Origin of the sequence: Kosakonia sp., assembly GCF_032104925.1 — a bacterium.
GTDB lineage: Bacteria > Pseudomonadota > Gammaproteobacteria > Enterobacterales > Enterobacteriaceae > Kosakonia.
Genome location: NZ_DAMCGF010000011.1, coordinates 1 through 56,052, shown reverse-complemented (window position 1 = coordinate 56,052; position 56,052 = coordinate 1). Strand labels below are relative to the sequence as shown.

General features: G+C 54.0%; 57 protein-coding genes (1 of these 57 only partly in view). 23 read left to right on the top strand and 34 right to left on the bottom strand.

Annotated features, from left to right (window positions below; all coding sequences use genetic code 11):
• The 5 genes from RT644_RS19040 to RT644_RS19020 form a co-directional block, all read right to left on the bottom strand.
• Positions 1–662 carry the 5' end (the start) of an efflux transporter outer membrane subunit gene (locus tag RT644_RS19040; protein WP_045510176.1) on the bottom strand. It extends 703 nt beyond the left edge of the window, so only the first 662 of its 1,365 coding nucleotides appear in the window; it begins with the start codon at positions 660–662; the stop codon falls past the left edge of the window.
• Between the two features lie 2 nt (positions 663–664).
• Entirely contained in the window at positions 665–3,772 is a 3,108-nt protein-coding gene (locus RT644_RS19035; RefSeq protein WP_313627634.1) for an efflux RND transporter permease subunit, read from the bottom strand.
• Entirely contained in the window at positions 3,772–4,893 is a 1,122-nt protein-coding gene (locus RT644_RS19030; protein ID WP_313627632.1) for an efflux RND transporter periplasmic adaptor subunit, read from the bottom strand. The genes RT644_RS19035 and RT644_RS19030 overlap by 1 nt, the downstream gene beginning before the upstream one ends.
• A 115-nt stretch (positions 4,894–5,008) precedes the next feature.
• Positions 5,009–5,587, bottom strand: a complete 579-nt coding sequence (locus tag RT644_RS19025; RefSeq protein WP_020456402.1) for a TetR/AcrR family transcriptional regulator — start codon at positions 5,585–5,587, stop codon at positions 5,009–5,011.
• Between the two features lie 266 nt (positions 5,588–5,853).
• Complete coding sequence (locus RT644_RS19020) at positions 5,854–6,639, bottom strand: NAD(P)H-dependent oxidoreductase (protein WP_313627629.1); 786 nt, start codon at positions 6,637–6,639, stop codon at positions 5,854–5,856.
• A gap of 87 nt (positions 6,640–6,726) precedes the next feature.
• On the opposite strand from RT644_RS19020, the gene RT644_RS19015 reads away from it, so the two are divergent.
• From RT644_RS19015 to RT644_RS19005, 3 genes are all read left to right on the top strand, one after another.
• Positions 6,727–7,647, top strand: coding sequence for a LysR family transcriptional regulator (locus RT644_RS19015; protein WP_313627627.1), 921 nt, complete (start codon positions 6,727–6,729; stop codon positions 7,645–7,647).
• Between the two features lie 117 nt (positions 7,648–7,764).
• Positions 7,765–8,715, top strand: a complete 951-nt coding sequence (locus tag RT644_RS19010) for an AraC family transcriptional regulator (protein ID WP_313627625.1) — start codon at positions 7,765–7,767, stop codon at positions 8,713–8,715.
• Between the two features lie 143 nt (positions 8,716–8,858).
• On the top strand, positions 8,859–10,952 hold the full coding sequence (locus tag RT644_RS19005; RefSeq protein WP_313627623.1) for a TonB-dependent siderophore receptor: 2,094 nt from the start codon (positions 8,859–8,861) through the stop codon (positions 10,950–10,952).
• Between the two features lie 42 nt (positions 10,953–10,994).
• On the opposite strand, the gene murP is transcribed toward RT644_RS19005, so the two are convergent.
• Both murP and murQ read right to left on the bottom strand, forming a co-directional pair.
• Positions 10,995–12,434, bottom strand: coding sequence for a PTS N-acetylmuramic acid transporter subunit IIBC (gene murP, locus RT644_RS19000; protein ID WP_313627621.1), 1,440 nt, complete (start codon positions 12,432–12,434; stop codon positions 10,995–10,997).
• The gene (gene murQ, locus RT644_RS18995; RefSeq protein ID WP_313627735.1) at positions 12,434–13,345 is read right to left on the bottom strand and encodes an N-acetylmuramic acid 6-phosphate etherase; all 912 of its coding nucleotides are present in this window, start codon (positions 13,343–13,345) and stop codon (positions 12,434–12,436) included. Before murQ ends, murP begins: the two co-directional genes overlap by 1 nt.
• Positions 13,346–13,671: 326 nt before the next feature.
• Here murQ and RT644_RS18990 point away from each other — a divergent pair, with 326 nt between their 5' ends.
• Entirely contained in the window at positions 13,672–14,361 is a 690-nt protein-coding gene (locus tag RT644_RS18990) for a hypothetical protein (protein ID WP_313627619.1), read from the top strand.
• Here RT644_RS18990 and RT644_RS18985 read toward each other — a convergent pair.
• Together RT644_RS18985 and RT644_RS18980 are read right to left on the bottom strand one after the other, a co-directional pair.
• Positions 14,315–14,746, bottom strand: coding sequence for a hypothetical protein (locus tag RT644_RS18985; RefSeq protein WP_313627733.1), 432 nt, complete (start codon positions 14,744–14,746; stop codon positions 14,315–14,317). The genes RT644_RS18990 and RT644_RS18985 overlap by 47 nt on opposite strands.
• A 10-nt stretch (positions 14,747–14,756) precedes the next feature.
• Positions 14,757–15,641, bottom strand: coding sequence for a winged helix-turn-helix domain-containing protein (locus tag RT644_RS18980; protein ID WP_313627617.1), 885 nt, complete (start codon positions 15,639–15,641; stop codon positions 14,757–14,759).
• Positions 15,642–16,043: 402 nt separating this feature from the next.
• Between RT644_RS18980 and RT644_RS18975 the strand changes: the two genes are divergently transcribed.
• Together RT644_RS18975 and RT644_RS18970 are read left to right on the top strand one after the other, a co-directional pair.
• Positions 16,044–16,727, top strand: coding sequence for a FliA/WhiG family RNA polymerase sigma factor (locus tag RT644_RS18975; protein ID WP_020456412.1), 684 nt, complete (start codon positions 16,044–16,046; stop codon positions 16,725–16,727).
• A 223-nt stretch (positions 16,728–16,950) separates the two neighbouring features.
• Complete coding sequence (locus RT644_RS18970; RefSeq protein WP_020456413.1) at positions 16,951–17,409, top strand: C40 family peptidase; 459 nt, start codon at positions 16,951–16,953, stop codon at positions 17,407–17,409.
• Positions 17,410–17,411: 2 nt separating this feature from the next.
• Here the strand turns inward: RT644_RS18970 and RT644_RS18965 are convergent, their stop codons facing one another.
• Positions 17,412–18,827, bottom strand: coding sequence for a PLP-dependent aminotransferase family protein (locus RT644_RS18965; RefSeq protein ID WP_020456414.1), 1,416 nt, complete (start codon positions 18,825–18,827; stop codon positions 17,412–17,414).
• A gap of 175 nt (positions 18,828–19,002) precedes the next feature.
• On the opposite strand from RT644_RS18965, the gene RT644_RS18960 reads away from it, so the two are divergent.
• From RT644_RS18960 to RT644_RS18930, 7 genes are all read left to right on the top strand, one after another.
• Positions 19,003–19,164, top strand: a complete 162-nt coding sequence (locus tag RT644_RS18960; RefSeq protein ID WP_020456415.1) for a DUF1127 domain-containing protein — start codon at positions 19,003–19,005, stop codon at positions 19,162–19,164.
• 103 nt (positions 19,165–19,267) lie between these two features.
• Positions 19,268–19,861, top strand: coding sequence for an ATP-dependent Clp protease proteolytic subunit (locus RT644_RS18955; RefSeq protein WP_370447804.1), 594 nt, complete (start codon positions 19,268–19,270; stop codon positions 19,859–19,861).
• Between the two features lie 126 nt (positions 19,862–19,987).
• Positions 19,988–21,037, top strand: coding sequence for a DUF1176 domain-containing protein (locus tag RT644_RS18950; protein WP_313627614.1), 1,050 nt, complete (start codon positions 19,988–19,990; stop codon positions 21,035–21,037).
• A 77-nt stretch (positions 21,038–21,114) separates the two neighbouring features.
• A complete protein-coding gene (locus tag RT644_RS18945) occupies positions 21,115–21,531 on the top strand; it encodes a FosA family fosfomycin resistance glutathione transferase (protein WP_160271229.1) in 417 nt (138 codons plus the stop codon).
• Between the two features lie 93 nt (positions 21,532–21,624).
• Positions 21,625–22,092 carry a MarR family transcriptional regulator gene (locus RT644_RS18940; protein WP_020456420.1) on the top strand — a complete coding sequence of 156 codons (468 nt, stop codon included), beginning with the start codon at positions 21,625–21,627 and terminating at the stop codon, positions 22,090–22,092.
• A gap of 4 nt (positions 22,093–22,096) precedes the next feature.
• Positions 22,097–23,164, top strand: coding sequence for an HlyD family secretion protein (locus RT644_RS18935; RefSeq protein WP_313627731.1), 1,068 nt, complete (start codon positions 22,097–22,099; stop codon positions 23,162–23,164).
• On the top strand, positions 23,154–24,221 hold the full coding sequence (locus RT644_RS18930; protein ID WP_313627612.1) for a DUF2955 domain-containing protein: 1,068 nt from the start codon (positions 23,154–23,156) through the stop codon (positions 24,219–24,221). Before RT644_RS18935 ends, RT644_RS18930 begins: the two co-directional genes overlap by 11 nt.
• An 87-nt stretch (positions 24,222–24,308) precedes the next feature.
• Here the strand turns inward: RT644_RS18930 and RT644_RS18925 are convergent, their stop codons facing one another.
• The 8 genes from RT644_RS18925 to RT644_RS18890 form a co-directional block, all read right to left on the bottom strand.
• A complete protein-coding gene (locus tag RT644_RS18925; protein WP_045510128.1) occupies positions 24,309–24,545 on the bottom strand; it encodes a DUF3343 domain-containing protein in 237 nt (78 codons plus the stop codon).
• Positions 24,545–25,309: a putative 2-hydroxyacyl-CoA dehydratase activator YjiL gene (gene yjiL, locus RT644_RS18920; RefSeq protein WP_020456424.1), complete on the bottom strand. Its 765-nt coding sequence runs from the start codon at positions 25,307–25,309 to the stop codon at positions 24,545–24,547. Before yjiL ends, RT644_RS18925 begins: the two co-directional genes overlap by 1 nt.
• A gap of 9 nt (positions 25,310–25,318) precedes the next feature.
• Positions 25,319–26,470: a double-cubane-cluster-containing anaerobic reductase gene (locus tag RT644_RS18915; protein ID WP_045510121.1), complete on the bottom strand. Its 1,152-nt coding sequence runs from the start codon at positions 26,468–26,470 to the stop codon at positions 25,319–25,321.
• 118 nt (positions 26,471–26,588) lie between these two features.
• On the bottom strand, positions 26,589–26,828 hold the full coding sequence (locus RT644_RS18910) for a DUF2164 domain-containing protein (protein WP_020456426.1): 240 nt from the start codon (positions 26,826–26,828) through the stop codon (positions 26,589–26,591).
• A 16-nt stretch (positions 26,829–26,844) separates the two neighbouring features.
• Entirely contained in the window at positions 26,845–28,125 is a 1,281-nt protein-coding gene (locus RT644_RS18905) for a DUF445 domain-containing protein (protein WP_313627608.1), read from the bottom strand.
• A gap of 40 nt (positions 28,126–28,165) precedes the next feature.
• A complete protein-coding gene (locus tag RT644_RS18900) occupies positions 28,166–28,807 on the bottom strand; it encodes a LysE family translocator (protein ID WP_313627606.1) in 642 nt (213 codons plus the stop codon).
• Positions 28,808–28,855: 48 nt separating this feature from the next.
• Positions 28,856–29,626: an AraC family transcriptional regulator gene (locus RT644_RS18895; RefSeq protein WP_313627604.1), complete on the bottom strand. Its 771-nt coding sequence runs from the start codon at positions 29,624–29,626 to the stop codon at positions 28,856–28,858.
• A 42-nt stretch (positions 29,627–29,668) separates the two neighbouring features.
• Positions 29,669–30,565, bottom strand: a complete 897-nt coding sequence (locus tag RT644_RS18890; RefSeq protein WP_313627602.1) for a LysR family transcriptional regulator — start codon at positions 30,563–30,565, stop codon at positions 29,669–29,671.
• A gap of 377 nt (positions 30,566–30,942) precedes the next feature.
• Between RT644_RS18890 and RT644_RS18885 the strand changes: the two genes are divergently transcribed.
• From RT644_RS18885 to RT644_RS18875, 3 genes are read left to right on the top strand one after another with little or no spacing between them, the layout of a single operon-like run.
• Positions 30,943–31,626 (top strand): nucleoside recognition domain-containing protein, encoded by a 684-nt coding sequence (locus RT644_RS18885; protein WP_020456431.1) that lies wholly within the window; start codon positions 30,943–30,945, stop codon positions 31,624–31,626.
• Positions 31,619–32,086: a YjiG family protein gene (locus RT644_RS18880; protein ID WP_020456432.1), complete on the top strand. Its 468-nt coding sequence runs from the start codon at positions 31,619–31,621 to the stop codon at positions 32,084–32,086. The genes RT644_RS18885 and RT644_RS18880 overlap by 8 nt, the downstream gene beginning before the upstream one ends.
• A 17-nt stretch (positions 32,087–32,103) precedes the next feature.
• The gene (locus RT644_RS18875) at positions 32,104–33,207 is read left to right on the top strand and encodes a M20 peptidase aminoacylase family protein (RefSeq protein WP_313627598.1); all 1,104 of its coding nucleotides are present in this window, start codon (positions 32,104–32,106) and stop codon (positions 33,205–33,207) included.
• 1 nt (position 33,208) lies between these two features.
• Here RT644_RS18875 and RT644_RS18870 read toward each other — a convergent pair whose 3' ends face one another.
• Positions 33,209–33,724, bottom strand: coding sequence for a VOC family protein (locus RT644_RS18870; protein ID WP_313627596.1), 516 nt, complete (start codon positions 33,722–33,724; stop codon positions 33,209–33,211).
• Positions 33,725–33,944: 220 nt separating this feature from the next.
• Entirely contained in the window at positions 33,945–34,046 is a 102-nt protein-coding gene (locus tag RT644_RS18865) for a SymE family type I addiction module toxin (protein WP_409521888.1), read from the bottom strand.
• A gap of 452 nt (positions 34,047–34,498) precedes the next feature.
• Between RT644_RS18865 and RT644_RS18860 the strand changes: the two genes are divergently transcribed.
• Positions 34,499–35,869 (top strand): NAD-dependent succinate-semialdehyde dehydrogenase, encoded by a 1,371-nt coding sequence (locus RT644_RS18860; protein WP_313627592.1) that lies wholly within the window; start codon positions 34,499–34,501, stop codon positions 35,867–35,869.
• Between the two features lie 45 nt (positions 35,870–35,914).
• Here the strand turns inward: RT644_RS18860 and yjiA are convergent, their stop codons facing one another.
• The 3 genes from yjiA to RT644_RS18845 form a co-directional block, all read right to left on the bottom strand.
• Positions 35,915–36,871, bottom strand: a complete 957-nt coding sequence (yjiA, locus tag RT644_RS18855; protein ID WP_313627590.1) for a GTPase — start codon at positions 36,869–36,871, stop codon at positions 35,915–35,917.
• Positions 36,872–36,881: 10 nt separating this feature from the next.
• Entirely contained in the window at positions 36,882–37,085 is a 204-nt protein-coding gene (locus RT644_RS18850; RefSeq protein ID WP_020456438.1) for a YbdD/YjiX family protein, read from the bottom strand.
• 179 nt (positions 37,086–37,264) lie between these two features.
• Complete coding sequence (locus RT644_RS18845) at positions 37,265–39,418, bottom strand: carbon starvation CstA family protein (protein ID WP_313627588.1); 2,154 nt, start codon at positions 39,416–39,418, stop codon at positions 37,265–37,267.
• Between the two features lie 348 nt (positions 39,419–39,766).
• Between RT644_RS18845 and tsr the strand changes: the two genes are divergently transcribed.
• Both tsr and RT644_RS18835 read left to right on the top strand, forming a co-directional pair.
• On the top strand, positions 39,767–41,437 hold the full coding sequence (gene tsr / locus RT644_RS18840) for a methyl-accepting chemotaxis protein (RefSeq protein ID WP_020456440.1): 1,671 nt from the start codon (positions 39,767–39,769) through the stop codon (positions 41,435–41,437).
• Between the two features lie 85 nt (positions 41,438–41,522).
• Positions 41,523–42,335 carry a GNAT family N-acetyltransferase gene (locus RT644_RS18835; RefSeq protein ID WP_313627585.1) on the top strand — a complete coding sequence of 271 codons (813 nt, stop codon included), beginning with the start codon at positions 41,523–41,525 and terminating at the stop codon, positions 42,333–42,335.
• A gap of 3 nt (positions 42,336–42,338) precedes the next feature.
• Here the strand turns inward: RT644_RS18835 and opgB are convergent, their stop codons facing one another.
• From opgB to RT644_RS18795, 8 genes are all read right to left on the bottom strand, one after another.
• The gene (gene opgB, locus RT644_RS18830; protein WP_160271218.1) at positions 42,339–44,627 is read right to left on the bottom strand and encodes a phosphatidylglycerol--membrane-oligosaccharide glycerophosphotransferase; all 2,289 of its coding nucleotides are present in this window, start codon (positions 44,625–44,627) and stop codon (positions 42,339–42,341) included.
• 223 nt (positions 44,628–44,850) lie between these two features.
• Complete coding sequence (locus RT644_RS18825) at positions 44,851–45,348, bottom strand: DUF2501 domain-containing protein (RefSeq protein WP_313627583.1); 498 nt, start codon at positions 45,346–45,348, stop codon at positions 44,851–44,853.
• A gap of 75 nt (positions 45,349–45,423) precedes the next feature.
• The gene (gene dnaC / locus RT644_RS18820; RefSeq protein WP_020456444.1) at positions 45,424–46,161 is read right to left on the bottom strand and encodes a DNA replication protein DnaC; all 738 of its coding nucleotides are present in this window, start codon (positions 46,159–46,161) and stop codon (positions 45,424–45,426) included.
• 2 nt (positions 46,162–46,163) lie between these two features.
• Positions 46,164–46,703 carry a primosomal protein DnaT gene (gene dnaT, locus RT644_RS18815; RefSeq protein ID WP_097407449.1) on the bottom strand — a complete coding sequence of 180 codons (540 nt, stop codon included), beginning with the start codon at positions 46,701–46,703 and terminating at the stop codon, positions 46,164–46,166.
• Between the two features lie 160 nt (positions 46,704–46,863).
• The gene (locus RT644_RS18810; RefSeq protein ID WP_020456446.1) at positions 46,864–47,292 is read right to left on the bottom strand and encodes an organic hydroperoxide resistance protein; all 429 of its coding nucleotides are present in this window, start codon (positions 47,290–47,292) and stop codon (positions 46,864–46,866) included.
• 82 nt (positions 47,293–47,374) lie between these two features.
• Positions 47,375–47,830, bottom strand: coding sequence for a MarR family winged helix-turn-helix transcriptional regulator (locus tag RT644_RS18805; protein WP_020456447.1), 456 nt, complete (start codon positions 47,828–47,830; stop codon positions 47,375–47,377).
• Between the two features lie 321 nt (positions 47,831–48,151).
• Positions 48,152–48,625 (bottom strand): threonine/serine exporter, encoded by a 474-nt coding sequence (locus tag RT644_RS18800; RefSeq protein ID WP_017457822.1) that lies wholly within the window; start codon positions 48,623–48,625, stop codon positions 48,152–48,154.
• The gene (locus RT644_RS18795) at positions 48,616–49,392 is read right to left on the bottom strand and encodes a threonine/serine exporter ThrE family protein (RefSeq protein WP_200552733.1); all 777 of its coding nucleotides are present in this window, start codon (positions 49,390–49,392) and stop codon (positions 48,616–48,618) included. Before RT644_RS18795 ends, RT644_RS18800 begins: the two co-directional genes overlap by 10 nt.
• Before the next feature lie 533 nt (positions 49,393–49,925).
• Here RT644_RS18795 and RT644_RS18790 point away from each other — a divergent pair.
• Together RT644_RS18790 and bglJ are read left to right on the top strand one after the other, a co-directional pair.
• Positions 49,926–50,648, top strand: a complete 723-nt coding sequence (locus RT644_RS18790; protein ID WP_313627580.1) for a response regulator transcription factor — start codon at positions 49,926–49,928, stop codon at positions 50,646–50,648.
• Positions 50,649–50,659: 11 nt separating this feature from the next.
• Positions 50,660–51,280 (top strand): DNA-binding transcriptional activator BglJ, encoded by a 621-nt coding sequence (gene bglJ / locus RT644_RS18785; protein ID WP_071925256.1) that lies wholly within the window; start codon positions 50,660–50,662, stop codon positions 51,278–51,280.
• 50 nt (positions 51,281–51,330) lie between these two features.
• Here bglJ and RT644_RS18780 read toward each other — a convergent pair whose 3' ends face one another.
• The gene (locus tag RT644_RS18780; RefSeq protein ID WP_020456452.1) at positions 51,331–51,789 is read right to left on the bottom strand and encodes a YbaK/EbsC family protein; all 459 of its coding nucleotides are present in this window, start codon (positions 51,787–51,789) and stop codon (positions 51,331–51,333) included.
• A 339-nt stretch (positions 51,790–52,128) separates the two neighbouring features.
• Here RT644_RS18780 and RT644_RS18775 point away from each other — a divergent pair, with 339 nt between their 5' ends.
• Positions 52,129–53,469 (top strand): PTS cellobiose transporter subunit IIC, encoded by a 1,341-nt coding sequence (locus RT644_RS18775; RefSeq protein ID WP_020456453.1) that lies wholly within the window; start codon positions 52,129–52,131, stop codon positions 53,467–53,469.
• 43 nt (positions 53,470–53,512) lie between these two features.
• Here RT644_RS18775 and fhuF read toward each other — a convergent pair whose 3' ends face one another.
• Positions 53,513–54,301 (bottom strand): siderophore-iron reductase FhuF, encoded by a 789-nt coding sequence (fhuF, locus tag RT644_RS18770; protein WP_313627578.1) that lies wholly within the window; start codon positions 54,299–54,301, stop codon positions 53,513–53,515.
• Positions 54,302–54,403: 102 nt separating this feature from the next.
• On the bottom strand, positions 54,404–55,468 hold the full coding sequence (locus RT644_RS18765; RefSeq protein WP_313627576.1) for a GGDEF domain-containing protein: 1,065 nt from the start codon (positions 55,466–55,468) through the stop codon (positions 54,404–54,406).
• 217 nt (positions 55,469–55,685) lie between these two features.
• Here RT644_RS18765 and RT644_RS18760 point away from each other — a divergent pair, with 217 nt between their 5' ends.
• Positions 55,686–55,964, top strand: coding sequence for a DUF1435 domain-containing protein (locus RT644_RS18760; protein WP_313627574.1), 279 nt, complete (start codon positions 55,686–55,688; stop codon positions 55,962–55,964).
• The last annotated feature ends 88 nt before the right edge of the window (positions 55,965–56,052 follow it).

The window sequence follows — 56,052 nt, the reverse complement described above, 5'->3', positions numbered from 1 at the left end:
ACGCTGGCGCGCGCCTGCTGGAACACCGCCATGGCATCGGCGGTATCACCGGCGGCTGCCACGCCGATCTGCTGTTTGCGTTTAACAATGTTCAGCGAGTTTTGCGCGCTCTCCATCGTCTGTTTCGCAAGTTCAAGATTGCTGTTATCCGCCGCCAGCGTCACCCAGGCGGTGGTGATTTCCGCCACCATGCTCAGGCGCGTGTTTTGCGCGGTGTACTCGCTGGCAAGCCAGGTTTCACGCTCTGCGCGGGTCAGACTCTGGTTACGGCCAAACAGATCCAGTTCGAAGCTGGAAACCGCGCCATCGGCTTCGGCGCTGCTAGTTACGCCTGTGGCAACGGTGCGGCTGCGGGTGCTGCTGAGTTCGGCATTCAGCGTCGGGAACAGCGCGGCGCGGTCTTCAGCATACAACGCGCGCGCGGCATCGATGTCGGCAATCGCTTTTTGCACATCGCGGTTATGGGTCAGCGCATTGCTGACGACCTGTTTCAGGCGGCTGTCGTTAACGATCTGCTGCCAGTCGGCGGCCACGGCTTTCGCCTGGCCTTGCGCGCCCGGTAACGTCGCGGGAACGGGGGCCTGCGGGCGCTGGTAAGTCGGGTCGAGAGAGACACAACCGGCACTCAGCAGGGCGAAGAAAAGAACACTGATACGCAACATGATTACTCCTGACGTGCGCGTTTACCGGTGAACAATTTTTTCACCAGTACAAAGAACAGAGGGACAAAGAAGACAGCCAGCAGCGTCGCGGTGAGCGTCCCGCCGATGATGCCGGTGCCAATAGCGATGCGGCTGTTCGCGCCTGCCCCGGTGGCGATGGCCAACGGTGTGACCCCGGCGATAAACGCCAGTGACGTCATCATGATCGGACGCAGGCGAGTTCGCGCGGCACGCAGCGCCGCACGTGACAAAGAGTTGCCCTGGTGTACTGCCGCTTCGGCGAATTCAACAATCAGAATGGCGTTTTTCGACGACAGGCCAATAGTGGTCAGCAGTGCGACCTGGAAGTAAACGTCATTACTTAACCCGCGCATCCACGCCGCCAGCGCCGCGCCCAGCAAGCCCAGCGGGATAACGAGGATCACCGAAAGCGGTACGGACCAGCTCTCATACAGCGCCGCAAGGCACAGGAACACCACCATAATTGAGATGGCGTACAGGCTCATGGCCTGGCCGCTGGCGAGTTTTTCCTGCAATGACAAGCCGCTCCACGCCCAGGTTGTCCCGGGGGGTAAGGTATTAGCGAGGTTTTCCATTTTGGTCATCGCCACGCCGGAGCTGAAGCCACTGGCATTCTCGCCCTGAATCTCATACGCGGCGGAACCGTTGTAACGCACCAGCGTTTCCGGGCCATATTCCCAGTGCGTGGTGGCGAAGGCTGAAAACGGGGTCATGTCGTTATTGCTGCCGCGCACAAACCATTTATCCAAATCCGAAGGTGAGGCGCGGGAATCGCTTTCCCCCTGGATATAGACCTTTTTCACGCGTCCGCGATCGATAAAGTCATTCACATACGTGCCACCCCAGGCGCTGGAGAGTGTGTTGCTGACATCGCTCAGTGACAGTCCCAGCGCCACCGCTTTGTTGCTGTCGATATCGACCTGTAACTGCGGCGTTTCCGGCAGCGCGTTGGCGCGCACGGCGGTAAGTTCGCTGCTCTGATTAGCGTTCGCCAGCAACTGATTGCGCAGTTTCAGCAACTGGTCGCGATCGGTGCTGCCGCTGGCGAGCAATTCAAAGGTGAAACCGTTGCTTTGACCGAGGCCGTCCACCGAAGGCGGCGTCATGGCGAAGATTCTGGCGTCGCGGATGCTGCTTAACTCGCGGCTGGCGCGTTGGGCTATCGCTTGTGCGGTATTTTCCGCCCCTTTACGTTGCGACCAGTTTTTCAGTGAAACGAAGGCCATCCCGGCGTTTTGCCCGCTGCCGCTAAAGCTAAAACCGGTCACGGTGAAGATGGCTTCAGTGTTGGCTTTCTCCGTGTTGAGGAACCAGTCGGTCACTTTGCTGGCCACCGCGTCGGTACGCGTGGCAGTCGCCCCGGCGGGCAGGGTGAACTGCACCATGATTTCGCCCTGGTCTTCTGTTGGCAGGAAGCTACCAGGCAGACGCCACATCACAAATGCCATGGCCGCGCAAAGTACAGCGTACGTGCCGACCACGGTAACCGAGCGGCGCAGCACGCGTAATACACCGTGTTGATACTTGTGCTCGGTATTGTTGTAAAAGCGGTTAAACGCGCCGAAGAACCCTTTTTTATGTGGCGTGCTGTGTTGCATTATCGAGCCGCAGAGCGCTGGCGTTAAGGTCAGCGCAACGATGACCGACAGCGTCATTGCCGAGATAATGGTGACGGAGAACTGGCGGTAAATCACCCCGGTGGAACCCCCAAAGAAAGCCATCGGCAGGAAGACGGCGGAGAGCACCAGCGCAATCGCGATCAGCGCCCCGGAGATTTCACCCATCGATTTGATGGTGGCTTCGCGGGCGGGCAGGCCTTCGTCGCGCATGATGCGCTCGACGTTCTCCACCACCACAATGGCGTCATCCACCAGCAGGCCGATTGCCAGAACCATGGCGAATAGCGTCAGGGTGTTGATCGAGTAGCCAAACAGCGCCAGCACGCCAAACGTCCCCAGCAGCACCACCGGCACCGCCAGCGCCGGGATAAGCGTGGCGCGGATATTTTGCAAAAACAGGTACATCACGCAGACCACCAGAATGATGGCTTCAATCAGCGTTTGCACCACGTCTTCAATCGAGATCTTAATAAATTCGGTGCTGTCTTTCGGGTACGCCACATCGTAACCCTGCGGCATGCTGTGGCGGTATTCGGCGATTTTATCTTTCACGCGTGTCGCGGTATCCAGCGCGTTCGCGCCGGGCGCCAGCATCACCGCCAGACCAGCAGCCGGGTGGCCGTTCAGCTTCGCTGAAGCGACATAATCTTCGCTGCCCATTTCAACACGCGCGACATCTTTCACCCGCACGACAGCGCCGCTGCTCTCGCTTTTGATGATAATGTCCTGGAACTGCGCCACGGTTTGCAGGCGCGACTGGGCGCGCACCGTGGCGGTGAGCTGCTGCTGACCGGAAGAGGGTAGCGCACCGATTTTACCGGCAGAAACCTGTACGTTTTGCGCTTCAATCGCGCTCTGTACATCGGATGGCATCAGCGAGTACGAGGCGAGTTTGTCAGGATCCAGCCAGATTCGCATCGCGTATTCCGCGCCGAACACCTGCAAGCTACCGACACCGTTCACGCGCGCCAGCGGATCCTGCATGTTACTCACCAGCCAGTCGGCGATGTCGGAACTGGTGGCGCGGTCGGTTTTATCGTACAGCCCCATGATCAGCAGGAAGTTGCTCTGGGATTTCACCACCGTCACGCCCGATTGGGTGACTTCCGTCGGTAAGCGGGATTCCGCCTGCTGCACTTTGTTTTGCACCTGCACCTGCGCGGTATCCGGGTCGGTGCCCTGCTCAAAGGTGACGGTAATATCCACCTGGCCATCGGAGCTGCTGGTAGAGGTGAAATAGAGCAGGTTATCCAGCCCGGTAAGCTGTTGTTCGATAACCTGGGTGACGCTGTTTTCCAGCGTCTGTGCCGATGCGCCGGTATAGGTGGCGCTAATTTTGATTGCAGGCGGCGCAACATCCGGGTACTGCGCTATCGGCAAGGAGCGGATCGCCAGAATACCGGCCATCATGATAAGGATGGCGATCACCCAGGCGAAAACCGGGCGGCGCACAAAGAAGCTGGAGAACATCAGGCTTTTCCTCCATTGTCTTGCGGGATCTCAACGGCTTTCACAGTCGATCCCGCAGCGACTTTGTCGGTACCTTCAACAATCAGCTTGTCGCCATTTTCCAGACCTTTCAGGACTAACCATTTATCGCCATAGGTATCGCCGGTTTCGATGTTGCGCTGCTCAACCTGATTCTGCGCATTGACCACCAGCGCAGTGGCATTACCTTTCGCATCACGCGTGACGCCTTGCTGCGGCGCGAGGATCGCGTTTGCCATCACCCCTTCTTCCACACGGGCGCGCACAAACATCCCCGGCAGCAGTTGCTGATGTGGGTTTGGGAACACCGCGCGCAACGTGACGGAGCCGGTGGATTCATCGACGGCGACTTCGGTCAGCGCCAGGCGGCCTTTTTCGCTGTAGGTGCTGCCATCTTCCAGCGTCAGCGTGACGGCGAGCGTGTTGCTGTCGCTGGCCAGCGCTTGCTGGCGCAGGCGCAGCAGATCGACGCTTGAGCGGGTGAGATCGACATACATGGTGTCGAGCCCGCGTACGGTCGCCAAAGCCGTGGTTTGTTCCGCCGTGACCAGCGCGCCAGGTGTGACGGATGAGATGCCAATGCGCCCGCTGATCGGCGAAGTGACGGTGGTCCAGTTCAGGTTGATGCGCGCGCTTTCCAGCGCCGCTTTCTTCGCGCTCACGCTGGCTTTGTCCTGCGCGCAGGTGGACTGCGCATCGTCAGCGTCCTGGCGCGAGACGCCATCCTCTTTCACCAGTTGCGCGTAGCGGGTGGCTTTCTGGCAATCGGACGTCACCAGCGCCTGCGCCTGTTTCAGCGCGGCGTCGGCTTCATCAAACGTGGCGCGGTAGCTGGAAGGATCGATCTGGTAAAGCGCCTGCCCGGCCTTTACCGTATCGCCTTCCGTAAACAGGCGTTTTTGAATAATGCCGCCAACTTGCGGCCGCACTTCTGCGGAGAGTGACGCGGCGGTACGCCCGGTTAACAGGCTGGTCACGGCGAGCGGCTGGCTTTTCAGGGTGACGACGCCGACTTCCTGAGTGGGGTGTTGTGCAGGTGGTGTGGCGTTATCGCATCCAACCAGCGCGAATGGGGCCATCAACGTTGTAGTTATTAACTTCATGACTATTTTCCTGGCATAAGCGAAGCCTGCCCGTTATTAAAACGGGATAATAAGCAGGCGAGTTGGCGCTTATTTCCGGCGGTCTGGAAATAAGCGCGGATTTATATTTGTCGGGTTATTTCTTTGGCAGAAATATCATGGTGATAATTTCCTGATACAGCTCTTTTAACTGCGCCGGGTCGCATTTTTGCGGCGTTAAACGGCGCAATGTCGCACCTTCCATCAGGCCAGCCAGCAGCTCAACGCAGCAGCGCACCTGTTCGGCGCTTAACTGCGGATGTCGGCTCTGCATATGGTTGCAGGCATTGTTAAACATGCGGGCGTCGGCTTCGACCATCATCGCCTGAACCTGCGGGTTACGCGTCGCTTCGGCAGACATCTCCAGCATTAACGCGTCGTCATCCGGGCTAAGCGTTTGCCGCCAGGCCAGCACCTCCGGCAGGTGCGTGGTTTCGGCTTTGTTTTCCATTTCGGCGATGCGGTAGTCGATGATTCGGCGAACAATCTCCTCAATAATGGCGTCTTTACTGCTGAAATAGCGGTAGATCTGCCCGACGCTCAGCTGGGCTTCAAGGGCGATTTGCGACATGCTGGCGGCGTGAAAGCCGCTCACGCGAAAACGCCGACGGGCGGCGGCGATAATCTCATCTTTACGCTGCTGATGGCGTTGTTCCTGCGTGGTTTTCGGCGGCATCGGGAACCCTCGATTGATTGATTTTTGAGAGTGATCGTTCTCAACTATCAAATAGATTAAACGAAGTTATATTTTTCGCGTAAACATTTCCTGCGCAAATTATTGGAATTTACAAAACTTGATATTATGAAGAAATAATGAAAAACAATGGAGATATGTGCCAGAAAATAATAGCGAAGAACGTTGCTATTAATTTGAAGAGATTGTGATGGATTGCAAATAGAGAAAACCGGCGCCATTTATCGACGCCGGTTATTTTTATGCGTTTAATCTTTTCTTTGCTGATGAATGGCCAGCCCACTTTCGCCCGGCGCAATCTCCGGGCGCAAGGTTAACGCCGGAATGGTGTAATCCCCGCCGTTTTGCTGACGGAACGGCAGCGGTGGCGTCTGCCATAACGTATCCAGCCGCTGTGCCAGTTCTTCACGGTGGGCGGCGAATCGCGCGTCATCAACGCGGCTGGTGCGATAAATCACCAGCGGCGGCAACACCGCGAAGCCCGGATAAAACAGCATGCCGTGCTGGATCGGAAACAGAATGTCGTCGATTGGACCGTTGATGCCGCGCGGGCTGTAGTGCGATTCCCAACCGCCAGCGGTAACCAGCAGCATGGCGCGCTTACCGGCCAGGCTGCCTTCACCGTAGCGATCACCCCAGTGCGTGTCGCTGTGCTCGCCGACGCCGTAGGCAAAACCGCAGGCGTAAACGCGGTCGAACCAGCCTTTCATGATGGCGGGCATCGAAAACCACCACAGTGGAAACTGGAAAATCACTGCGTCGGCCCACAGCAGTTTAGCCTGTTCGGCGGCGATATCCGCAGATTGTCGGCCCTGTTCGAAGGCGTGTTTTGAATCTGCCGACGGATTGAAAACGTCGCCAACGGGCGCATCGAGGCTGTCGTATGCGTCGAGCGGCGCTTTCCACTGCATGGCGTACAGGTCGGAAACCTCGACGTGGTGACCTGCTTTTTCAAGATGCTGCACGGCGAATTCTTTCAGCGCGCCATTCAAGGAATGCGGCTGCGGATGGGCATAAACAATCAAGACATTCATAACAACTCCCGGCAATAAGATTGAAGCTGCAGGGTAGGTGAAGCGCAGATATAGTAGAAATTAATTGCTGATATCACAGGTATAGCCATGATTAATCTCAACCGCCTGGATCTGAACTTGCTGCTGACGCTTGATGTCCTGCTCCGTGAACACAATGTCACGCGCGCGGCGCAGCGGCTGAATCTTTCCCAGCCTTCGGTGAGTGTGCAACTGGCGCGGTTGCGTGAGATCTTTGACGATCCGCTGCTGCTGCCCGGCCCGCGCGGTATGCAGCCGACAGTACGGGCGGACGAGTTGCGCGAACCGTTACGCCAGGCGCTGGAAGCGCTGGAGCGCGCGGTGTCGCCAGTCAACGCGTTTGACCCCGCCCGCGCCAGTGTGACCTGGCGCATTGCGGCGACGGATTACACTGAATCGGCGGTGCTGCTGCCGCTGCTTGGCACTTTGCGTCGCGACGCGCCCGCCAGCCGCCTCGCGGTGTTTGAGCTTAACCCCGGCCAGATTAAGCGCCAGGCCGAGCAGGGCGATATCGATCTGTTCTTCCATTTGCGTGAAGGTGCGCCGGCGTCGCTGCACCAGCGGTTATTGTTCACTGAGCGCTATGTGCTGGCCGGCCGTTTAGGCCATCCGGCGCTTAAACGCCGTCCGTCGCTCAAACAGTTCTGCAAGCTGGAGCATGTGATTGTCTCGCCGGAGGGCGGTGGTTTTCAGGCGGCAACGGACGACGCGCTGGCGGCTCGCGGGTTAACGCGCAATGTGGTGCTTTCGGTGCCGCACTTCCTGTTTATGCTGGATGCGCTGGCGCGCACGGATTTGGTCGCCGTGCTACCGGAGCGGCTTGTCGCCACCACTGGCGCGTTGCAGGTGGTTGATCCACCTCTTGATCTGCCGGGCTTCGACATGCTGATGCTCTGGCATGAGCGGCTGCACCGCGATCCCGGACATAAATGGTTGCGCCAGCAGGTTCTCGCTGCGTTGGCAAACGCCGACCGTATTAACCCTCGTTAATGCGTATGTGAGAATAATTCTCAACATTATTGAAGCGCATCAGGGCGAGTGGTAAGGTGTAGGCCGTTTCGCCCGCGCGTGGGTTGAGGGTTCGACAGATAGCGATGGCTGCCGTCTATGCAAAAAAGACACTTTTCAGTTGAAGACTTTATTGGTTTTGGCGAGCGTTATGGGATTAATTACCGCTTCCCGTCGCTGACAACCGGTCTTTTCAGTCAGGCGCAGCGCATTGTGATTCAGGGCGACGTTGAAGAGATGACGCTCTCTTCTGGTATCAACCTTACCCGTTCTGACATTCGCGTTCTGCAACCTTATGAAACGACCTCGCTGCACAGTTGCCCGCTCTACATGCTGGTGGTGCTGGAAGGCAGCGTGATGCTGCGCCTGAACGGGGAAGAGTTTGTCGTGCGCGCCGGCATGGCGTTCACCTCGCGCCTGAGCGAGCACCAGGTGATGAACGCCAGCCATCTGGCGGATTGCCATCTGCGCACATTATCACTTGGCGTCGATCCGGCAAGCTGCTGGCAATCACCGCTCCTCAGCGCACTTTTACAACAGTGGGAAGCGCATGGTGCCCCGACCTTTTTATGGCAGGTGCCGGGCTTTTTATTGTCTGGTTTACAGCAAACGCAGCAAGCCTCACTGCCTGCGCTCTCCCGCCAACTGATGCTGGAAGGCGTGATGCTGCAACTGCTGGGCAACGCGCTGTCGCAACGCATGCAGGGGCAGGAGAGACGCCGCCCGGTTCAGTGTGGTGCACAGCAGCGGCTGGAAAACGTACGCCGTTTGCTGGAACAGCACCCCGAAAAAGAGTACACCCTGGCAGCACTGGCGCAGCTGGCGGCGATGAGCGCCAGCAGCCTGCGCGTGAAGTTCCGCCAGGCGTACGGCCACTCTGTGTTTGATTATCTGCGTGACTGCCGTCTTGAACTGGCGCGTCGCTATCTGGCGGAAGGCTACAGCGTACAGCAGGCCGCGTGGATGTCCGGTTATCAGCACGCCACCAACTTTTCTACCGCGTTTCGCCGCCGCTATGGTATGGCACCCAGCGAAATCCGCGCCTCCTGATTTTCTCCTGTGTAGACCAGCGTTGCCGATGCGTGCGCGATTTTATCATCGCGCATACGTGAATCATCACTGCGCATAGCTATTGGCGAATTCAAAAGGGTAATAATTCTTATTTACAATAATAATGGCTTCTGGAGATTTTCATGTTCGCAAAAACGCGACTGGCGCTGATGATTGGCTGCATAACCGGCGGGATGAGCGTAACGGTGCTGGCACAAGAGACACCCCCCGGCAACGATACCGTGGTAGTGACTTCACAAATGCAAAGTGGCGCGACCAAGCTGGAGACGCCGGATATCGAAACACCGCAGGCGGTATCGATTGTCACCCGCCAGCAGTATGAAGAGCAGGGGGCAATCAGCGTGCGTCAGGCGGTGAGCTATACGCCGGGTGTCTACAGCAACCAGATTGGCGCATCCAACCGTTTTGACTATATCGTGCTGCGTGGTTTTTCTGACGGCAGCCTGGATAACGTCTATCTCGACGGGCTGAAAATGATGGGTGACACCAACTCCCACAGCTCGCTGGTCATCGATCCGTGGTTCCTGGATAGCGTGGAAGTGGTGCGCGGCCCGGCATCCGTGCTGTACGGGCGTTCATCGCCAGGCGGTATTGTGGCGCTGAATTCGCGCAAACCATCGTTTGATCCCGGCGGCGAAGTGAAGCTGTTTGCCGGAAATAACAACCAGCGCGGCGCGGCGTTTGATGTCACCGGCCCGGTGGATGATAACGACCGGGTGGCGGTGCGTTTAACCGGTATGACGCGCTATGCCGATTCGCAGTTTGACCACCTGAAAGAGCAGCGTTACGCCATTGCGCCGAGCCTGACCTGGCGTATTACCGATCACACGCGCCTGGAGCTGATGGCTTACCTGCATCGCGATCCCGAAGGTGGCAGCCACTCCGGTTTGCCGTATGAAGGCACTGTGGTGCCGCACGCGGGCAAGAAAATTTCCAACACCTTCTTTGAAGGCGAAGACGATTACGACAACTATGATCGCCGCGAAAATATGGTCGGTTATAACGTTGAACACGCCTTTGACAGCGGCTGGTCGGTGCGCCAGAAACTGCGCTACCTGCACACCACTGTCGATCTTAACCAGGTGTACGCTGCCGGATGGCTGAATGATACCGAACTGAACCGGGGGTACTCCGGCTCGGATGAGTCGCTTTCGGCGGTGACGCTGGATAACCAGATCGATGGCAGCATCGATACCGGCATTATCAACCATCGCTTGTTGTTTGGCGTGGATTATCAGCGGCGCAGCAATAACGTCACCGCCTCTTATGGCAGCTTCCCGGCGATCGACGCTTTCCACCCGGTTTATGGTGCCGATCCGCTGTCAATCAGCGTCTATAGCCGTGAAAAACACAAACTGGAGCAGACCGGGATCTACGCCCAGGATCAGATGTCACTGGACAGATGGCGTCTGACGCTGGGCGGTCGTCACGATCAGGTGAAGATCACGAACGTCAATAAGATCAACGACACCAGCGATACGCTGGATCAGAACCATTTCAGCAGCCGCGCGGCGCTGATGTACCTGTTTGATAGCGGTTTTGCGCCGTATGTCAGCTACTCGACCGCGTTCACGCCGACCAGCTTCACCGACGAGTACGGCAAGATCCTGCAACCGATGAAAGGCAAGCAGTGGGAAGCGGGGCTGAAGTTCCAGCCGGAAGGCTCGCAAACCATGTACAGCGCGTCGGTGTATCGCATCAACCAGGAGAACATCGCCACCAAAGTGGAGCCGACCGATCCCTACCGTTCCATTGGCGAGATCGAATCCGAAGGTGTGGAACTGGAAGCGGTGGGGCAACTGACGGACAACCTGCGTTTGCAGGCGGCCTACACCTACAACGACATCCGCTACAAGAAGAGCAGTGCGCAAGAGCAGGGCAACCGCGCGGTGTACGCGCCGCGTAATCAGGCCAGTGCGTGGCTTAGCTATGACGTGAAAGACGGTGTACTGAACGGGCTGACCGTCGGTTCCGGCGTGCGTTATGTTAATGGCATCACCTCCGATCGCCAGAACACGCACACGCTGCCGTCTTACTCGCTGGTCGATCTGGCGGTGGGTTATGACCTGAGCCATGTGGGTCTGAAAGGGCTGAGTGCGCAGGTTAACGTTAACAACCTGACCGACAAACGCTATGTCGCAGCGTGTAACTCCCTCTCTTACTGCTACTTCGGTGCGGAACGCAGCATCGTCGGCAGCCTCTCCTACCGCTTCTGATGTCCTGATTTCACCCGGCTTTACGCCGGGTGAAAACGGATGTTAGCTCAAATCCACGTTTTTGTGACCAAAGAACCAGGTCGCGAGAAAACCGCACACGTAAGCGACGACCACACCTGCTGCATAGACCGCCATTCCCGTGTAGATCCCCTGTCCGGAGGTCATCAACGGCAGCGCCACCAGGCCTGAAGGGCCAAACACGGTGTTGAGCCCAACCGGCAAACCGAACCAGGCAAAAGTGCCAATAAAGAAACCGCCGCAGGCCCCGCCGATACAGGCTGTGACAAACGGTTTTACACGCGGCAGCGTGACGGCGTAAATCAACGGTTCGCCCACCCCGAGCAGGCCGGGAATGATCGCACCACGGATCTGATTACGCAGAATCGACTCGCGCGCCGAGCGGAAATAAAGCGCCAGCGCCGCGCCCACCTGGCCGCCGCCCGCCATCGCCAGGATCGGGAACAGCGAGTTAAAGCCCTGCGCATCCATCAGCGCGAAATAGACCGGAATAAAACCCTGATGCACGCCAAACACGACGGCAATCAGGAACAGCCCGGCCAGCACCGCGCAGCCGAACGGGTTGCCGTTAAGGTGCAGGAATAGCCACGACATGCCTTTAAACAGCTCAACGCCGATCGGCATGATCACCGTGAAGGTTAACGCGCCGGTAATCAGGAGCGTGAGCAACGAGGTGAGGATCATGTCGAGGTTATCCGGCATGAATTTACGGATCTGCCGCTCGATCCATGCCCCCATGATCGCTGCGATCAGCACGCCAATAATGTTGCCGCGCGGATCAATACCCATACCGAAAAAGTTATCGATGCCGGAAAAATAGCCCACTGTCGCTTTCGGATCGTAACCGAGCACAAAGAGCGCGGCGATAATTGCGCCATTCACGCCGCTGCCGCCAAAGGCTTTCTGTGCGTTGTAGCCAATCAAAATCGGCAGGAAGGTGAACAGTCCTTTGCCGAAAACTTTCATATAACCAACGATATGGACGAGCGTGGCATTTTTTTCGGCGGCATTGATAATCAGGCTTTGCTCAATCAGGGTAGCGAAGCCGAGCAGCATACCGGCGGCGATAAAGCCAGGGATTAACGGGGTGAAAATGGTAGAAAACTTCGCCAGAAACTGATGCACGCCGCTGGTCTGTTTCGCTTTCATCTGTTGTTTGGTATCGCTGGCGATACTTTTCAGCGACGCCGCTTCCACAGGCGCGCTGGCACCGCCTGTCATCGCGCTCATCATTTCTGCCGCCGTTTGCGCTTTGCCGGGGCCAACGATGATTTGCAACTGATCCTCGCTATTGACCACGCCAAGAACGCCAGGCAGCGCTTTAAGTCCGGCGTTATCAACCAGAGCATCGTTGTTTAACGTCAGACGCAGCCGTGTCATGCAGTTGCCGCAGGTTTTAATATTCTCTTTGCCACCCACCAATTGCAGGACTGTGGCAATAAACTGCTCGCTGATTTTGGCCATTAGTTGACTCCCGTGTGAGCCAGCGCCTGGCGAATAAACCCACCGTTGTCGGCTAACAGACGCGCTGCCTGATCAGCGCTCAGCCCGCCTAACACCATGACGATGGCGGTTTTACAGTGCCCGTCGCAGGCTTTCAGCGCCTGAGTTGCGGTTTCGCTGTCGCAATCAGTCGCTTCCATTACGATATTGATTTGCCGCTGCACCAGCTTCTGGTTGGTGGCTTCCACATCGACCATTAAGTTGCCGTACACTTTGCCGCTGCGGATCATCGCGCCGGTCGTTAGCATATTCAGCACCAGTTTCTGCGCCGTTCCGGCTTTCATTCGCGACGAGCCGGTAACAACTTCCGCACCCACCACCGGAACGATGGCGATATCGGCGATTTGCGCCATCTCACTGCCTGCATTACAGGTCAGCGCCACGGTGGTCGCACCGAGTTTTTGTGCATACTGCATCGCCGCAATGACATATGGCGTACGACCGCTGGCGGCGATGCCGACCAGGATGTCGTTAGCGTTAAAATTAAGCGCTTTAAGGTCCTCGACGCCAAGCGTCAGGCTGTCTTCGGCGTTTTCTACTGCCTGCAAAATGGCGCGATGGCCGCCTGCTATCAGACCAACCACCTGCTCGCGCGGGGTGCCATAGGTCGGCGGGCATTCGCTGGCATCAAGGATCCCAAGGCGCCCGGAGGTGCCGGCACCGCAGTAAATCAAGCGTCCACCTTTCTGGAAAGCCGCCACAATCGCGTCCACCGCCTGGGCGATCGCCGGGATCGTTTTTTCCACCGCCAACGCCACTTTTTGATCTTCACGGTTGATAACCCTCAACATCGCTTCGGTATCAAGCATGTCAATGTCAGCGCTGGCGGTATTGCGGCCTTCGGTAGTCAGTCTGGAGAGATCAATGTTCATCAACGTTTCGCTCAACTCGGTTTTGCTGTTATTTGCCTGCTGCACTGTGGCTCAGGCACCTGTTAAGGAATAATATATTACTCATAAAATGTTTAATAAGAATAATTTATTCTTATTTGCTTATTACGCCAGAAATGTGACGCCGTTCATACGGCAATAGTGCAGACAGATTTTACTTACTGGTATGTTTTTTAAGACTTAATTATTTAATGTCATTGATTGATGGGACTTTTCAACCTGTCTGCGTTAAAAGACCCTCCGGCTTTATCAATCTGTGGTCAGTCACAAATACCATTATGACGCCTGTTATCTGCAAGGATGATGCTATGCATAAAGTGAATTACGCCGCTAATTTCCCTCTCTGGCAGAGCCCGCAACTGTCGTTGCGTTGCAATTTACAGTGGCGCAGTTTTGCAAAGGTAGCGGTGCTCTTTAATGCGCAGGATAAGGCATTGCTCGGTGCGCAATGTGCAGCGTTAAGCCAGGCAGGTATAAGCGCGGAACAACTCTGGCCCGTTGCCAGAGCGTCGGGCAGCGATGGCAGACTGGCTGAATTACAGACACAGTGCATGGTATTGAGCGAAGCGCAACGGCAAGGGTGGAATAATGTCCTGCTGTTCGATGCCGGCTTTCAACTGGTGCAGGATGAAAGGGTGTTCGCGCAGGCGAATCGTATCTTTGCGAGCCTTAATCGACTGGACTGGCATGCGTTGCTGTTGGGGGGGCATTATCAGCATTCCTCGCCGCTGCTGACGTTACCTGGTATCGCTCGTGTACATCACGCCGTGAGCGCTGCAGCCTATGCGGTTAACGCCAGCTATTACCCTGTGTTATTAAATGCTTACCATCGTGCGATAGAGCATGCCGCCAGCCTTAATGATATTTGGCCATTACTAATGGGAAAACATTGCTGGCTGGCGGTGAATCCTGGTCTGGTAAGCTGGCGTGATAACAACCCTAAGCCTTTCCCTACTTGTCGTCCAGCGGGTAGAGAAAGATCATTCCGTTTTGCATAGTGACCAGCGGCACGCCATCTGGCCAAAGTTGCTGCATACGCACTTGCGAATGCATCAGTAAATCAATGTTGCTGGCAAGCAACGGGGTGTCCGGAGAGGGGACGAAATGAACAGGTGTGTAGGTAAAAAAGCGTTTCTCACCCGCCTGTTTTTTCTGCACGAAACTCCCTTTGAGCCTGAACTGAGGGTTATTCGGACTGCTGACATGGCTTACGATCGTCTCTCCAACGGTGGACAACTGGACGTCATAGAGCTCTTTTTGCTGCTGCGGCAAATCGTAAAAACCGAATTGCTGCGTTATGTTGCTGCCCGGTTTTAATGCCGGCTGCGAACGATGCCAAAAATAGCCACAGGCAGCGACAATCAGCGTCGTGAGCAACAGCATTACGCCGTACTTATGCGGTCTTGCAAGGCACCATTTCATCGAGTTTTCTCCGCGTTTCTTCAAGTATCAATTCATTAAGCGAAGCTAAATTGGCCCGCCACTGGTAGATCTGCATCGCCAGAATATTCTGCCCACAGGTGCTGTGTAAGCGCAGGGTAAAGTTCAGCGTTTGGTTATTACTTCGTGAATAGATGCTCAGGTTGATGGATTTCTTTTTTATCTGCTCATTTAAAAGGTGATAGGTGTCTTTGAGCCGGTTGTAGACCGTGGCTTGATCCTGCAGACGTTCGCCAGGTTCAACAAGCGTATACAGACGAATATTGCTATACGCGTTTTTCGCCAGTTCTTCAGCTTTCATCGTCTGACCGCGATCGATTGTCAAATAACCGATAAAGGCGATAAAAAGTACTGCCACCAGCAATAGCGATACGAAGGCTCCCCGGGGATAGCGTGTTGATTGCTCAGGCGTTTCATAAATCACGTCAGAAGAGAGCGGCTGCGTATTGGCGGCGCTCACTTCTGTGAGAGATTTCTCATTATTTAATGAAATATCTTCTTGTGGGCTTTCAACCTGCTGGCAATATTCTGCATCCAGTACATAGCCCCGTTTAGGCACGGTGCGAATAATGCGTTGCTGTTTGCCGTCATCTTCCAGCGCCGCGCGCAGGGCGTGAATTGCGTTTGGCAGGCTGTTATTACCGATAACCCGCCCCTCCCAGACCTGGTTGGTCAGCTCTTCCCGTGTAAAAACCTTACCCGGGTTCTGTTGCAACAGATCCAGCAGTTTAAGCTGATACGCGCCCAGCCGCTTATGTTCTCCGGTGACTAAATGAATAATTGAGCCGGAAGGCAAATCAATTATCCAATTGTTAATGGCACAACAATGTTTTTTCATAACGAATTTCAAGTAGCTCCATCATGGAACAAGTGATTATTAAGGTTATGTACTGTAATTGAGAATTAATTAACGTGAAGGCGCGTGAGCAAATCTTCTGGCCCCAGTAATCATTCCATATGAGATATTAATAATACTACTGTGCGATAGATGAATTACACGCAAATTCATTAATTGCCGCTTTTCGGGGAATTAAGAATAGGGGATGTGATGTATCTTTTTACACCAGTTAAGGTGGGAAGCCGTGCAGTCCCGCTTATTGTGATTATGTGATGTTAATTTATTGTTGTTTATTTAATTAATCTTTTTACCCATTGAACTAATGAGAAACGTCAGCCTAAAGAATGCAAAAGCAGCATCCGTCTGTTTTTATGTAATAAATCTAGTCTGCGCCATTTAATAATGATGAGTGTAATTTCCTCTGAAACGGTAACGTTTCCCGATGAAGCGCGCTATGTCCGCGATTATTTGCCGCTGGTGCATAAAGTGGTGAAACAATTCGCCTGGCAGACCAGCAGCGTCATGGATAAAGACGATATGCGGCAAGTCGCCCTGACGGGTTTGCTCTTTTCATTGCGTCGTTATGGACAACCGGATGCGCAATTTGCCGGTTACGCCATCCAGCGCATTCGTGGGGCAATTCTTGACGAGCTACGCCAGCAGGACTGGCGTCCACGGCGGCTGCGCCAAAAGATGTACAAGCTCAACGACGCCATTCGTGAGCTGGCGCGTGAGCTTGGCTATGTGCCGAATTTTAATGAATTAAGCGAACGGCTTTCTATTACACCAGAGGAGTATCAGCACTATTTATTACTCGACTCCGCCAGTGAGCTGGAGAGCCTGGATAACGATCTCCATTCCCACGCGCTGGAAAGCCGCCCGCTTGAAGCGGAAGTCGTGAATAGCCGCGCACTAAAAAGCGCGATAGCAAGCCTGACCCGGCGTGAACAGACGATTCTGGGGTTGTATTACCACCATGAATTAAGTCTGAAAGAGATTGCCTCAATGCTTGGACTGACAGAAGCCCGTATTTGTCAGCTTAATAAAGTAATAGTGCAAAAGTTACGGGCGTTTTTTGACGAATAAGTACGTTTCTCCTTCCGCTAAGGAATGAAAAATGTATTTAAGATTTTAACCCTTTATTTTTATTAGTATTAATATTGTGAAATATTTAACTGTATCATCCATCGTTGCCCCCAGGCAGAGCGTGCTCCGCGGGTTTTTGGGGCTTTTTTTTCTTATTTTGCTTTCTGTGTTCCTGACCGGTTGCGCGCAGTCTAAACCGGTTAGCCGTACACAGGGGCCAACAATGCTTGCCGAACAGCGCAAGATCACCCATGAAGAGACACTGGCGGCGACGCGTAAGTCAAAAGTTGACAAGGTTGTGCAGCACCTTAAAAAACAGTTGGGTAAACCTTATGTCTATGGCGGCGTCTCGCCAGCGCGCGGTTTCGACTGTAGTGGGCTGGTGTTCTATGCCTACAACAAAGTGCTGAGTAATAAATTACCCCGCACCACTAAAGCCATGTTCCATGACAAGCGCTTGATGCGGGTAAAAACCGCGAACTTGCGCCAGGGCGATTTGCTGTTCTTTCGCAGCAAATTACGCGGTCCGGTCGATCATGTCGGTGTCTATCTGGGGCATAACCGCTTTATCGAAGCGCCGCGCCGCGGGTTAAATATCCGTATTAGCCATTTTCTTGATGACTATTGGCAGGATCACTACCTCGGCGCACGCCGTATCCTGACAGGCAAACGCGTGCTCTGAATTCACGCCTCCAGCGCGTTATGAATTGCCTCGCCCAACTGTTTGATCACCTCGCGATTGGCGTCGGTCAGCGGCAGGGCGCAATTCAGACGCAGGCAGTTACGGTACTTGCCAGACGCGGAAAATAACGAGCCGGGCGCAATCTGGATTTTCAGGCGGCACAGCGCGCGGGAAACACAGACCATATCGACGGTTTCCGGCAACTCGACCCACAGTAAATAACCGCCTTGCGGGCGTGTCACGCAGATACCGCAGGGAAAATACTGGCGTACCCAGCAGGTGTAAGTTTCCAGTTGCTGCTGATAAACCTGGCGCATACGCCGCACATGCCGATGGTAGTGACCGTCGCGAATAAACGCCGCAACCGCCAGTTGTGTTCCCGGCACATTGGTGCCGATGGCGGCATACTTTTTATGCAGCACCCGATCCAGATAACGCCCTGGCGCAATCCAGCCGACGCGCAGTCCCGGCGCCACGGTTTTGGTGATAGAGCTGCACAGCAGCACGCGGCCATCAATATCATAGGATTTTATCGTGCTGGGACGCGGGTATTCGGCTGCCAGCTCGCCGTAAATATCGTCTTCAAAAATCACGATGTCGTGGCGCTGCGCCAGCGCCAGCACGGCCTTTTTCCGCGCGTCCGGCATGATAAAGCCGAGCGGGTTATTGCAGTTCGGCACCAGAATCACGCCCTTAATGGGCCACTGTTCCAGCGCCAGCTCCAGGGCTTCCACGCTGATGCCGGTTTCGGGATCGGTCGGAATTTCAATGGCTTTAATATCCAAACCACGCAGCAACTGCATCGTGCCGTAATACGAGGGGGATTCAACGGCGACAATATCCCCCGGCTGGCACACCGCCAGCAAGGCGAGCGCCAGCGCCGGATGGCAACCGCTGGCGATGACAATATCGTCGGCGCTGACCGATGCGCCGCCGTCCAGCATCAGCCGGGCGATTTGTTCACGCAGTTCAAGGCGACCCGGCAGCGTGTCGTAGCTTAACGCCTCCATCACCTGGTGCTGGGCGATACGGCTCATCTCGCGCCACAGCGGTTTAAGCGTGGGCTGGGTGATATCCGGCGCGCCGCCACCAAACGCAGCAATCGCTTTATCGGTGCGTGCGTCGAGCAGCGTCAGCACTTCATCCCACTGCGTGACTTCCACCGGCCGTTGTACCGGGCGCGACATCGCGGGCACCGGCGGTTTTGCCTTTCGCGGCGCAACAAAGTAGCCGGAACGCGGCTGAGGCGTTATCAGTTGCAGGCTTTCCAGCACCTGGTAAGCCTGCTGCACGGTGCTGATACTCACGCCGTGCTCCTGACTCAGGCTGCGCACTGACGGCAGTTTCTCGCCGTGGCGATACAATCCCTGTTCAATGCGTTCTGCCAGCAACGTGGCCAGATGTTGGTAGCGTGTCATGCTGTATCCTTAAAATTCACCATACAGATTTAAGAACCAGTACAGATTGGGGTGAAATTCGCGATTCAGACCTTGTTTTAAGCGATCTGTATGTTAAAGAAAAGTGATTTCTGAATCTGTATTGTAATGGGCGAGAACGGCGAAGATAGAGCTCTTTTCAGGCGAGGAGAGCATCATGGAATTTTTTGAAAATCGACCCAACCGCCCGTTTTTAGGGTTTGTTTTACTCTGGCGCAAACTGCAACGGCTGCGTGAGCGCGTAAAAACGCGGCGGCTACTGCGCGCATTAAGCGACGAGCAGCTAAAAGACCTGGGGTTACGCCGCAGTGAACTGTGATAAGTGCGATAACGCGCGGAGATAACATCTTGTTATTTCCGCCCAACCGGCGTTGGGCTATGCTTAGCTCCACAACCTGAAGGGGAGAAAGCGCATGCACTTTATGAACGAAGACGACGAGAAAAAAGAGAAAGAGACCGGTAACGTCTCGCAGCTGATGCAGCAAAAACTGCTGGATGCCCGCTCGATCATTATCTCTGGCGAGATCAACCAGGCGCTGACAGAAAAAGTAGTCACTCAGTTACTGCTGTTGCAGGGTATCAGCGATGCGCCGATTAAGATCTATCTCAACAGCCAGGGCGGTCATGTTGAAGCGGCAGATACCATTCATGACATGATTAAATTCATCACCCCGGAAGTGCACATCATCGGCACCGGTTGGGTGGCAAGCGCCGGGATCACCATCCTGCTGGCGGCGAAAAAAGAGCACCGTTATTCGCTGCCGAACACCCGCTTTATGATCCATCAACCGCTGGGCGGCGTTCGCGGTCAGGCAAGCGACATTGAAATCGAAGCGAAGGAGATCATCCGCACGCTGGAGCGCGTTAACCGCATGATCGCTGAAGCGACCGGCCAGCCGGTGGACAAAGTGAAGCAGGATACCGACCGTAACTACTGGATGAACACCAAAGAAGCCATTGATTACGGCATCGTTTCCCGCGTGGTGAAATCCTACGGCGAACTGAATCTGGATTAAGTTTGTTAGCGACCTTGAGGCGAGAATTTTTTCTCGCCTTTTTTCTCTTCACGCCCGCCAAAATACACTTCTCCCTGACACATAATTTCTGCACACTGTGCGCATTTCTCATTACGGAGTGATGGCATGAAAAGCAGTATCAAAGCGGCGCTGGTGATGACAGCAACGCTAAGCGCGCCCGTGCTGGCGGAGCAAAGCGGCGTCTCGTTTGACCATAAAGACTGGGAAGTGGTGTGCGATAACACCCTGACCTGCCGTGCCGCAGGTTACAGCGCGGAAGAAGAGTCCAGCGGTTCGGTGTTGATTACGCGAAAAGCCGGTCCAGACTCGCCGGTGACCGTTGATGTGGTGCTGGCAGAAATGGACGCCGATGAAACCACGCAACAGGCAACGCTCAGCCTGTGGATCGATGGTAAATCACAGGGCGAGATCGCTACCGAGGATAACGATAGCTGGCGTTTATCTGATGCGCAGGCGCGCAGCATGATCGATGCCGTGAAAGGTAGCGGTAAAGTTGAATTCAAAGGCGGCGCGAAACCGTTTGTACTCTCCAGCGACGGCGCATACGCCGTGTTGCTGAAATTTGATGACGTGCAAGGGCGCGTGGGCACACCTGGCGCGCTGAGTAAAAAGGGCGATAAAGCGGAGAGTTCGGTGACGCCTGCGGTTGCCGCACCGGTGATCCAGGCGGTGGAAGTGAAAGGCGGCGAAGATCGCACGCTCACCAAAGCCGAAACCGCAGCGCTGAAACCGCGTTTGCTGGCGGCACTCACCAGCGGTAACGAGTGTGACCGCCTTGTCTCCCCGCAGGAACCGGTTATCGACGGTGATAACGACATTACCCTGACACCGCTGGATGGCAAACAGGTACTGATCTCCACTCTTTGCTGGCGCGGGGCGTACAACGAAGGTTATGGCTACTGGGTGGTGGATAAAGCGCTGAAGGGAACGCCGCAATTTATAACTAACTCCGCGTCTGACTACAGCGATGGCGTGATCTCGTTGGGCCAGCGTGGTCGCGGCATTGGCGACTGCTGGGCTTCGGCAGAGTGGGTCTGGGACGGTGAAACCTTCCGCAAGAGCAGCGAATCCACCTCCGGCATGTGCCGCTATGTGCGCGCGGGGGGCACATGGGATCTGCCGGAATTTGTTTCGGAAGTGAAAGAGGCGAAGTAATTCGCAGTCCGATAAACGCTGCATTCAGCACTTTTGCCAGGTGCAGCGTTTTTCTTTTTCAGGCCGGAGTGCAAAGCATGTTAAACAGCCTTAACCACCTGACCCTGGCGGTTAGCGACCTTGCCCGCAGCGTCGATTTTTATCATCAACTTCTTGGTCTGAAACTCCATGCGCGCTGGGATAACGGCGCTTATCTCACCTGCGGTGAGTTGTGGCTCTGCTTATCTGTCGACGCGCAGCGTCAGTATGTACCGCCAACACAAAGTGACTACACCCATTATGCGTTCAGCGTTGATGAGCGCGATTTCGCCCGCTTTGTCACCCGCCTTGAGCAGGCTGGCGTGGTGAGCTGGAAAGTGAACAAAAGCGAAGGAGACTCCTGGTATTTCCTCGATCCCGACGGGCACAAGCTCGAAGCACATGTCGGCAACCTTGCCCGGCGGTTGAAGGCGTGTCGTGAGAAACCGTACAAGGGGATGGTGTTTTTTGATTAGGCTTTCGCAATCTATGCTCTTTGCCATCCCCGTTTCTTGATACTTACCCTGATAACTATTATCGTACCCCGCCTGTGAAACGAGGGGATCGCGATGACTGAAGATGAGCTGTTCGCCCGCCGACCGCTGGGTATGCGCATGGCGATGGTTGTGCGTCAGTGGCGTGCCACTATCGATCACGCATTGAGCGACACGGGCATCACGCAGTCGGGCTGGACGGTACTGATGCAGCTTCACCAGTTAGGGGATAACGTCTCCGTCAGCGAACTGGCGGAAGTGCAGGGCATTGAGCTGCCGCCGCTGATGCGCACGCTGACACAGCTGGAAAAACAGGGGCTGATTGTGCGTACGACATCGCCGTACGACAAGCGCATTCGCCTGCTGGCGCTCACCGCCGGGGGGACGCATATGCTGGGTAAAATCACGCAAGTGATCGAAGCCTGCCAGTTGCGGGCTGCGGAAAATATTCCGCCAGCAGAGCTGCTCGCCTTTAGCGACACATTGAATCAAATCGCCTGTAATTTGCGTACGATGCGCGAAGAAGACAACCAAACCGAATAAGAAAATCATGACGCCAGAACAAAAATTTGCCCGCTGGGTAAGGGTGAGTATTGCCTCTTTCCTGCTGATGTTTGTCTATTTTATCGTTGCCGATATCTGGATCCCGCTGACCCCGGATTCCACCGTGATGCGCGTGGTCACGCCGGTTTCCGCCCGCGTTTCCGGCTATGTCGCGCAAGTGTACGTACAAAATAACAGCCAGGTGAAGAAGGGCGATCTGCTGTTCGAACTGGATGCCACGCCGTTTAACAACCAGGTGGAAGCCGCGCAAATCGCGCTGGCACAAGCAAAGCTCACCAATCAACAACGGGATGCGCAAATCGTTGCCGCACAGGCCAGCCTGAAGACGGCGCAGCTTACCGCGCAAAACGATCGAATGACCTTTGAGCGCTATCAGAACCTGAGTGCTACTCACAATGTTTCGCAGTCTGACCTTGATAAAGTGCGCACCACCTGGCAGAGCAGCGTGCAGTCGGTGAACAATCTGAATGCCTCGATTAATGCACTAAATATTGAACGCGGCGATCGCGATGACGCCCGCAACGTGACGCTGCAAAAATATCGCAATGCCCTCCAACAGGCACAACTGAATCAGGGCTGGACGCAGGTTCGCGCCGAAGCAGATGGCACCGTAAGTAACCTGCAATTAAGCCCCGGATTTTATGCCGCGACCGGAAATGCCGCACTGGCGCTGGTGCATGATAAAACCGATATTGTGGCGGATTTTCGTGAGAAGAGCCTGCGTCATACGCGCGTTGGCACCGATGCGGCGGTGGTGTTTGATGCGCTGCCGGGCCATGTATTCAAAGCGCATGTCACCAGCAGCGATGCCGGGGTACTGGCCGGACAACAGGCGGTGAACGGCGAGCTTTCAGAGCCGCAAACCTCTAACCGCTGGGTGCGTGACGCACAGCGTATGCGCATCCACGTCGCACTGGATGAATCGTTGCCGAAAGAACTCCCGACCGGTGCGCGCGCCACGGTGCAGTTGTATAACAGCGAAGGGGTGTTTGCGCGCTTCTTCTCGGGCCTGCAAATCCATCTCGTGAGCCTGTTGCACTATGTCTATTAATACGCTGGCGCGGGTTTTCACGCCCCACGGCAATATCGTTTACACGGCGAATGACTTTCGCCAGACGCTGCGCATCGTTTTTGCCGGGATGATAGCGCTCAGCGTATCGAGTTTTTATAACACCCAGTACGGTGTGTTTTACGTGGTCTACCCGGTGATGCTGTTATCGCTGGTGCCGGTATTCAACCGCCATGTGGCGAAACAGTTCATCTTCAGTGCGGTGATTAACTGCATCGAAATGGTGTTTATCATCGGCTATTTGTCACGTTGGCCGGTGATCATGACACTGGTGGTGTTTGCGCTGTACGTGATGCGTTTTCGCTTTATGAGCAAAGGTGCGCTGTTTCTGTTTGGCTCGGCGGGCGTGGTTTGTCAGAGTACGATGCTCAACTTTATGAGCTACCCCTCAAGCGACTGGCACACACTGCTGTTTTCCAATGTTGAAGCCAGCATCATGGCGGTGGCGCTGAGTGCGCTGATGAACTATCTGATCCCGGATGTCGAGCCGCGCACCCGTCCGCCGATGATCGAGAAAAATGCCGCGCGAGTGCGCCACGAATCGCTGCTCTCCGGCACTGTGGCGACGATGATCTTTGTGGTTTTTCAACTGAGCGATCTCAGCGATTCGTTATCCGCGCTGATGGCCGGGATCTTGATCCTGTTCCCGATGCATTATCGCGGCGCGGTAATGAGTTCTGTGTGGCGCGTGGTCGGTGTGGTGCTCGCCTGTCTCTATATCCTGCTGGTGCAGTTGATCCTCTACAACCACAGTAGCCATATGCTGCTGATGATGCCGCTGATTGGCCTCGGGCTGGCGTTCAGCGCGCGGCTGCATGTGATGGAGAAAGTTGGCGCAGGCGTTGGTTTTGCCAGTGTAACCACCATCGGCATCATGTTTGGGCAGAACCTGCACCCGGACACGGATTTAGTGTTCAGCGATCTCTATCGCATCGTTTCCGTGACGGTGGCGCTGCTGGCGACGCTAACGATGATCTATCTGGTACACCTGATCCTGAATCGCTTCGACGCCACACGGTTTGTGATTGAGGAACAGTAAGCGGGAATGCGCCCAAAAATGCGGTGGTTATCGGGCCTAAGGCACTGTGCAGACTCGGTTTTACAGGTCGTCTGCAGCGCCCGCTCGTTATCCCACTCGCGTGAATTCGTCACCGTCACAGCGGTAAACCGCCTCGGTGACATTCGGTATCAGCCACTGATTGACCACATCCGCTTCGCTGTGAAAACGGATGCATAATCCGCAGCCGCCTTTGAGCTGGCGCGGAATATCCTGCACGCGAAAAGCGATCCCCGCCGACTGCATCGCTTTGCGCGTTTGCAGCACGCCGGGTGTGGTGTGGAACAGCAATAGGTATTCCGCCATTAGCGTTTCCTCTGCCGCTGGCCGATTAACGCCGCGCCCAGCGCGCCCGCGTACTGGGCGTCGTTATGCGTAAAAACATCGCTGGCCAGATGCCCGGCCAGCATGCGGCGAAAAGTGGCGCAGTGGCTGACGCCGCCGGTAAACAGCAATGGCCCTTGCGTGGAAAGCCGCGAGATGAAATGCGCACTGCGGCGCGCCATGGCGTTGATCACCCCGGCGAGAATCGCTTCCGGTGCGATACCTGCCGAACGCAGGCTGATCACTTCGGATTCGGCAAACACCGTACACATGCTGGTTAGCGGATGCGGCTCCACGCCGTCGGTGATGGCGTCCAGGTGCTCTACCTGCGTACCCAGCGTGCGCGAGATAACGTCCAGAAAACGCCCGGTTCCGGCGGCGCATTTGTCATTCATCAGAAAATCGGTGAGATTGCCCTGTTCATCCAGCGCGATCACTTTGCTGTCCTGCCCGCCGATGTCGATCACCGTACGTGTTTGCGCGAGCAACAAACGTGCGCCGAGGCCGTGGCAGGAGATTTCGGTAACCTGTTTATCGGCGAAATCGACCAGTTGCCGCCCGTAACCGGTCAGCGTCAGAAAGGGTTTTTCACCCAGCCCTTCGCACAGGGTTTCCCATGCCTCGACAATTGATGTCGCCGGGCGAAACGAGGTCGGGCACAGGAAGCGCCGCACAATCGTCTCGCCCTGGAGCAAAATGCCTTTGGTGGTGGTCGAGCCGGAATCAATACCCACGGTAAACGTCACGCCCGCTCCTTATAACATCTCGATAAACGCGGCGACGCGGGTGCTGAGCTGCCCGATATCCGCTGTCGAATAATCCGTTTCAATGGCCATATAGGGAATGTTGTGCTGCTGACGGACATGGCGTTTGATCGCCAGCGACTCCACCGCGTAGGTGTGGCAGGCCTGCAAAATCACATCGATAACGCCATCGGCCTGGTATTCGTCGACCATCTGGCTGAGCAGTTTCAGGCGCTCATCATTAGGGGATATACAGGAGCAGCCGATTGCCAGATATTTGTCGGTCAGCGCGTCGTAAACATCGCCGCTCTCCTCGACGCAGCGCTCGGTGGCTTTTGCGCCGGTACAGTTTTCGTAGCCCACCACCCAGCCGCCGTTCTCTTCAATGGCGCGCACCACTTTTTCCGCCGCGCCGCCAATCGGGCAACCGGTGATTAAAATACGCGGGCGAGGATCCAGCCGTTTACCTGCTTGCCACTCCTCGCGGATCCGCGCCGCTGTGGTGTTCAGTTCATCGATCAGCGCCGATTTATCAAAGCGGAAGGTCGCGCCATACACCACTTTCAGAATATCCGCGCCGCTGATCGCCGGCGGATTGAGCTGCCCGACGCGGTAGAAATTCGCCAGCGCCTGGCGCTCGCGGTTTTTCAGCGCGATGGCCTCGCGCAGCGCTGCTTCGCTAATCGGCTGACCAAAACGTTGCTCAATCGCCTGCTGTAAACGCAGGATCTCGGCTTTCCACAACGCGCGGGAAGCGGCGTCTGCTGCGCTGTTCGGCAACTGCATGACATGGACGGCTTTGAATTCCGTCATGTATTCATACATTTTCTTTTTGCCGTCGCAGGTGGTTTCACCCACCACCAGATCGGAAAAGTAGAAGTAGGGGCATTTGTCGGTTTTGCCAAAGCCGTAGCTGCTTTTGATCAGCGGACAGAGGTTGCGCGGCAGGTCTTTTTCCGCCTCTTCAATGGTTTCATCATTGGTGGAACAGAGGGAAACCACTACCGCGCCGGCGGCCATGGCAATCTCTTGTGGCATAAAGGTGCAGTAGGTGCCAACCAGCGGGATCCCTTGCTCTTTGAGATCCATCACGGTGAGAAAACCTTTCTGGCGGGCTTCAGAAAACTGTTCAAAAACATCTGGCAGGGCGGTGATAAGCGACATGAGTTTCCTTCCCCGTAACACGGGAGAGTTTGAAAAGAGGCCGCATTATAGGCATGCAAAAAGTGTGGAGATATTGATCTCCGGCGGATGAAAAGGGGAAAAACTCTTTTCAGCAAGGTCAGATTATTTTTTTGAGATCCATCTCTTCCTGAATACGCTCGCTATAGAGCGCGTGTGTGCGAATCGCTTCGTCGATGCCTGCGTTATAAAAAGCCGGGCCAATCTGTTCGGCAATGAAGTCGATAAAGAACTCGGCGTCAAACTGCTCCAGTTCCAGCTCAAAATTCTGCTCACAGTAGGTCTGCAATTTTTTGCGTAACTGCTCGCGTTCGCTGGTGGTGAGGGTAATGTCGGCCATCGTTTCTCCTGGCAAATTAGAAAGCGCTAACGTGCAGCAGCGCGGGCAACTGCGACAGTAAATAGAGAATAAGGCCGATCGTTCCACCGACGAGCGTGCCGTTGATGCGGATAAATTGCAGATCTTTGCCGATATTCAGCTCGATTTGCTGCGACATATCCCGCGCGTCCCAGCTTTTCACCGTGTCGCTGATATGGCGGGTGAGAAACGCGGCGAACTCAGGCGCCACGCGGTGCGCGGCTTGTTCCAGATGTTCATTTAACGAGGCGCGCAGCGCGCCATCCGCCAGCAGCGTTTCGCCGAACCACAGGCCCGCGTCGGTGATGCGTTTTTGCATACGCGAATCGTCAGACTTCATATCCGCTTTCATCCAGTTACGCAGATCCGCCCACATTTCGCCGACATAGTGATTAAACGTCTCATCGTTTTTCAAATACTCTTTGATGTTTTCTGCGCGCTCGGCCATTTCCGGATCGCTTTTCAGACTGGCGATCAGCTTCATCGTCGCGCGATCGAAAGCCTGGCGGATCTGATGCGTGCTGTCGGCATTGACATCATCGAGCAGCGAATTGACCGCCTCGGAAACCCAGTCGGCACTCTGCTCGCCCAGCCATTCAGTAGGCAGGATCTTCGCTTTCATCGGGTGATCGGTTTTCAGCCAGCGCACAATCTGGCGGGCAATAAAATCGCGGCTACTTTGCCGTTGCAGCAGGGCGATCAATTGCGCAATGACGGTATCCAGTAATTTCTGGTGACGATTATTGCGGGTCAGGCTTTCCAGTAGCAGCGCGCTGGTTTCGGTGAGATCCACTTTGTCGATGGCTTTGTGCACCGCGCGGCGTAACAGACGCTGGATGCGGCTATCGTCAGCCATCTCCAGAAAGCCGCTCATTACCTGCAACAGATGCACGCCCACTCGCTGGGCGTTTTCGGGCTGGCTAAACCAGACGCCAATCATCTGCGCAGGCTGGTGGCGATGAATTAACGCGACCAGCGATTGGGTATCAAGAAACTTTTCCTGCACGAACTGGCCGAGGTTGTCGCCGATCCGCTCTTTATTACGCGGGATAATCGCCGTATGGCGGGCAATAAACGGGAACGGCACGCGGTGAAACAGCGCGACCACCGCGAACCAGTCCGCCAGCGCGCCGACCATCGCCGCTTCGGCAATGGCTTTCACCCCGCTTACCCAGAAGTTGGGCGGCAGGAACAGTGTGGTGATAAACGTCGCGGCCGCAACCAGCAACAACGACAGCGCCAGACGCTTGGCGCGCTTAAGTTCTGCGAATTTATTCATGGTTTAAGCATATAACCCAACGCCGGGTTCTTGCAAAAGGTTAAATCCTAAGCAGATTACGCAGCATGCTCCACAAAATCGACATCCCGAACACCATTAACACCGCGCCTGCGACGCGCTCTATCCACCACACACTTTGCCTCAGCCGCTTTTGCACGGCGGGCTGGCCAATCAGCGATACCACGGCCAGATCCCACACTAATACGACCATCACCATCCACAGGCCGCTCACCGACTGCTGGAGCAGCGTGACGTCCGGGCCGAGCAGGGCGGTCATCAGCGCAAGGTAAAACAGCGCGTTTTTGGGATTGAGCAGTGCGGAGCCAAGCCCGAGTAAAAACTGTTTCCGCAGGCTCGGGCACGGCTGACGGGTTTCATTGACGCTAAGCGTCTGCGCGCGGCTGTGCAGCAGGTGCCAGCCAATCCACAACAAATAGATCGCGCCCAGCAGTTCAATGGCGCTAAAGAGCCCCGTGAACTGGCGCAGCGCGCTCGCCCCGATAATCACTATCAGGATATAAAACGCATTACCTGCGGCGATGCCCGCGCACAGCCCGGCGCTGCCGCGCAGGCGATAGCGGATCGCAAACCCCATTAACAGAAAGAAATCCGGGCCGGGGCTGAGCAGGGCGACAAAGTGCGCCAGTGCCAGTGCCGGAAACGCGGTGGGAAACAACGCCATAGTGACCTCCACAAAAAAAGTGAAGTTCACCTTAGCGGCGCGTCGGCGCTATTTATTGTCGGATATTGATCGGCCAAACGCGTACTGGCGCGGTGTGGCAGCGGTGTAGTTCACAAAGGTCCGGTGGAAATGGCTCTGATCGGCAAAGCCGCTCTGGTAGCCGACATCCGCCAGGGGATCGCCCGCGCGCAGGCGGCTTTTGGCAAACTCAACGCGCGCGATATTCAAAAAGCTGCCCGGCGTCAGGCCGGTGTCCTGCCTGAAGGTACGGATGAGCGTCTCTTTGCGCAGGGAAAAAGCACTGGCCAGCGCATCAAGCGTGGGCGGTTGCTGCAAATCGTGGGTTAACGCCGCCAGCACCTGCTGGCTTACGGGCCGCAGCGGCGCACAGTGATGCGAACCGCGAGGTAAGGCGCTGAGCAGGGCATCGAGTGCGGCGGGTAATGGCGGCGAGTCGTCACGCTCAATCAACGCCACGATACGCATGTACAACTGAAATAACACAGGGTCGCGAACGACCTGCTGCTGGCTGTTTTCATGCGGCAGGTAGAGCATATGGTAGCTGCGTGGTTGCCCGGCGAAGGGGTTACAACTGTGAGGCGCGTGCGGTGGAATGACCATCAGATCGCCCGGCAGGAGCAGGTATTCCTGCCCGTTACAGAGGCAGCGGGTTTGCCCCTCAACAATTGCTCCGATTGAAAGCTCAGCATGGCGATGGCGCTTATAGGCTTGCCGGCTACGCCAGGTGCTGCGCAGCTCAACGCCGGGTAATGCCTGCGGGCGGCAAAATGATTGCTGTATATCGCGCGTCATCGACATGTTTTGCCTCGTCTGGTCGGCTTTCTGGTATACCACACCCCTTTATTTATCGCGAAAGGCATTATGCAATAGCCGCCACATATGGTGGGAGGCTGGCGTAAAACGCCGATCGGAGCTGCGCAGCAGGTGGCACTGAGCGCTACTGGCGACAGGATGATCGAGCGGTACAGCGACCAGCGCACCAAGGCGAATGGGATCGGCGGCGGCATAAGCGGTCATAAATGAGATGCCCAGCCCCGCCTGGCTTAGCCCCATCGCGGTGGAGAACTGATTACAGCGATATGCCGGATGAAATTGCAAACCCTGGCTTTTGAACATGGCATTCATATGGCGTTGCAGGCCGAAATTTTCCGTCAGGGCTATTAATGGATAGTCGACCAGCTCTTCAATGGTGATGCTTTGCCGCTGCGCGATAGGGTGCTGTGGCGAGACCACGGCGCAAATCGGCCCCCACTGAAAGCTGTGGCGCTTGAGTTCCGGCGAACCGATTGGGCCAAAGGCCAGCGCCATATCCGCTTCGCCGCTGACGATGTCATTGAGCATCTCCTGCATGCTGCCCACCACAATATCGACAAAAACCTGCGGGTACGACTTGGCAAACTCACGCATTACCCCTTCGATAAAGGCGGTGATCAGCCCACCGCCAATGCGCACCGAGATGGTGCCGCCGCGCATATGGCGCAGATCTTTTAACTGGCTTTCCAGCTTTTCGCGTCGCTGGCGGCTGGCAAAATAGTCTTCCGCCAGCAGGCGTCCCGCTTCGGTTAATACCACGTTACGCCCGCGCCGCTCCAGCAACGGAAGTTGTAGCGCACGCTCCAGTTGCGCGATCTGGCGGCTGACCACGGACGGGTTAACACCCAGGATATCCGCCGCGCGACGGATCCCGCCCTGGTTACCCACTTCATATAAATAACCCACCTGCTTGTCCTGGAACATTCGCCACATTCCTTCTCAACTGTTGACCTGAAAGCAACAATAACATCAATAAGCGGATATTTATCATCCAGATTGAATAGTGATAATCAAATTAACCGCCCTGTTTTGTGAGTGAAAGAAAATGAAAAACTGAATCTGCATTTCTGCACCAAAAGGGTGCCCGATAACGGTGAGAAATTATTTTATTAGGATGTTCTTAATGCTTAATTAAATAATTTTTTAGTTACTTTGCTTTTAATTCTCGGTATTTCACGGGAAGGTTTTTTGTTGCGTAATAATTCGCAGTAAAAGGTTTTTATTTTAGCGTCGGGCTATTCAGGCACGGATCCTGCTTAGTAATAAGTCATTGTCATCTGATTATTTCAAAGAGAGATGTTATGAGTGAATCGAAAACGCTGGAGCAACCCGCGAAAGAGCACGCGGAAGAGTGGAAAGTCGGGCCTGGCGCCTGGATTTCGTTAGTGATTGTTCTGCTGGTTTTTTCCGGCTTCTTTTTCAAAGTCGAGGGGATGGCGTGGCTGGGCGCGTTTGACTTCACCACGCTGGGCGGCACGTTCGGCACGATGAAGACACCGGAAACCAACACCTTTATCGGCAGCGGCGGCATCAGCGCGAAGGCCGGTTTCCTGTTCGCGCTGTCGCTGGTGCCAACGGTCATGCTGGCGCTGGGGTTGCTGGAGATTTTTACCCATTACGGCGCGATCCGCGCGGCGCATAAATTGCTGACACCCTTGCTTAAACCGCTGCTGGGTATTCCGGGCTATACGGGGCTGGCGCTGATTACCGACCTGCAAAGTACCGATGCCGGGGCGGCATTAACCAAAGAATTATACGACAGCGATAAAATTACCCGTAAAGACGTGGTGATTATGGGGTCGTGGCAATATTCCGGCGCGGGCTTAATCAATAACTATTTTTCGATTGGCTCAGCGATGTTCGCGTCATTAACCATCCCGATTATTGTTCCGCTGGTTTTAATGTTTGTCCTTAAATTCGTGGGCGCAGCCGTGGTTCGTCTGGCATTAAACACTGTTTATAAGCGAGATTTCGACAATGAATAATTCCGCAAAAGTCTCTGGTAATCCGTTCGATATTTTCGTTATTGGTGCGCGTAAAGGTTTTAATATCGCCATTAATAATCTGATGCCGAATGTATTAATGGCCTACGTAATCGCCGAAATGCTCAATTTACTCGGCGTGATGCAGATTATTGGCCATCTTTGCGCGCCGTTAATGGGGCTGTTCGGCCTGCCGGGGGAAGCGATTACCGTGTTGCTCACCGCCTGGCTTTCGTCTTCTGCGGGAACCGGCGTGGCGGTCAGCCTGCTGAGCAAAGGCCAGCTTGATATGGGGCAAATCACTATTCTCGCGCCCGCCATCTTTTTAATGGGTTCGCAGCTACAGTATATGGGCCGCCTGTTGGGCGTAGCCGATGTGCCGAAGAAGTACTGGCCGTTACTGATGGCGGTCAGCATTCTCAATGCCGTAATCGCCATGCTGATTATGCGCGTTATTGCCTGAGTACCAAGGAGTAAGACGTGTCACGCACACTTGAGCATTTTAATTACCTGCATCAGATCCCGGAACTCGGGTTCGAAGAGTATAAAACCTCTGCTTATATCGCCGGGGTACTGGAGGCGGCGGGCTATCAGGTCATGCGCCAGGTCAATAACACGACCGGCATTGTCGCGGTGCTGGACAGCGGTAAACCGGGGCCAGTGCTGGCGCTACGCGCCGATATGGATGCGCTCGGGCATATCATTGACGGTGAGCATGTCGCGCGCCACACCTGTGGGCACGATGGGCACTCCACGGTGGTGTTGACCACCGCGCAGGAAGTGATCGCCGAAGGAGTAGTAAAAAAAGGCAAGCTGAAGTTCATCTTCCAGCCCGCGGAGGAACTGGGTACCGGGGCGATTGCGCTGACGGAGGCTGGCGTGCTGGACGATGTCGACATGCTGCTTGGTTTCCACCTGCGTCCGCTGGAAGAGTGCCCGATGGGCCAGGCGGTGCCAGCCATGTATTACTCGGCGTCTGCCACGGTGGAAGTGGTGTTCCACGGCAAAGCGGCACATGCGGCGCGGCCCCACTTAGGCGTAAACGCGCTGGACGCCGCCGCCCACGCAGTGCAGGCGGTAAACGGCATTCATCTTGCGCCATCGCTCACCTGGAGCGCGAAAGCGACGCGCTTTCTCTGTGACGCCGGGGTGACCAACTCAATTCCTGATAAAGCACTGGTGTGCTGGGATTTGCGTGCGGCGGAAAATGAAGCCATGACTGCGTTAAAACCGCAGGTATTGCGCGCGATTGAAAGCAGTGCGGCGGCATACGGCGCACGGGCTGAGATCCGCATTCTGAAAGAGATGCCTGCGGCGATCATTGATGACGAGGCAACTGAGGTGGTTTCCCGCGCGATTCGCAGCGTGTTTGGCGATGCGGGGCTGACCGCACCAAAATCGACACCCGGCAGCGAAGACTTTTTCCACTACCTGCGCCTGCGCCCACAGGTGAAAGGCGGTTTCTGGGGGCTCGGTGCCAACCTGATGCCGGGTCTGCATCACCCGGAGATGCACTTTGACCGCGACGCGCTGGCGCTCGGCGTGAAAGTGTTTAAAGCCTGCGTGCAGGATGTGCTGGGCTGAGTCATGGCTTCCAGCGGCGCAGCGTGGTCTCCTGTTCATAGGGCATCGGCGTGGGCCAGGTAATAAACTCGACGATGCTGCCCCAGGGCGTGCGGCCATAGCAAAAACAGTTGCCTGCACCTTCCTCCGTGGAAAAACCTAGCGGCTGCGGCGTGGTAAATACCTCGCCGCCCGCTGTATTAAAGCGTTGCAGCGCAGTGCCGATATCATCGCTGTAGACCGCAAAATGTTGCAGACCAAAATCGCTGGCCCGCAGCGGCTCGCGCTGGTCTGGCCCGTGCATTTCGAAGAGTTCGATGCCGGGGCCGTGCTGAAGTTTAAACATGCGTATCGCTTTGATAGTCGTGCCTGGCGCCAGGCGTAGCGTCTGCTGCTGCGCCTCGTTATCAAGATTCTTATCTTCTGGCGCGACGGATTGATAAATCAGCTCCGCGTCCAGCGCGTCAATCAGAAAACGGGTCGCCTCTTCAATATCCGGAACGGTGATACCAATATGATCGATGCCGCGAATACTCATGTTTCCTCCTGTTAATGGCTCTTTTTAAAGCATAGAACAGATACGTGGAGTGTTTTTGCTGGTTAGTCGTGAAAAACATTTCGGTGGTAGCTATTTTTTTAATTTATTGCATCAATAAAGATAGAGAGTCACGGTATTTACCGATATCGACACTGATACTGGATTGTTTGAATAATATTGCTCAATATAATCAGGGCCCCGATTAGATGCTCCGGGGGAATTATTTTGCGGCGATAGTAATACAGCCGTTCGTAACCTTAATATCTACCTTCGCATCGATTTTAAAACCCGCTTTCTCCAGCCAGTCACCCACTAAACGAATTGCCGGAGATTACAATTTTTTTTGGATAAGTTGTCACTTAACTGACTGTTAAATTTATTTTTTTAAAGGAGTGTTTCTGATTCAACATAAACCATAGAGAATGCAAAACAGTTATGGTCGCTATTCCTTGTCAATAGAGATTGTGATTAGCGGTGCGGATGTGCGCCAACGCATTCACACTCAAAACAGGTACCAAACACCAGCAAATAAAGTCAAAATCCACATGTAAATAGACTGAAAAGTAATGCAATGAAGTCCGAAAAAATAAAGTGAGGATGTTCATTTTTTATTATAACTAATGCTTCTGCAGCTTTAATGTTAGTGCCATTTATAAAAGCACTATTTACTTTTTATTTTCTGTATCAGAAACGTCTGTATATACCCAACTTTACTTTCAGGCCCGGTCGTTTTTACTACCCTTATTACCCTAAGCGGTCAATAAGGAGACAAATATGGCTTACCAGACAGTGAATCCTTTTAACAACCAGCTCATTAAAGAGTATCCCAATCATAGCGATGCCGATATCGAAGTGGCGTTACGTCAGGCCGATGCGCTGTATCACTCGTCCTGGTCCAGGGGAAATATTGAACAGCGGTTGCCGATACTGCATAAACTTGCCGATCTGCTGGAAAACCAGCAGGAAGAACTGGCGAAAATCGCCAGCCGGGAGATGGGCAAGTTAATTGAGCAGAGCCGCAGCGAAGTGAAGATTTGCGCGCAGATAGCCCGTTACTACGCGGATAACGCGAAACAATTCCTGGCGCCCGTTAAGTATGAAACGGCGCTGGGAGAGGCGTGGGTGGAGCATCATCCGATCGGCGTGATCATGGCGGTGGAACCGTGGAACTTCCCTTACTATCAGTTGATGCGTGTACTGGCACCAAATCTGGCTGCCGGTAACCCGGTTATCTGTAAACATGCCAGCATCGTGCCGCAGTGCGCAGAAACCTTTGCGCAGCTGGTGCGCGAAGCGGGCGCACCGGAAGGTGCGTGGACGAACCTGTTTATCTCGTCCGATCAGGTTTCGGCAATCATTGCCGATCCGCGTGTGCAAGGTGCAGCGTTGACCGGATCGGAAAAAGCCGGTAGCGCGGTGGCGGCTCAGGCGGCGAAACACATCAAGAAATCGACGCTGGAGCTTGGCGGTAACGACGTATTTATCGTGCTGGACGATGCGGATCTGGAAAAAGCGGTTGAGACTGGTGTGCAAGCGCGTCTGGCGAACGCCGGGCAGGTCTGTACCGCCGCGAAACGCTTTATTATTCATCAGGATATTGCCGATCAGTTCCTGCGTAAGTTCACCGAGGCTTTCCAGCAGGTGAAAATGGGCGACCCGCTGGATGAAAGCACCACACTTGGTCCGCTCTCCTCGAAAGAGGCGCTCAATACATTGAGCAAACAGGTGAGTGAAGCGGTACAAAACGGGGCAAAACTGCACTTCGGCGGCAAACCAGCGAACAGCGAAGGCAACTTCTTCGAACCCACGATTTTGACGCACATTACGCGCGACAACCCGGCCTATTATGACGAGTTCTTTGGCCCGGTGGCGCAAATTTATGTGGTGAATAATGATGAAGAAGCGGTACGCCTGGCTAACGATTCACACTATGGCCTTGGCGGAGCCATCTTCAGCCGCAACATTCAGCGTGCCAAACAGATGGCGTCACGCATTGAAACCGGCATGGTCTATATCAACTGGCTGACGGATACCGCCGCTGAGTTGCCTTTCGGCGGGGTGAAACGATCCGGGTTCGGTCGCGAGCTGTCTGATTTAGGCATCAAAGAATTTGTGAATCAGAAGCTGGTGGTGGTACGCCAGTAATGTTTAATCTTTCTTCCCCCTCGCCGGAGGGGGAAGCCGCAGGCGTTATTTCTTCAAACCTGCAAATGCTGCTCTGATCTCGTCTTCCGGCAACTGTACGCCAATAAACACCAGCGTACTGTGCGGTGTTTCGTCGCCCCACGGGCGATCCCAGTCTGCGCTGTAAAGGCGCTGTACGCCCTGGAACAGTAAGCGGTTTGGCTCGCCATCGATCCACAACATACCTTTATAGCGCAGCAATTTTTCGGCAAAGCTCAGTAACAGGTTTTCCATTACGCGGGAGACGTCTCTGATATCCACCGGGTAATCCAGCCCGACCACGATTGAGTTGATGTCGTTTTGCTTGTCAGCGATAAAGTGAAAGCGCGGTTTTGCCGCCACCACGTTCTCTTCCAGCATAAAACCATTGGTATTAAACAGTTGCGCCAGCTCGATATCGCCATGCGTCACGGTGTAAACCGGCGCGCGGGCGTTGATGCGGCTTAAGCGTTCGCGCAGTTTTTCACACTCGCCTGCGACATCCGTTTTGGTCAGCAGAATACGGTCGGCATAACCCACTTGCGACTGTGCCAGCGTGAACTGATTCATCTGCTCATCGGCATGTACCGCATCGACCAGCGCAATGACGCCATCCAGCAGATAGCGCTGGCAAAGGATCTCATGAGCGAAAAAGGTTTGAATGATCGGCCCCGGATCGGCCATGCCGGTGCACTCAATTACCAGCCGATCAAAGGCGATATCGCCACGATCGAGGCTGTCGAGCAGATCCAGCAGCGCATCTTCCAGCTCATTGGATCGGCTACAGCAGATACAGCCATTGGTCAGGGTTTTTATTTGCGTGGCGCGATCGCCAATCAGTTGATCGTCAACAGACACTTCGCCGAATTCATTTTCGATAACGGCAATTTTGTAGCCGTGTTGCTCATTGAGGATATGGCGTAAGAGGGTGGTTTTGCCGGCGCCGAGAAAACCGGTCAACAAGGTTACTGCAATCGGGGTCATACATTCTCCTTTAGCAACAGCGGACACCGCCCTTGCCGTCTCCACCGTAACGCGCCTGCTGGCGTTCGCGGAAGAACGCTTCGTAAGTCATGTACGGCTTATCCGGATGGTTGGTTTTCATATGATCAACGTAGTTGTCATAGTCCGGGATGCCAATCAGCATCTTTGCCGCCTGACCGAGGTATTTTTTGGCTTCGCCTAAGTTACCAAACATCATTCTTCTCAGATATATGTGAAGCCCGCAGAGGCAGGCTATTTTGCTTGCCATTTTGAACGGGCAGTGTTCAACCTGGCTGCGCCAATGACGCCTGCGAAACAGATGTAACCACCCTCAACGGTGGTTACATCATCACGCGTTATATGCCGGATGCGTAGCGTCATCCGGCAACTGGTTTAGTGGTGTGAAGAGGTTTTCACACCGCCTTCCGGCACCGGTACATACGGCGTTTCTTTGTCGGTACGCACGGTGTTGTTACGCACCTGCAACCAGGTTTTGATGCCATAGAAGATGATGCTGTACACCACCACCAGGAACAGAATACTCAACCCGGCGTTGGTGTAGTTGTTCACCACGATATGATTCATGTTGGCAATCTGCTGCGCGGTCAGATCTCCGCCACCGGCGGCAATCTTCTCTTTGTACTGGTTAGCCATATACAGGAAGCCTTCCAGTTGTGGGTTGGTGCTGAACAGTTTCAGACCCAGCGCCCAGGTGGTGCACAGCAGCAGCCACATGGCAGGAACCACGGTGACCCAGATGTATTTGGTACGCTGCATTTTTACCAGCACCACGGTGCCCAGCATCAGCGCGACGGCCGCGAGCATCTGGTTAGAGATACCGAACAGCGGCCACAGGCTTTTCACGCCGCCCAGCGGATCAACCACGCCCTGGTACAACAGATAACCCCACAGACCCACGCAGCCCGCAGTACCAATGACGCCGGCTACCAGCGAGTCGGTTTTCTTCAGGAACGGCACGAAGTTACCCAGCAGATCCTGCAGCATAAAGCGGCCCGCACGCGTACCGGCATCCAGTGCGGTGAGGATGAACAGCGCTTCAAACAGAATACCGAAGTGGTACCAGAAGCCCATGTCCGCCATCGGGATGATTTTGTGGAACACGTGCGCGATACCAACGGCCAGCGTCGGTGCGCCACCAGCGCGGTTCAGTACGGACGGCTCGCCGATATCTTTCGCGGTTTGCAGGATCTGCTCCGGCGAAATCACAAAGCCCCAGGAGCTGACGGTCGCCGCTGCGTGCGCGGTGACATCTTTCAGTTGCGCCAGAATCATCGGCGCGTTATCACCGCCCAGCTCATGCAGGTTCGGCATGGTAATGCCCAGCCCTGCTGGCGGCGTGTTCATGGCGAAGTAGAGACCTGGTTCGATAATGGAGGCGGCAACCAGCGCCATCACTGCAACGAAGGATTCCATCAGCATTGCGCCGTAACCGATAAAGCGTGCGTCGGTTTCGTTAGCCAGCAGTTTCGGCGTGGTACCGGACGCGATCAGGGCATGGAAGCCAGATACCGCGCCGCAGGCGATGGTAATAAACAGGAACGGGAACAGCGCACCTTTCCACAGTGGTCCAGTACCGTCGATGTACTGCGTCACCGCAGGCATTTTCAGTTCCGGGTTGAGGATCACGATGCCCAGCGCCAGACCGACGATCACGCCGATTTTCAGGAAGGTCGCCAGGTAGTCGCGCGGGGCAAGGATCAGCCACACCGGCAGCAGCGCGGAGACAAAGGCGTAACCCACTAGTGCAAAGGTAATGGTGGTGTCTTTAAAGGTCAGCGCTGGTCCCCAGTAAGGATCGTGCGCGATAACGCCGCCAAACCAGATGGAGGCCACCAGCAGCACAATACCGATAATTGACACTTCGCCTACACGTCCCGGGCGCAGGAAGCGCATATAAATACCCATAAACAGGGCAATCGGCACGGTTGAGCAGACAGTGAACACGCCCCACGGGCTTTCCGCCAGCGCTTTCACCACAATCAGCGCCAGCACCGCGAGGATGATGATCATAATCAGGAAGCAGCCAAACAGCGCGATGGTCCCCGGCACGCGGCCCATCTCTTCTTTCACCATCTCACCAAGAGACGCGCCGTTACGGCGTGAAGAGATAAACAGCACCATAAAGTCCTGCACCGCACCGGCCAGCACCACGCCCGCCAGCAGCCACAACGTACCCGGCAGGTAGCCCATTTGCGCGGCCAGTACCGGACCTACCAGCGGGCCTGCGCCGGCGATAGCGGCAAAGTGGTGACCAAACAGCACGTAGCGGTTGGTCGGCACATAGTTGAGGCCGTCGTTATTGATTACCGCCGGCGTGGAACGGGTTGGATCGAGTTTCATCACCTTCTGGGCGATGTAAAGGCTGTAGTAGCGGTAGGCCACAAGGTAAACGGAAACGGACGCAACCACGATCCACAGCGCGCTGACATGCTCGCCCCGGCGTAATGCGACAACGGATAAACAAAAAGCACCGATTATCCCGAGGATGACCCAGGGTATGTGCTTGAGTAGTTTTTTAGTATCCATATCAGACCTGGTTTTTAACAGAAACAGTGAATGGGATTTGAAATGTTGAATTGGCTGAAATGCTGGCATTCATGATGGCAAATTACGCGCGCGAATCGGCAGCGATTTGACTGAGTGGTTAGAAAAAGGCGGTGAGCGGTAACGGATGCGTCATAAGCGGTTTTGAGGCAGGAAAACGCTGGCTGAACTGTGATGTATGTCACGCTAAGTCGTTGTCTTGCAAGGAAGGGAGCGAATTCTGCCGGGTTGTAATCCATGTATAACTGGCGAAAAAATAGCACGTTAAACCATAAAGTTTTCCTATGCCAGGCCGAAAACCTGGTATCTGTTTATAGGGAAAGAGAAAACATGTTGACTCGTATTAAACTTGTGACCAGTTTGTTGCTGGTATTGGCTTTATTTGGCTTGTTACAACTCACTTCCGGCGGCTTGTTCTTCAACGCGCTGAAACAGGACAAAGAAAACTTCACCGTCTTACAAACCATTCGCCAGCAGCAATCCACACTGAACGGTAGCTGGGTTGCGCTGCTGCAAACCCGTAACACCCTTAACCGCGCGGGTATCCGCTACATGATGGATCAGAGCAATATCGGCAGCGGCGCAACCGTGTCGGATCTGATGCAGATTGCCAGCACCTCGCTGAAACAGGCGGAAGCGAACTGGAACGCTTACCAGGCACTGCCGCGCGATCCGCGCCAGAGCGAAGAAGCCGCAGCAGAGATCAAACGTAACTACGATATCTACCACAACGCGCTGGCGGAGCTGATCCAGTTGCTGGGCGCTGGCAAAATTAATGACTTCTTTGACCAGCCGACTCAGAGCTATCAGGATGGTTTTGAGAAGCAATATGTTAACTACTTGAAGCAGAACGATAGCCTGTATGAACAAGCGGTTCGCGACAGCGAAAGCTCCTACGGTTCTGCGGTGTGGGTGATTATCACCGTATTGATCGTGGTACTGGCGGTGATCGTCTGTGTCTGGGTAGGGATCAAAGGGGCGCTGATTAAGCCGCTCAACCACTTGATCGACAATATCCGCCATATTGCCGGTGGCGATCTGGTGCAGCGCATTGAAGTACAGGGTTCCAATGAAATGGGCGTGCTGGCAGACAGCCTGCGCCATATGCAAAGCGAACTGGTGCGCACCGTTAGCGATGTCCGTAACGGTGCCAACGCCATTTACAGCGGTGCCAGCGAAATTTCCGTAGGTAACAACGACCTTTCGTCCCGTACGGAACAGCAAGCCGCTTCTCTGGAAGAGACTGCAGCCAGCATGGAAGAGCTGACCGCCACGGTGAAACAGAACGCCGAAAACGCCCGTCAGGCAAGCCATCTGGCGCTGAGCGCGTCCGAGACCGCGCAAAAAGGTGGTAAAGTGGTGGATAACGTGGTGCAGACAATGCGCGACATTACCGCCAGTTCGCAGAAAATCGCTGACATTATCAGCGTGATCGACGGCATTGCTTTCCAGACTAACATCCTGGCGCTTAACGCTGCGGTCGAAGCAGCACGTGCGGGTGAACAGGGTCGCGGTTTTGCCGTGGTTGCCGGTGAAGTGCGTAACCTTGCGCAGCGCAGCGCTCAGGCAGCCCGCGAAATCAAGAGCCTGATTGAAGACTCTGTTGGCCGCGTTGAAGTGGGTTCCACACTGGTGGAAAGCGCCGGTGAAACCATGGATGAGATCGTCAACGCCGTTACCCGCGTTACCGACATCATGGGCGAAATTGCCTCTGCTTCTGATGAGCAGAGCCGCGGCATTGACCAGGTTGGTCTGGCCGTTGCTGAAATGGATCGCGTTACCCAGCAGAACGCCTCTCTGGTGGAAGAGTCTGCCGCCGCTGCGGCAGCGCTGGAAGAACAAGCCAGCCGCCTGACGCAGGCCGTTTCTGTGTTCCGCATCATGCAGGACCAGCGTAAAAACGCTGGCGCAACGCCAACCAGTTTTGTGAAAGCGGAACCTGCAACCGCGCTGCCGCGTAAAGCCGCGACCGACGCGGGCGAGAACTGGGAAACCTTCTAATCGTTATTTGCGCCCTGTCACACAGGGCGCATTTTCTCCCGCTTCACCGTGCTATGCTCATTGCATCATGTCGCGGAGAAGCCTTATGAACCTTGTCGCTGTTCCTGCCATCCACTATAGTTGCGAAGCGCTGACCACTATCACCGGTGCCTGTTTTGAAGGCTATCGCGTTCCGTTTTCTCTGCCGCCCGATGTTTTTGCACAACGCTTTCTTGCCGAAGGTTTAAGCCTCGTCGATTCCTGCGTCTGGCTGGCGGGCGATACGCCTGCCGCTGTGGCTTTGATCGCCCGGCGTGGTGATTGTGCCCGACTGGCGGCCTTTGCGATTTGCCCGCCATTTCGCGGCCAGGGCGTGGGCAGACAAATATTGCCGCCGTTGATGGCGGGGCTGCGTGCGAAAGGTGTTCGCCAGATGTGGCTGGAAGTCATGAGCGATAATCATGCCGGTATCGCCCTTTATCATGCGCTGGGGTTTGCCACCGTTCAGCCGCTGTTTGGCTACCAGGGCCGTGAGGATGTAGCTGAAGAGAATGGTACGTTACAGGCGCGCGATCCGCTGGAAGTGGTGCGCAGCTCCATAAGTGAATGCCATGACCGGCTGCCGTGGCAGGTGGATCCGCTCACTGCGGTATCGCTGCCGGCGCGAGCGTTCGAGTACCGCAAACATGCTTATGCGCTGGTTTCCACCCTCGGTGGTAAACCCCTGCTGCGGTTTATTTATGTGGAGTCAGAGTACCGGCGAAAAGGGTTTGCCTGCGAGTTGCTGCAGGCGTTGAACCAGCACTTTCCGGCGCTTGGCACCACCGTGGCGGTGCCAGAGCGTTTTTCATCCCTGTTCCAGCGCGCGGGCTACGCCACTATGGCCATCAGCCAGTACGAGATGAAAGCGGAACTGTAGCGGTCAGCCTTCACGGTTCACCACTTTGATTTCCACCAGACCAATACCCAGTTTACGCGGCGAATGACCAAGAATATTGCCTTCATTGGTCGATTGCGGTTCCGGCGGCACAATGACCAGCCGGTTGCTGTGAGACGGATTGCTAAAGTGCAGCGTGGTGGTGCTGAGCTCATTACCCAGCGTCAGCGTTTGTTGTTGATCGCCAACGCGCACTGGAATCGGCCGGTTAGCATTCGGGCCAAAGGCTTTGGCGGTGATCACCAGCTCGAACTGTTCCGGTAGCGGTTGGTTATATTCGATCGCCACTTCTTCGCCCAGATTGGCATTTGACCAGCGCCCCCAGCTTTCCGGACGAGAGAGGCCGCTGAACTGTTTTATTTCCTCCGGCGCGCCCGCCACGTTAAAGACAAAACTGTCGGCCTTGTAACGAATGCTATCGTCAAGGATCTTCAGGGTATCGACGTTTTTCTGGTAGCGATCGCTACTGATCACCGTTTGTTTAAACGCGGTTTTCCCTTTCCACTGCGCGTTGTCGACACGCTGGACTTGCTGTTCGCCGCCCAGTTGCCCCTGCGAGACGCACCAGTCGGTAGAAAGCGCCAGTTCCGGGGACCATAAACGCGCCATTTTGTAGCATTGGTCGATCCAGACGAAGTTATCGCGCGGGGCGAAATCCGCCAGCTGGAAGCGCAGCGGTGCGGAATACTCACTTTCCGGCAGCGGTTCAACTTTATCCGATACCCGCACCAGCAACGGCAAACGGAACTGGCTGCCAGAGAACGCCACCATCTGTTTATCTGTATCGATGGTGAAGTCTTTCATCTCTTTCGGGAAATTCCACAGCCGGATAATGTCCGGTTTCCACGCCAGCATTTTCGCTTTCATATTGAGGAAAATACCCGAAAGCGACTGCCCGGAGAGGCTGCTGCGGCCAAGGCCGAGGAAATTATCGCCGCCGAGAATATCCAGCACGGTTGCGCCGTTATCAAGAGTGCTGCGCTTAATACCGGAGATATCTTGCTGCGGTTCATCGCCGCGCAGCACAAAGAACAGGTTGCTGCGATCGTGCTTGTTGAGGTATTTCCACGCGGTGTTATTCATCGCCAGATGATCCGATGACACCACGATCACCGTGTCTTTAAACCACGGCGACGCTTTGATTTTGTTGATAAGCGCGGCGATATTTTGCTGGCTGCAGGTTACCGCGCTAAATGACTGGTTCGGCTTGCCATCGTAGGCATAACTTTTACGTTCGCAGCCGCGCGAGATAAAACCGTCCGGGTGGTGGGTATCCACCGTCAGCGCAAACAGCGAAAAGCGTTTACCGGAACGGGAGAGTTCCTCGTACTGTTTCCACACGGTATCCAGCACCGTATCGTCATAAAAACCCCAGTCGTTACGGTAATGCGGGTCCGCGACCTCGTTTTTCAGCTCTTCTGCACCGGTCAGGTAATCAAAGCCGTGGGATTTTAAAAACACATCTTTCCCGGCGAAACGCAGGTTAGCGCCCTGAATAAAGTGGTTTTCGTAGCCGGAATTTTTCAGGATGTCGCCAAGGCAAAGATTCTGCGGAAAGAAGCTGGAAACGGAGGCCGACGCGTTGCCTTCGAACGGTGCAAATAGCGGGATGCCGCACTGCGAAGAGACCATGCCGGCGATGGTGTAATCGGTGCCGGGTAGTTGTTCTGTATGGCTAAAATCAATGCCTTCTTCTTTTAGCGCGCCCAGTTCCGGCGTCAGGCCGGGAAACGCCTCCTCGTTAAAATAGGTGCGCTCAAGACTTTCACCGTAGATGTAGACGAGGTTCAGTTTGGGATTGGGGATCTGCTTTGCCGGTACTTTATAAAAAGTGGCGAAGTCAGGGTCGCCTTCACGCGTCTGGGATTTTACCAGCTCGGTTATCTGGCGGAACGCCGGGCTGGCGTCCACCGAACCGAGCGCCAGTGCGAGCGCCAGTAAGCTATAGCCGAAATGGTGTGGCAGATGGCGACGACGGCGCAGTACCCAGCCGAGCGCGCAAAACACCGCTACCAGCGCTAATACTAACCCCGCGCCGGGAAGCATATATTTGCCGACCCCCGCGCCTGTCAGGCTGTTGGTCAGGGTGTATAACACCGCGTCGTTGATGCCGTCGCCGGTAAAATAATTGCTGGCGTAAAGGGTGATATTCAGGATGACAAAAAGACCCAGCACCAGCAGGGTGGCGCTAAACCACCAGGTATTACGGCCCGCTTTCCAGGCATAGATAGCCACAGAGGCAAGAAACAGCGCGATAGAGAGCAACTCGGACAACCGTTATTCCTCATCAACGCCAGGCATATTGCTGGCCATTAATTTTTGTAACAGGGCGTATAATTTAATGTTCATGTCACATATCTGCAATTGTAGTGTCACTCTGTGGCGTACTTATTCAGAATTGGTTTAGAAAGGCGTAATAGTGATAGCCGTCGCACTGGCGGCGTTTCGGTAAAGCGGGGAAGGATAACGCCGCGCTCTGACTGAACGCGGCGGGATATCAGGAGAGGAAGTTAACGCCCTGCTTGAGGACGATATCGCAGGCTTTGGATTTCACTTTTTCCGCCAGCGGCGTACTACCGATGTTGCTCAGATTCAGCTGTTCCCCGTTTTTGGTGTTCAGCATGCCCTGGATCCCTTCCAGATAATTGGTGTCCTGTTTCTGCTGAGCGGCACCCAGACCCAGTTTATCCAGCACCTGGTTTTTCACATTTTCGGTGTTGGTCAGGCTGGAGAGCTTATTTTTCGCACACCAGCTCATCACGCCCGCCGCATTGTTCATGGTGTCAGCGCTAAGCGCCTGGTTACCGCCATTAAGCAGACCCGTCAGGGAGGAGAGTGAAAGACCCCCTTGCTGGGATTGAGATGTAGCCGATTTCTGGCTGAGTTCGCTGGCGGCGCTGGAAAGCGTGTCCTGCCAGGAGGCGGCTTGTGCGAAGCCGGTAAGCAGCGCGCTACCGAGTGCGGCGCTGCAAAGGAGGTGTTGGAGGAATTTCATCGAGGGCAGATCCTGGTATCAACAAAGGCGGCCAGTATACACCCGGGCGCGGTCGCGCCACGGATGGGAAAACTCTCAATACTCTTTACCGGTGACGCGGCTGCGGTAACTTTCCCAGTTGAAGATCACCCACAGGCTGTTGCCGAGACGCATCCTGTCCATCACGCGTTCGCCCAACAGCTTATTCATCTCTTCCAGGTTGCTGTTGGTCAGCATGCCTGTCGGGCGTTTGGACGAAGAGCGACGATCGACAATCTGGTTGATAATCACTTTTTCGTAGCGGGATTCCGTCTGCATACCGATTTCATCAATCACCAGCAGGTCAACGCTGCTTAAGTCATTGAGCAACTGCTCTTCACTGTTTTCCTTGTTGCCAAAAGTTTCTTTCATGGCCGACATAATGTCGGCAACGGTAATAATCAGCACCGATTTCCCCCGCAACAGCAGTTCATTACAGATAGCCGCTGCCAGATGGTTTTTGCCGGTTCCGGGTTTGCCTGAAAAGATAAAACTGGCGATGTTACCGTCGAACTCTTCTACATATTGCCGTGCCTGGCTCAGCGCCCGCATTTGGCCTTCCGTCTCAACACGATAGTTATCGAAAGAGCAGTTCTGGTGCAGGGGACGAATGCCGGAACGGTTGAAGGTGCGCTGCATTTTCATGGCGCGGTTTTCGCGCTCCAGCGCCGCCGAACGGATTTCGCCTTGTTGCTTCTGCCACGCCATCAACTCTTCGCCGGTTTTAAAAGCAGGCTTGGTGTTGGCAGGCATCATTTTTTGCAGTCGCTTCATCAATTCGCCGACGTTTTTCATCGTTATCCTCTAAAACCTGGTGGGATTTGATTATCCGGTTCGGACAGGGCGTTAATATCCCGCTTTGCCGCGCCGTTCTGGTTGCTACGGCCTATTTGCAGGCTGCGCGCCAGTTTTTGCTGCCACTGGACGTGATGGAAAACTTTGCCTTCGGCCTGCCAGTAAGCCACGAACGAGGCCAGCTCTTCCGGCGTGGCGGGATGCGCCAGCGCAATGCCCCACATCGCCGCCAGGCGCTGAAAGTCAGCATCCGGCTGCCAGCCCGCATACATGGCGAATTTGCCCATTGGCACATTTACCGGCGCGGCGGCTGGTTCTTCATAGAATTGTGCATCGAGCGAAATGTCGCTCATCGGGCGCGCAAGCTGTGCTTCGAGCGCCAGCAGTTGTTCAAGGCGCTGCGGCGTAATAGCGTAAAACGCGGGGCTATTATTGGCAAAAACGGCGATGGCGCCGCCTTCCGTGCGTGCCAGCACGCAGGCAGGATCGCGCACAAATTCATCAATACCAATGACATTCGGCGTCAGGATTCTGGAAGACATAACGCGTTCTCAAACAGGATTACTACGGATACGGCGCACTGTGTTTTTTTCACACAGGCATAATCACACATAGTAACACAGGGAGCGCAAAGGGCAGAACAGCGTGAAAAAGCCGGGTTTCCCCGGCTTGTGATTTTCCAATAACGTTGGCTTTTTTGCGTTACGCAATGATATTCAGCGTAACGTCGATGTTGCCACGCGTGGCGTTGGAATAGGGGCAAACAATGTGTGCTGCATCGACCAGTTTTTTGGCTTCAGCGGCATCCATCCCCGGCAGGTGGATATTCAGTTTTGCTTCAATACCAAAGCCGGTCGGCAAAGGGCCGATACCCACTTCGCCTTCGATAAACGCATCTTTCGGCATGGCGATTTTGTCGCGACCGGCGACAAATTTCATCGCTCCGAGGAAGCAGGCAGAGTAACCCGCAGCAAACAGCTGTTCCGGGTTAGTAACTTCACCGCCAGCGCCACCCATCTCTTTCGGCACGCCCAGTTTGACATCCAGTACGCCGTCGGAAGAGGTTGCGCGGCCATCACGGCCTCCGGTTGCTTTGGCTTTGGCGGTGTAAACAACTTTTTCTAAAGACATGGCAGGTTCCTTATTATCTGAAGTGTTTGCTATAAAATAGCGTGCTATTTTTTACTGGGGATAAACTCCCTGTAAAGGGAGATTATGCCCGTTGAAATTGTTGGCGAAGCCGTTCCAGTTGCTGCTTGATATCGGCAAGCGTTGCGCTATCACAAGCCATTGCACAGCCGATTGCTTCCGGAATCGACGTCGCTTGTTGCTGCAAGTCACGCCCGCTTTCGCTTAGGGTGATCACCACCTGGCGTTCATCCTGGCGCGAACGTTGACGACGAATCAGCCCGGCGCTTTCCAGACGCTTCAGCAGCGGCGTCAGTGTGGCGGAGTCGAGAAACAGGCGCTCGCCAATTTCCGACACCGTGATGTCATCTTTCTCCCACAGCACCAGCATCACCAGATATTGCGGGTAAGTGAGATTCATCGGCGCGAGGAGCTGCCGGTAGAGCTTATGCAGCGCCAGATTTGTTGAGTACAGTGCAAAACAAAACTGGTTATCTAACGCGAGCTGCGCATTCGCGGTTGGAGTCGATGTCTTCTTCATGAGATTGAATATAGATAGCACACGATTTTATTGCAAGTTATTTTTTTTCGAAAAAGTATGCGCACAAAAATTTGCCTGCTGTTTCAGCATCATAATGGCGCTTCGCGACCAGAACCGGGATTTTTGCAAAAGTAATGCGAAGGGGCCTGGATCGTTGCTCACTGCGTGTTTGGTAAATCGCTGCTTTGAAAAATTACATTTTAATCAAAAAGTTATTCCGCACGTTACGCAATGGCAATAAGTTTCTCTGCCCCAAAATTTGCCGCCGCGCAATTCCACCCGTAAGGGCGGCGGTAATTCCGCGGCGACAGAGAACCGACCTTATACGCGGGGGCGTTTGCGATAAATCCACAGCCCAGGAATCGACAGGCCAATAGAGAGTGCGCCGACAATCGATGATGCTTTCAGGAAGTTCGTTAACAGCAAAATCATCAGTTCTTCGCTGTAGCCAAAATGGCCGATCTTGACCGCCGAAATCATTGCAGTATAGGCGGAAATGCCCGGAAACATAGGGATCACCGCCGCCACGGTAAAGACTTTCGGGTGCGCCAGATACCAGCGTGACCAGTGGATGCCAATCGAGCCGACCAGCATTGAGGCGGCAAAAGTCGACCATTCGATATTGAATCCCCAGTGCACCATAGCGAAGCGCGAACCATGGCCAATCGCGCCAAGCAGCGCGCACCACGGTAGAGCGCGGTGCGGCACGTTAAATACCATGGCAAAGCCAACGGCAGGGATGGCCGCCAGTAACATATCCTGCGCCAGCGCCAGGATGAACAAAATCACATCCATCCGCGTAATCCCCACAATGTCATTGCCATTACCACACCAATACAGGTGGCAAGCGTTAATAAGCTGGCGATAGCCCAGCGTGCAAGGCCCGTATTGATATGCCCTTTAAACATATCGGCAACCGAATTAATCAGCGGAAACCCCGGTACCAGAAGTAAAACGCTGGCGGCCATCGCAACGGTGGATGATTGCAGAAAAGCGGGCAGCGTCAGCATCAAGCCGGAAACCGTAGTAGCAACAAAAGCGGTGATACAAAAGTTGATTTGCGGGTGTAAGTGGCGACCTGCCAGCACAAGGCGGACATACATCGCGACACTACTGGCGCAAAAAGTTATAAAAGCACCATCCCAGCCGCCGTTATTGAGCTTGCAAAAGCAGGCACAAGAGAGACCCACCATCAGCGTGACCAGCCAGCGCGGGTAGCGTAAGGGTTTGACCTGAGCGAAGCGCTTCTCGACGTCTTTGCAATCCAATAGCTTATGTTCAGTGAGAATGACAATATGCTGAACTTCCGTCACCACGTGCATATTAATGCCGCGATCGCTATTTTTACGGGTTGATGTCAGGCACATTCCGTCTTTAATCGTGGTAAGAACAATGGCATTGGAAGAAATCGAGCTTTCAACACTGTCCATACCCAGCGCCAGTCCCAGACGCGTTGAAAGCTCCTCAACCAGCGCGCTCTCTGCGCCGTGCTGTAACAAAAAAAGGCCACACTGAATGCACAGCCGCGTAATGGCACGCTGTGATGACTGGTCTGTTTGCATAATTACCCTGGTATTGTTGCACTGGCGCTCACGAAGGGTGGAGCGGAAAGCCTATTTTTAGCACAGGACACTGGCTGGATGGCGCTAAGAAAGATCAAGAATTGTGCATTAAATCACGCTTGTTCATGTTCAAAAGGAGAGCTTATCGCATGTTAAGAATGAAGTAATAACAGAAAAGAAACAGCAGATTTTTTTCTGTTTAGCTGAGAATAATGATGAAGTTAGCGTTAATAAGATCTTATATATTATTTAAGATGATTGCTTTTATCTTATCTCAATATGTGCCGACTGTTTTAAATTTCTTATTTTATTATTAATAATGTATCGGATGTTTTAATGCGCATTGTGTAATGTTGACACGCTACTTGTGGATATTATAATTCAGTACATTATATTTATTTCCATTCATAAACTGTGCCAATTTTATGGCGGCTCCATCAAAACGGTGCTGCTACTTTACGCAATATGAGTATTAACTGAGTAAATACTTATAAATAAGGTTGATAGAACGCGCAAATGGAAGCGGAGGCTTTATGCTATCGAGAGACGGCAATCAGGGGATTATCATCAGCAAAACGCCGATACTTAGGGTCGGGATTGGCGGCATTCTTGAGCGACATTTCCCGGAATATGCACTCAATTATTATTCATCAGTGGAAGAGGTTGCACTGCTTAAATTAAAATGCGCCAGATTGATAATCACTGACTTATCAGGGGAGCAGCGTTATGCAAGAAAAATCTGTCAGCAATATTATTCACTGTTTCCTCAATGCGATAATGCACGCTGGCTATTCTTCGTTTCGCGCAGCCTCTACCCTGTGGCCGCTGAGCTTCTTATGCAGCCCAAAACGACCTTGCTGGCCGATGTCGAACCGATAGAGGGCGTAATTGACGCCATTCGTAATGGGCATAAGAATGTTGAGAATATAAGCCAAACCTTATTGACTTCAGGATGGCATAAACACACCGACAATTCTTTTTCGAACGCAATGTTAACGTTGTCTGAGCGCAAAGTGTTACGCCTCCTTGGAAAAGGATGGGGGATTAATCAAATTGCCACGCTGCTTAAAAAAAGTAATAAAACAGTTAGTGCGCAGAAAAATAGCGCAATGCGGCGATTATCACTACGTAGTAATGCAGATTTGTATACATGGATTAATAGCAGTCAGGGAATGAAACAGCTGGATTTTGGTACGGCGGACGGAGAGCATAATGAATGGAAAATACCAGGAAGAAGGGAAATGTTGCCATCATAGAAAAATGCATAATGAGCGGGGAGGGCCTACGACATTTATTTGATGAATCTGCTATTAATCACTATCAATTTTATTTTTTTAAAGATCATTCGGCGTTTCGGCAGGCGCTGAAACAGACTTCGTTTTTTTCCGTCATCTATTCCCTTTTTGGTCAACGGAAAGAACGGCTGGAATGCCTGATGTGTCTGCATTTACTCTCCCTTTCTCATCCAGGAATGCAACGCATTGTATTAGCGGGAGATAACCGTGAAGCGCGGCTGGTTGGGCATCTCTCACCCTCACGGTTGCACGGGATATTAAGTAAATCATCCCCCCTTGCTGTGCTACTGGAGGAGTTGGTCACGTTGTTTGGGGAGACGCGGCGCATTAACGAAAACATGATTAACCATTGGTATGTGAGCCAGTGTCGTATGCTCAGCCCGACAGAAAGGGAAATTCTGAACTACATGACGCGGGGGTTTTCTGTTGCCGAAATTGCATCGCAGCTGGATCGTAATGTGAAAACTATTCGGGCGCATAAATTCAACGCAATGGCAAAGCTGGGGGTCACATCAGATGTCGGTTTGCTTGATGCGGCGGATATTCTGACATGGAAGCCGCCCTGCGCGCGGGCCGCATCGGAGTTAATGTAAACGTTTTTTTGGGAACTGCGCCAGGCTATCCCTGGCGCTTTGTTAGGCAACTACAGACACACATCAATCCATTTCGCGTGTGTTAATTGCGCCATTCTGTCGGGAGAAATACGAATCGCGCTGTGAATTGCTCCCGCGGCCGGTAACACTTCCTGATAGCGTTTTAACGACACGTCACAATATACCTGCAACGGGTTTTCCAGACCAAACGGGCAGACACCACCGACTGGATGTCCGGTAATGGTGACAACCTCATCACTGCTTAGCATTCGGGCTTTCGCGCCAAAGGTATTTTTTAGTTTTTTATTATCAAGGCGTGCATCACCTTTCGCGACGACCAATATCACTTCGTTTTTCACTTTTAACGACAGTGTCTTTGCGATTTGCCCTGGTTCGACATTATGCGCGGCGGCGGCGAGTGCCACGGTCGCTGTACTTTGGTTAAGTTCAATAATATCGATGTCGGGGGCGTTATCGGCAAAGAACTGCCGCACGGACTGCAAACTCATGATGTTCTCCAGCAAATGACCGCCATTAATCTGTCACAAGCCTGTTATGCGTGTAAATAACCGGGCATAACAAACATCTTACTGCCAGATTCTCGATCCTCTTCACAATCGCGGAAACCGGTTACAGTAACCGGTTGCAGTGTTAACAAGCCGGGTTAATACTCATTTTGTCATTTCCCTCTGTTCATAAAATTAAAAAAGAGCCGTCTATGAAACCTACTCAACTTTGCTGTAATGCTGGTTCGAAAACCTGCATGGTTTCACGTCAAAAACATGGATCGCTGCACGGCAGAACGGTTGCTGATGCGCTTACTTTGTTATCCTGATAGGAGATCTACTATGTCTGCCAACCATGCTGCGTTTAATCTTATTTTCCGGTTTATAGAAAATTATGTCAGTCCGGTAGCCGGACGCATCTCTTCCCAGCGTCATGTTATGGCGATTCGCGACGGTTTTATCTCCGCGATGCCGTTTATGATAGTGGGCTCATTCTTGCTGGTATTCGCATACCCTCCATTTTCGCCAGATACGACCTGGGGTTTTGCCCGGACATGGCTGGACCTGGCGAAGCAGTATGAAGGGCGGATCCTTACGCCTTTTGATATGACGATGGGCATTATGTCTATCTATATCTGTGCGGCGATTGCTTACAATCTCGGTAAACATTATGTGAAGTCGCATCAGCTGGATCCGTTTATGTGCGCGATGCTGTCGCTGATGGCTTTTTTACTGGTCGCAGCACCGAAAACCAACGGCACATTGCCAGTTGATAGTCTGGGCGGTACCGGTATTTTTACCGCGATCCTGGTGGCTGTTTACTGCGTTGAAATGATGCGTTTTCTGAAAGCGCACAATATAGGCATCCGTTTGCCAGACCAGGTGCCGCCAATGATCAAAAACTCTTTTGATTTGCTGATCCCGGTTTTGGTCGTGGTGCTTACCCTTTATCCGCTGAGCCTGCTTATCCAGACGCAGTTCAACATGTTAATTCCGCAAGCCATTATGGCCCTATTCAAACCACTGGTGGCGGCGGCGGACTCGCTACCTGCGATTTTGCTGGCGGTGATCATCGGCCATTTATTGTGGTTTGCGGGTATTCATGGTGCGGCGATTGTTTCCGGGATGCTGCAGATGTTCTGGTTAACGAACCTCGGGCTTAACCAGAGTGCGCTGGCGCAAGGTGCGCCGTTACCGCATATCTTTATGGAAGCGTTCTGGACATTCTTTATTGTGATTGGCGGATCCGGGGCGACCATGGGGCTGGTGTTCTGCTACTTGCGTAGCCGCTCGGTGCATTTGCGTTCGATCGGGCGTTTGAGCGTGGTACCGAGTTTGTTCAACATCAACGAGCCGGTTATTTTCGGTACCCCCATCGTAATGAACCCTGTGTTCTTTATCCCATTCCTGCTGGCTCCGACTCTTAATGCAATTATTGCCTGGGCGGCAATGAAACTGGATCTGATTGGCCGCGTCATCTCGGTCGTACCATGGACAGCGCCAGCGCCGATTGGCGGTGCATGGGCGTTAGGTTGGGATTTCCGCGCGGCGATCCTTGTCGTTCTGCTGGCCTGTGTGTCTGCGATAATTTACTACCCGTTCTTCAAAGTGTATGAGAAACAGTTGCTGGAACAGGAAGCAGAAGAGGCACAACGCGCAGAGGAAGATAAGCAGGTTGCGTGATGGTGTCGAATAAAAACGAAGAGGGCGATTTATCGCCCTCTGCTTATTTCAGCGTACAGTCACCGCACTGCTGAACATCGGGCAGGCGATAGCGCTGGCAGCAAGTGCGACGCACCAGAGCGTCGTCGCGCAGAACAACTGTGCGCCACAAAGGGTTATCACTGCCGTCAGCGAGCTGCTTTTCGAAAAAGCAAAGCTGGCGAAGTGCGGCAACACGCGTTTCACCTAGTTTTGGGATGAGTTCCCCCAGGCACCAGTTAATCAGATAGCCGGTATTGCTCCAGATAAGTTTACCGTTGATATCGCCGGTGACTTCCAGCGCCTGAACTACCGGGAGGATCGCCTGCGTCGTTAATGCACATATACGCTGCGCGTCGTCGCATGACGACAACTTATTATCCCGTTGCACATCAATCCAGAAACACGCGGCGCGGCCGGTTTCATGGAACTCGGCATGAAAATGTTCCGGGGAGAGACTAGTGGCGCTTTTTTGCGTCAGCAACGTCAATAATAGTGGCGGTACCAGCAGCCCGAGATACCACTGCGCCCATAACGATAGCAACGGTTTGTTTTCACGTTGCTGCGTCAACTGGTTGCGGTAAATATGATCGGAGTAGGTGGCGATAAGTGACTGTAATGCGGCAGGGCGCGCCCACTCAGCCAGTGTCATTGCTTGGTACGGTGCGGGTTCATTCAGACGAATAAAATCGAGCAAATACTCACGGGTGCTGGCGATGGTTTCCCGCATGGCATTTGCCAGCGAATCACGCTCATCAGTGAGTCGGCTTCGCCAGATAATGTTTTCGGTGATCGATGCGGTGCGATAGGTCATAGCGCCAGCCGATAGCAAATCTAAATGATAATGATTGCCAATCCTAGCCAGAGGTAAAATCGATAGCAACATTTTTATCGAAAAGTTAGCGCTGAGCGCGCCTCAGGCGACTCGCAGCTCGCCACTCACCAGAATGTTATTACGACCTAAATGTTTGGCTTCATATAACGCTTTATCGGCGAGCGAAAGCGCCGCATCAATATCGTGATCGACAAGTGGCGCAATCCCGATACTGATCGTGACGTTTGTGGCGACGCTTTCGTTAAACATATGCGGGATTTTTAAATCGTACACTTTCTGGCGGATGCGCTCTCCGGTAAGGCGAGCCTGCTCAACATCAACGTTATTCAGCAGGATCATAAACTCTTCGCCACCAAAGCGCGCGACGATATCACGGGAACGCACGGCGTCGCGTAAAGCAGCGGAAACACGGATAAGCGCCTGATCGCCCATCATGTGTCCGTAGTGGTCGTTGTAGGCTTTGAAGTGGTCAATATCGAGCAGCAGGACGAAACGCGAACTCTCATCAACGGCCAGCAAGTTATCTAGTTTGTGTTGCAAACCACGACGGTTGTACAGGCCGGTTAGTGGGTCAAGCATGCTCAGATCATTTAGCGTTTTACGCTCCTGCATCAGGCGGTTCATCAGTGCAAGGGCAAAACTATCGTTACGTTTTTGGATCGCATGCTGGATAGAGATCCCCAACACTGGCAGCGCAAAGGTGTAAATAAGCCTGATTGCGCTTTCCCCTTCGCTAAACCACAGACATGTCACGAAGACCGGCAAAGAGTGCAGCAAAAAGGCGACAATGTTATTTGAAAAAGCGATTGAGCCGATAAAAAGCACGCTCAACAAGGCTATAAGCAGGTAGGTAGAGGCGTCGTCATTAAGTAACCTGGCTTTGGTTATCACATGCCATGCCCACAGGCAGCCAAATATAAGTGAGATGAATGTGATATTGATTTTTGTTTTTGGATAACACTTTTGCCAGACGGGCAGCACAATGCTCGCCGCAAAGATAGCGCACACGGGAAACGTGAACGCGCGCTGATTGTAGAGCGGCAGAGCAATAGAGAACAAAGCTGAGATTGCGTTGAGCAGTAAAAAGAGTCGTAGGGACAATCGATATCTCTTATTACATAGAGATTGCCAGGTTTGTAATGTCATACCTAAAAATCGTTATTTATCCGCAATATACTACTGCGCTATGAGTCAAAGGAAAAAAGAAGTAACGCAATGAAACTGTCATTGCGAAAAATTAGTGATTTGGATTTAGATTTAAGCAGCGCTTAATTTATCACCTTCCTGAATGACTGTCATTAGATGATGAGTAATCTTCATACGACCGTATGACCGCAGGCTGACAATTGAGAAAAAATATCATATGATATTGGTTATCATTATCGATTTGAGAGATGAAACCATGTTGCAGCGAGCGCTGGGAAGTGGCTGGGGAATTGTGGTGCCTGGAGTGATTGTTGCGGTGCTGATGCTGGCGGATTTATCAGCCAATGCGTGGCGAATGGTGATTGTTCTGGGCTTATTACTGACACCCGCCATGCTTTACCATAAGCGTTTACGCCATTTTATTTTATTGCCTTCAGGCGTTGCTCTGGTTGGCGCAATGATGCTGATACTGTTGAATCTAAAGATGATGATGTAACAGGGGTGCAATACAGGGAGAGAATAAGATATCTGGTGCGAGGGGGGGGACTTGAACCCCCACGTCCGTAAGGACACTAACACCTGAA

What these genes read in the sequence shown, in the direction of transcription:
- RT644_RS19035 (WP_313627634.1), bottom strand. Translation starts at nt 3,772, where the DNA reads ATGTTCTCCAGCTTCTTTGTGCGCCGCCCGGTTTTCGCCTGGGTGATC.
- RT644_RS19030 (WP_313627632.1), bottom strand. Translation starts at nt 4,893, where the DNA reads ATGAAGTTAATAACTACAACGTTGATGGCCCCATTCGCGCTGGTTGGA.
- RT644_RS19025 (WP_020456402.1), bottom strand. Translation starts at nt 5,587, where the DNA reads ATGCCGCCGAAAACCACGCAGGAACAACGCCATCAGCAGCGTAAAGAT.
- RT644_RS19020 (WP_313627629.1), bottom strand. Translation starts at nt 6,639, where the DNA reads ATGAATGTCTTGATTGTTTATGCCCATCCGCAGCCGCATTCCTTGAAT.
- RT644_RS19015 (WP_313627627.1), top strand. Translation starts at nt 6,727, where the DNA reads ATGATTAATCTCAACCGCCTGGATCTGAACTTGCTGCTGACGCTTGAT.
- RT644_RS19010 (WP_313627625.1), top strand. Translation starts at nt 7,765, where the DNA reads ATGCAAAAAAGACACTTTTCAGTTGAAGACTTTATTGGTTTTGGCGAG.
- RT644_RS19005 (WP_313627623.1), top strand. Translation starts at nt 8,859, where the DNA reads ATGTTCGCAAAAACGCGACTGGCGCTGATGATTGGCTGCATAACCGGC.
- murP (WP_313627621.1), bottom strand. Translation starts at nt 12,434, where the DNA reads ATGGCCAAAATCAGCGAGCAGTTTATTGCCACAGTCCTGCAATTGGTG.
- murQ (WP_313627735.1), bottom strand. Translation starts at nt 13,345, where the DNA reads ATGAACATTGATCTCTCCAGACTGACTACCGAAGGCCGCAATACCGCC.
- RT644_RS18990 (WP_313627619.1), top strand. Translation starts at nt 13,672, where the DNA reads ATGCATAAAGTGAATTACGCCGCTAATTTCCCTCTCTGGCAGAGCCCG.
- RT644_RS18985 (WP_313627733.1), bottom strand. Translation starts at nt 14,746, where the DNA reads ATGCTGTTGCTCACGACGCTGATTGTCGCTGCCTGTGGCTATTTTTGG.
- RT644_RS18980 (WP_313627617.1), bottom strand. Translation starts at nt 15,641, where the DNA reads ATGAAAAAACATTGTTGTGCCATTAACAATTGGATAATTGATTTGCCT.
- RT644_RS18975 (WP_020456412.1), top strand. Translation starts at nt 16,044, where the DNA reads ATGATGAGTGTAATTTCCTCTGAAACGGTAACGTTTCCCGATGAAGCG.
- RT644_RS18970 (WP_020456413.1), top strand. Translation starts at nt 16,951, where the DNA reads ATGCTTGCCGAACAGCGCAAGATCACCCATGAAGAGACACTGGCGGCG.
- RT644_RS18965 (WP_020456414.1), bottom strand. Translation starts at nt 18,827, where the DNA reads ATGACACGCTACCAACATCTGGCCACGTTGCTGGCAGAACGCATTGAA.
- RT644_RS18960 (WP_020456415.1), top strand. Translation starts at nt 19,003, where the DNA reads ATGGAATTTTTTGAAAATCGACCCAACCGCCCGTTTTTAGGGTTTGTT.
- RT644_RS18955 (WP_370447804.1), top strand. Translation starts at nt 19,268, where the DNA reads ATGAACGAAGACGACGAGAAAAAAGAGAAAGAGACCGGTAACGTCTCG.
- RT644_RS18950 (WP_313627614.1), top strand. Translation starts at nt 19,988, where the DNA reads ATGAAAAGCAGTATCAAAGCGGCGCTGGTGATGACAGCAACGCTAAGC.
- RT644_RS18945 (WP_160271229.1), top strand. Translation starts at nt 21,115, where the DNA reads ATGTTAAACAGCCTTAACCACCTGACCCTGGCGGTTAGCGACCTTGCC.
- RT644_RS18940 (WP_020456420.1), top strand. Translation starts at nt 21,625, where the DNA reads ATGACTGAAGATGAGCTGTTCGCCCGCCGACCGCTGGGTATGCGCATG.
- RT644_RS18930 (WP_313627612.1), top strand. Translation starts at nt 23,154, where the DNA reads ATGTCTATTAATACGCTGGCGCGGGTTTTCACGCCCCACGGCAATATC.
- RT644_RS18925 (WP_045510128.1), bottom strand. Translation starts at nt 24,545, where the DNA reads ATGGCGGAATACCTATTGCTGTTCCACACCACACCCGGCGTGCTGCAA.
- RT644_RS18915 (WP_045510121.1), bottom strand. Translation starts at nt 26,470, where the DNA reads ATGTCGCTTATCACCGCCCTGCCAGATGTTTTTGAACAGTTTTCTGAA.
- RT644_RS18910 (WP_020456426.1), bottom strand. Translation starts at nt 26,828, where the DNA reads ATGGCCGACATTACCCTCACCACCAGCGAACGCGAGCAGTTACGCAAA.
- RT644_RS18905 (WP_313627608.1), bottom strand. Translation starts at nt 28,125, where the DNA reads ATGAATAAATTCGCAGAACTTAAGCGCGCCAAGCGTCTGGCGCTGTCG.
- RT644_RS18900 (WP_313627606.1), bottom strand. Translation starts at nt 28,807, where the DNA reads ATGGCGTTGTTTCCCACCGCGTTTCCGGCACTGGCACTGGCGCACTTT.
- RT644_RS18895 (WP_313627604.1), bottom strand. Translation starts at nt 29,626, where the DNA reads ATGTCGATGACGCGCGATATACAGCAATCATTTTGCCGCCCGCAGGCA.
- RT644_RS18890 (WP_313627602.1), bottom strand. Translation starts at nt 30,565, where the DNA reads ATGTTCCAGGACAAGCAGGTGGGTTATTTATATGAAGTGGGTAACCAG.
- RT644_RS18885 (WP_020456431.1), top strand. Translation starts at nt 30,943, where the DNA reads ATGAGTGAATCGAAAACGCTGGAGCAACCCGCGAAAGAGCACGCGGAA.
- RT644_RS18880 (WP_020456432.1), top strand. Translation starts at nt 31,619, where the DNA reads ATGAATAATTCCGCAAAAGTCTCTGGTAATCCGTTCGATATTTTCGTT.
- RT644_RS18870 (WP_313627596.1), bottom strand. Translation starts at nt 33,724, where the DNA reads ATGAGTATTCGCGGCATCGATCATATTGGTATCACCGTTCCGGATATT.
- RT644_RS18860 (WP_313627592.1), top strand. Translation starts at nt 34,499, where the DNA reads ATGGCTTACCAGACAGTGAATCCTTTTAACAACCAGCTCATTAAAGAG.
- yjiA (WP_313627590.1), bottom strand. Translation starts at nt 36,871, where the DNA reads ATGACCCCGATTGCAGTAACCTTGTTGACCGGTTTTCTCGGCGCCGGC.
- RT644_RS18850 (WP_020456438.1), bottom strand. Translation starts at nt 37,085, where the DNA reads ATGTTTGGTAACTTAGGCGAAGCCAAAAAATACCTCGGTCAGGCGGCA.
- RT644_RS18845 (WP_313627588.1), bottom strand. Translation starts at nt 39,418, where the DNA reads ATGGATACTAAAAAACTACTCAAGCACATACCCTGGGTCATCCTCGGG.
- tsr (WP_020456440.1), top strand. Translation starts at nt 39,767, where the DNA reads ATGTTGACTCGTATTAAACTTGTGACCAGTTTGTTGCTGGTATTGGCT.
- RT644_RS18835 (WP_313627585.1), top strand. Translation starts at nt 41,523, where the DNA reads ATGAACCTTGTCGCTGTTCCTGCCATCCACTATAGTTGCGAAGCGCTG.
- RT644_RS18825 (WP_313627583.1), bottom strand. Translation starts at nt 45,348, where the DNA reads ATGAAATTCCTCCAACACCTCCTTTGCAGCGCCGCACTCGGTAGCGCG.
- dnaC (WP_020456444.1), bottom strand. Translation starts at nt 46,161, where the DNA reads ATGAAAAACGTCGGCGAATTGATGAAGCGACTGCAAAAAATGATGCCT.
- dnaT (WP_097407449.1), bottom strand. Translation starts at nt 46,703, where the DNA reads ATGTCTTCCAGAATCCTGACGCCGAATGTCATTGGTATTGATGAATTT.
- RT644_RS18810 (WP_020456446.1), bottom strand. Translation starts at nt 47,292, where the DNA reads ATGTCTTTAGAAAAAGTTGTTTACACCGCCAAAGCCAAAGCAACCGGA.
- RT644_RS18805 (WP_020456447.1), bottom strand. Translation starts at nt 47,830, where the DNA reads ATGAAGAAGACATCGACTCCAACCGCGAATGCGCAGCTCGCGTTAGAT.
- RT644_RS18800 (WP_017457822.1), bottom strand. Translation starts at nt 48,625, where the DNA reads ATGGATGTGATTTTGTTCATCCTGGCGCTGGCGCAGGATATGTTACTG.
- RT644_RS18795 (WP_200552733.1), bottom strand. Translation starts at nt 49,392, where the DNA reads ATGCAAACAGACCAGTCATCACAGCGTGCCATTACGCGGCTGTGCATT.
- RT644_RS18790 (WP_313627580.1), top strand. Translation starts at nt 49,926, where the DNA reads ATGCTATCGAGAGACGGCAATCAGGGGATTATCATCAGCAAAACGCCG.
- bglJ (WP_071925256.1), top strand. Translation starts at nt 50,660, where the DNA reads ATGAGCGGGGAGGGCCTACGACATTTATTTGATGAATCTGCTATTAAT.
- RT644_RS18780 (WP_020456452.1), bottom strand. Translation starts at nt 51,789, where the DNA reads ATGAGTTTGCAGTCCGTGCGGCAGTTCTTTGCCGATAACGCCCCCGAC.
- RT644_RS18775 (WP_020456453.1), top strand. Translation starts at nt 52,129, where the DNA reads ATGTCTGCCAACCATGCTGCGTTTAATCTTATTTTCCGGTTTATAGAA.
- fhuF (WP_313627578.1), bottom strand. Translation starts at nt 54,301, where the DNA reads ATGACCTATCGCACCGCATCGATCACCGAAAACATTATCTGGCGAAGC.
- RT644_RS18765 (WP_313627576.1), bottom strand. Translation starts at nt 55,468, where the DNA reads ATGACATTACAAACCTGGCAATCTCTATGTAATAAGAGATATCGATTG.
- RT644_RS18760 (WP_313627574.1), top strand. Translation starts at nt 55,686, where the DNA reads ATGATATTGGTTATCATTATCGATTTGAGAGATGAAACCATGTTGCAG.